The organism is Pseudoneobacillus rhizolycopersici, from assembly GCF_054786815.1.
This window is the reverse complement of record NZ_JBTOOE010000030.1, coordinates 1-45,697: the sequence shown is the minus strand read 5'-3', so window position 1 is coordinate 45,697 and position 45,697 is coordinate 1. Positions and strand designations below refer to the sequence as shown.

The 45,697-nt window shown below is 38.8% G+C and carries 41 protein-coding genes and 4 tRNA genes; 36 read left to right on the top strand and 9 right to left on the bottom strand.

The annotated features are described in order from the left end of the window. Positions 1 to 247 precede the first annotated feature (247 nt). The 7 genes from gyrA to dnaA form a co-directional block, all read right to left on the bottom strand. The gene (gyrA, locus tag ACX9YW_RS20900) at positions 248 to 2,755 is read right to left on the bottom strand and encodes a DNA gyrase subunit A (protein WP_460350189.1); all 2,508 of its coding nucleotides are present in this window, start codon (positions 2,753 to 2,755) and stop codon (positions 248 to 250) included. An 80-nt stretch (positions 2,756 to 2,835) separates the two neighbouring features. Next, positions 2,836 to 4,755: a DNA topoisomerase (ATP-hydrolyzing) subunit B gene (gene gyrB / locus ACX9YW_RS20895; protein ID WP_460350191.1), complete on the bottom strand. Its 1,920-nt coding sequence runs from the start codon at positions 4,753 to 4,755 to the stop codon at positions 2,836 to 2,838. Between the two features lie 84 nt (positions 4,756 to 4,839). Next, entirely contained in the window at positions 4,840 to 5,076 is a 237-nt protein-coding gene (remB, locus tag ACX9YW_RS20890) for an extracellular matrix regulator RemB (RefSeq protein ID WP_460350187.1), read from the bottom strand. A 12-nt stretch (positions 5,077 to 5,088) separates the two neighbouring features. Next, on the bottom strand, positions 5,089 to 6,204 hold the full coding sequence (gene recF, locus ACX9YW_RS20885; protein ID WP_460350185.1) for a DNA replication/repair protein RecF: 1,116 nt from the start codon (positions 6,202 to 6,204) through the stop codon (positions 5,089 to 5,091). Further along, positions 6,186 to 6,425 (bottom strand): S4 domain-containing protein YaaA, encoded by a 240-nt coding sequence (gene yaaA, locus ACX9YW_RS20880; RefSeq protein ID WP_460350182.1) that lies wholly within the window; start codon positions 6,423 to 6,425, stop codon positions 6,186 to 6,188. The genes recF and yaaA overlap by 19 nt, the downstream gene beginning before the upstream one ends. A gap of 294 nt (positions 6,426 to 6,719) precedes the next feature. Next, entirely contained in the window at positions 6,720 to 7,856 is a 1,137-nt protein-coding gene (dnaN, locus tag ACX9YW_RS20875) for a DNA polymerase III subunit beta (protein WP_460350180.1), read from the bottom strand. Between the two features lie 191 nt (positions 7,857 to 8,047). Continuing rightward, positions 8,048 to 9,394, bottom strand: coding sequence for a chromosomal replication initiator protein DnaA (gene dnaA, locus ACX9YW_RS20870; protein ID WP_460350178.1), 1,347 nt, complete (start codon positions 9,392 to 9,394; stop codon positions 8,048 to 8,050). A gap of 672 nt (positions 9,395 to 10,066) precedes the next feature. On the opposite strand from dnaA, the gene rpmH reads away from it, so the two are divergent. From rpmH to ACX9YW_RS20815, 11 genes are all read left to right on the top strand, one after another. Then, positions 10,067 to 10,201 carry a 50S ribosomal protein L34 gene (gene rpmH, locus ACX9YW_RS20865; RefSeq protein ID WP_460350176.1) on the top strand — a complete coding sequence of 45 codons (135 nt, stop codon included), beginning with the start codon at positions 10,067 to 10,069 and terminating at the stop codon, positions 10,199 to 10,201. 87 nt (positions 10,202 to 10,288) lie between these two features. Then, positions 10,289 to 10,657: a ribonuclease P protein component gene (rnpA, locus tag ACX9YW_RS20860; protein ID WP_460350174.1), complete on the top strand. Its 369-nt coding sequence runs from the start codon at positions 10,289 to 10,291 to the stop codon at positions 10,655 to 10,657. Between the two features lie 167 nt (positions 10,658 to 10,824). Next, entirely contained in the window at positions 10,825 to 11,601 is a 777-nt protein-coding gene (gene spoIIIJ, locus ACX9YW_RS20855; RefSeq protein WP_460350172.1) for a YidC family membrane integrase SpoIIIJ, read from the top strand. Beyond that, the gene (gene jag / locus ACX9YW_RS20850) at positions 11,598 to 12,218 is read left to right on the top strand and encodes an RNA-binding cell elongation regulator Jag/EloR (protein WP_460350170.1); all 621 of its coding nucleotides are present in this window, start codon (positions 11,598 to 11,600) and stop codon (positions 12,216 to 12,218) included. Before spoIIIJ ends, jag begins: the two co-directional genes overlap by 4 nt. Positions 12,219 to 12,859: 641 nt before the next feature. Continuing rightward, complete coding sequence (gene mnmE / locus ACX9YW_RS20845; RefSeq protein WP_460350167.1) at positions 12,860 to 14,245, top strand: tRNA uridine-5-carboxymethylaminomethyl(34) synthesis GTPase MnmE; 1,386 nt, start codon at positions 12,860 to 12,862, stop codon at positions 14,243 to 14,245. Positions 14,246 to 14,260: 15 nt separating this feature from the next. Beyond that, complete coding sequence (mnmG, locus tag ACX9YW_RS20840) at positions 14,261 to 16,144, top strand: tRNA uridine-5-carboxymethylaminomethyl(34) synthesis enzyme MnmG (RefSeq protein WP_460350165.1); 1,884 nt, start codon at positions 14,261 to 14,263, stop codon at positions 16,142 to 16,144. A gap of 20 nt (positions 16,145 to 16,164) precedes the next feature. Then, positions 16,165 to 16,881, top strand: a complete 717-nt coding sequence (gene rsmG, locus ACX9YW_RS20835) for a 16S rRNA (guanine(527)-N(7))-methyltransferase RsmG (RefSeq protein ID WP_460350162.1) — start codon at positions 16,165 to 16,167, stop codon at positions 16,879 to 16,881. A 156-nt stretch (positions 16,882 to 17,037) separates the two neighbouring features. Then, a complete protein-coding gene (gene noc / locus ACX9YW_RS20830; RefSeq protein WP_460350160.1) occupies positions 17,038 to 17,934 on the top strand; it encodes a nucleoid occlusion protein in 897 nt (298 codons plus the stop codon). 231 nt (positions 17,935 to 18,165) lie between these two features. Then, on the top strand, positions 18,166 to 18,927 hold the full coding sequence (locus ACX9YW_RS20825; protein WP_460350157.1) for a ParA family protein: 762 nt from the start codon (positions 18,166 to 18,168) through the stop codon (positions 18,925 to 18,927). Further along, positions 18,920 to 19,771, top strand: a complete 852-nt coding sequence (locus ACX9YW_RS20820; protein WP_460350155.1) for a ParB/RepB/Spo0J family partition protein — start codon at positions 18,920 to 18,922, stop codon at positions 19,769 to 19,771. The genes ACX9YW_RS20825 and ACX9YW_RS20820 overlap by 8 nt, the downstream gene beginning before the upstream one ends. 78 nt (positions 19,772 to 19,849) lie before the next feature. Then, positions 19,850 to 20,563, top strand: a complete 714-nt coding sequence (locus ACX9YW_RS20815; protein ID WP_460350153.1) for a DUF554 domain-containing protein — start codon at positions 19,850 to 19,852, stop codon at positions 20,561 to 20,563. Positions 20,564 to 20,595: 32 nt separating this feature from the next. Here the strand turns inward: ACX9YW_RS20815 and yyaC are convergent, their stop codons facing one another. After that, positions 20,596 to 21,210, bottom strand: a complete 615-nt coding sequence (gene yyaC / locus ACX9YW_RS20810) for a spore protease YyaC (protein WP_460350151.1) — start codon at positions 21,208 to 21,210, stop codon at positions 20,596 to 20,598. 191 nt (positions 21,211 to 21,401) lie between these two features. Between yyaC and ACX9YW_RS20805 the strand changes: the two genes are divergently transcribed. The 16 genes from ACX9YW_RS20805 to ACX9YW_RS20730 all read left to right on the top strand — a co-directional run bounded on the left by ACX9YW_RS20805 (position 21,402) and on the right by ACX9YW_RS20730 (position 34,804). Then, positions 21,402 to 22,235, top strand: a complete 834-nt coding sequence (locus tag ACX9YW_RS20805) for a mechanosensitive ion channel family protein (RefSeq protein ID WP_460350149.1) — start codon at positions 21,402 to 21,404, stop codon at positions 22,233 to 22,235. Between the two features lie 31 nt (positions 22,236 to 22,266). Beyond that, on the top strand, positions 22,267 to 22,467 hold the full coding sequence (locus ACX9YW_RS20800; protein ID WP_460350147.1) for a DUF951 domain-containing protein: 201 nt from the start codon (positions 22,267 to 22,269) through the stop codon (positions 22,465 to 22,467). An 84-nt stretch (positions 22,468 to 22,551) separates the two neighbouring features. Next, positions 22,552 to 24,534, top strand: coding sequence for a molybdopterin-dependent oxidoreductase (locus tag ACX9YW_RS20795; RefSeq protein WP_460350145.1), 1,983 nt, complete (start codon positions 22,552 to 22,554; stop codon positions 24,532 to 24,534). Positions 24,535 to 24,658: 124 nt separating this feature from the next. Continuing rightward, positions 24,659 to 25,759 (top strand): redox-regulated ATPase YchF, encoded by a 1,101-nt coding sequence (gene ychF, locus ACX9YW_RS20790; RefSeq protein ID WP_460350143.1) that lies wholly within the window; start codon positions 24,659 to 24,661, stop codon positions 25,757 to 25,759. Positions 25,760 to 25,917: 158 nt separating this feature from the next. After that, the gene (gene rpsF / locus ACX9YW_RS20785; RefSeq protein WP_460350141.1) at positions 25,918 to 26,205 is read left to right on the top strand and encodes a 30S ribosomal protein S6; all 288 of its coding nucleotides are present in this window, start codon (positions 25,918 to 25,920) and stop codon (positions 26,203 to 26,205) included. Between the two features lie 63 nt (positions 26,206 to 26,268). Beyond that, entirely contained in the window at positions 26,269 to 26,787 is a 519-nt protein-coding gene (gene ssb, locus ACX9YW_RS20780) for a single-stranded DNA-binding protein (protein WP_460350139.1), read from the top strand. A gap of 49 nt (positions 26,788 to 26,836) precedes the next feature. Next, on the top strand, positions 26,837 to 27,082 hold the full coding sequence (gene rpsR, locus ACX9YW_RS20775; RefSeq protein ID WP_460350137.1) for a 30S ribosomal protein S18: 246 nt from the start codon (positions 26,837 to 26,839) through the stop codon (positions 27,080 to 27,082). Positions 27,083 to 27,297: 215 nt separating this feature from the next. After that, entirely contained in the window at positions 27,298 to 28,242 is a 945-nt protein-coding gene (locus tag ACX9YW_RS20770; RefSeq protein ID WP_460350135.1) for a YybS family protein, read from the top strand. Between the two features lie 16 nt (positions 28,243 to 28,258). Continuing rightward, positions 28,259 to 30,232, top strand: a complete 1,974-nt coding sequence (locus tag ACX9YW_RS20765) for a DHH family phosphoesterase (protein WP_460350133.1) — start codon at positions 28,259 to 28,261, stop codon at positions 30,230 to 30,232. After that, positions 30,229 to 30,678 carry a 50S ribosomal protein L9 gene (rplI, locus tag ACX9YW_RS20760; protein WP_460350131.1) on the top strand — a complete coding sequence of 150 codons (450 nt, stop codon included), beginning with the start codon at positions 30,229 to 30,231 and terminating at the stop codon, positions 30,676 to 30,678. The genes ACX9YW_RS20765 and rplI overlap by 4 nt, the downstream gene beginning before the upstream one ends. A gap of 125 nt (positions 30,679 to 30,803) precedes the next feature. Further along, positions 30,804 to 32,156 carry a replicative DNA helicase gene (gene dnaB / locus ACX9YW_RS20755; protein ID WP_460350129.1) on the top strand — a complete coding sequence of 451 codons (1,353 nt, stop codon included), beginning with the start codon at positions 30,804 to 30,806 and terminating at the stop codon, positions 32,154 to 32,156. 188 nt (positions 32,157 to 32,344) lie between these two features. After that, a complete protein-coding gene (locus ACX9YW_RS20750; protein ID WP_460350126.1) occupies positions 32,345 to 33,637 on the top strand; it encodes an adenylosuccinate synthase in 1,293 nt (430 codons plus the stop codon). Between the two features lie 336 nt (positions 33,638 to 33,973). Next, positions 33,974 to 34,046 (top strand) — tRNA-Lys (locus ACX9YW_RS20745). A 12-nt stretch (positions 34,047 to 34,058) separates the two neighbouring features. Then, a tRNA-Glu gene (locus tag ACX9YW_RS20740) sits at positions 34,059 to 34,130 on the top strand. A 214-nt stretch (positions 34,131 to 34,344) separates the two neighbouring features. Next, positions 34,345 to 34,420 (top strand) — tRNA-Asp (locus ACX9YW_RS20735). Positions 34,421 to 34,731: 311 nt separating this feature from the next. Then, a tRNA-Phe gene (locus ACX9YW_RS20730) sits at positions 34,732 to 34,804 on the top strand. Between the two features lie 42 nt (positions 34,805 to 34,846). Here ACX9YW_RS20730 and ACX9YW_RS20725 read toward each other — a convergent pair. After that, positions 34,847 to 35,353 carry a DoxX family membrane protein gene (locus tag ACX9YW_RS20725; protein ID WP_460350124.1) on the bottom strand — a complete coding sequence of 169 codons (507 nt, stop codon included), beginning with the start codon at positions 35,351 to 35,353 and terminating at the stop codon, positions 34,847 to 34,849. 554 nt (positions 35,354 to 35,907) lie between these two features. Between ACX9YW_RS20725 and ACX9YW_RS20720 the strand changes: the two genes are divergently transcribed. From ACX9YW_RS20720 to rlmH, 9 genes are all read left to right on the top strand, one after another. Next, the gene (locus ACX9YW_RS20720) at positions 35,908 to 37,368 is read left to right on the top strand and encodes a peptidoglycan DD-metalloendopeptidase family protein (RefSeq protein WP_460350121.1); all 1,461 of its coding nucleotides are present in this window, start codon (positions 35,908 to 35,910) and stop codon (positions 37,366 to 37,368) included. A gap of 195 nt (positions 37,369 to 37,563) precedes the next feature. Next, positions 37,564 to 38,271 carry a response regulator YycF gene (yycF, locus tag ACX9YW_RS20715; protein WP_460350119.1) on the top strand — a complete coding sequence of 236 codons (708 nt, stop codon included), beginning with the start codon at positions 37,564 to 37,566 and terminating at the stop codon, positions 38,269 to 38,271. 5 nt (positions 38,272 to 38,276) lie between these two features. Continuing rightward, complete coding sequence (gene walK / locus ACX9YW_RS20710; RefSeq protein ID WP_460350116.1) at positions 38,277 to 40,103, top strand: cell wall metabolism sensor histidine kinase WalK; 1,827 nt, start codon at positions 38,277 to 38,279, stop codon at positions 40,101 to 40,103. Continuing rightward, positions 40,100 to 41,425 (top strand): YycH family regulatory protein, encoded by a 1,326-nt coding sequence (locus tag ACX9YW_RS20705; protein WP_460350114.1) that lies wholly within the window; start codon positions 40,100 to 40,102, stop codon positions 41,423 to 41,425. The genes walK and ACX9YW_RS20705 overlap by 4 nt, the downstream gene beginning before the upstream one ends. Further along, on the top strand, positions 41,412 to 42,206 hold the full coding sequence (locus ACX9YW_RS20700) for a two-component system regulatory protein YycI (protein WP_460350112.1): 795 nt from the start codon (positions 41,412 to 41,414) through the stop codon (positions 42,204 to 42,206). Before ACX9YW_RS20705 ends, ACX9YW_RS20700 begins: the two co-directional genes overlap by 14 nt. A gap of 5 nt (positions 42,207 to 42,211) precedes the next feature. Continuing rightward, positions 42,212 to 43,006: an exodeoxyribonuclease YycJ gene (locus tag ACX9YW_RS20695; RefSeq protein ID WP_460350110.1), complete on the top strand. Its 795-nt coding sequence runs from the start codon at positions 42,212 to 42,214 to the stop codon at positions 43,004 to 43,006. A gap of 441 nt (positions 43,007 to 43,447) precedes the next feature. After that, positions 43,448 to 44,677: a S1C family serine protease gene (locus ACX9YW_RS20690; RefSeq protein ID WP_460350109.1), complete on the top strand. Its 1,230-nt coding sequence runs from the start codon at positions 43,448 to 43,450 to the stop codon at positions 44,675 to 44,677. 127 nt (positions 44,678 to 44,804) lie between these two features. Continuing rightward, complete coding sequence (locus ACX9YW_RS20685; protein WP_460350107.1) at positions 44,805 to 44,960, top strand: CxxH/CxxC protein; 156 nt, start codon at positions 44,805 to 44,807, stop codon at positions 44,958 to 44,960. A gap of 96 nt (positions 44,961 to 45,056) precedes the next feature. Then, on the top strand, positions 45,057 to 45,536 hold the full coding sequence (gene rlmH, locus ACX9YW_RS20680) for a 23S rRNA (pseudouridine(1915)-N(3))-methyltransferase RlmH (protein WP_460350105.1): 480 nt from the start codon (positions 45,057 to 45,059) through the stop codon (positions 45,534 to 45,536). Positions 45,537 to 45,697 lie beyond the last annotated feature (161 nt).

The following is a 45,697-nucleotide window of genomic DNA, read 5'->3' as shown; positions in this document are numbered from 1 at the left end:
TGTTTCTTTTTAAAAAAGAAGTTTTGTTAATGTTTGGTTGTTTAGTTTTCAAAGAACAATCAGTCACCAAAACAAGCGACTTTTATAATATAACATTTTCTTGATTTATCGTCAACAGTTTTATAACGTTTTTTATGTTAAAGTGCATGTTATCGTGTCGACTTGAATTATTATAGCAGCATACCAATTCGTATGCAAGGTTTTTTAATAAAAAAAATAAGAGGCATATATAATATGCCTCTCACCTTTATTCTTCATTATTTATTTCTTCGTTATTTATTTCTTCATTATCTATTTCTTCATCTTCATCAGGTTTGGTTTCTTCTTTTTCAACCTTCGCTACAGTTGCAACATATTCATTTTCATTTTCATCAAGACGAATTAATCTTACTCCCTGAGTATTACGACCCATACTTGAGATTTCATCTACAGCAAGGCGAATTAATACACCACCTGTTGTGATCAACATGAGATCTTCTTCACCAGTGACCACTCTCATCGATACAAGCTCACCGTTTTTATCGGTAATATTACATGTTTTAATACCTTTCCCACCACGGCTTTGGACACGATATTCAATCGCTGAAGTTCTTTTACCATATCCATTTTTCGTGACAACGAGGACCTCGCTGTTTTCATCAAGAACTTCCATTCCAACGACTTCATCATTTCCACCTAATGTAATACCTTTTACACCAGTGGCAGTTCGTCCCATTGATCTTACATCAGTTTCCGGGAAACGAATGAGCATACCCTTTTTCGTAGCAATGACAATTTCCTTTGAACCATCTGTAAGTTTGACTGAAATCAGTTCATCTTCTTCGCGTAAATTTACGGCAATAAGACCATTGTTTCTAATATGGGCAAAAGATGATAATGGTGAGCGCTTAGAAACACCTTCTTTTGTCGTAAAGAAGAGGAACCAATCATCAACAAATTCCTCAATTGGAATAATCGCATTAACCCATTCACCTTTATCAACCTCTAACAGATTAATAATTGGAATCCCCTTGGCAGTGCGGCTAAACTCTGGAATTTCATAACCCTTTGTACGATACACCTTACCCTTATTTGTGAAAAATAGAATCGTATTGTGGGTTGAGGTTGTGATTAGATGCTCTACAAAATCATCTTCATTTGTACCCATTCCCTGGATTCCACGGCCACCTCGTTTTTGAGATCGGTAGGTAGAAACAGGTAGACGTTTAATATAGCCATTATGAGTTAAAGTAATGACGATATTTTCTTGCGGGATGAGATCTTCATCTTCAATAAACTCTAGGCCACCTGAAACGATCTCTGTACGGCGTTTATCATTGAATCGTTCCTTAATTTCTGTGAGTTCTTCACGAATAATTTCAAGAACTTTCTCTTCGTCAGCTAAAATTGCTTTTAATTCAGCAATTAACTTTACTAGTTCTTGATATTCTTCTTCTAATTTTTCACGCTCTAATCCCGTTAAGCGTTGTAAACGCATATCTAGGATGGCTTGGGCTTGCTTTTCCGACAGGTTAAAGCGAGTCATTAAGCCTTCACGAGCAATGTCCGTTGTTTGGGAGCTACGAATCAAACTAATCACTTCATCGAGGTGATCTAAGGCAATTCTTAACCCCTCTAGAATATGAGCCCGTGCTTCCGCTTTGCGCAGTTCGAATTCTGTTCTGCGGCGGATGACAACCTTTTGATGGTTCAAATAATGCACTAGGCATTGTTTTAGATTCAGGACCTTTGGCTGGCCATCAACAAGAGCTAAAGTATTAATTCCAAAGCTTGTTTGCAACGCTGTTTGTTTATATAAATTATTGAGCAGTACATTCGCATTGGCGTCTTTGCGTACCTCAATATAAATACGCATCCCATTACGGTCTGATTCATCACGAAGGTCAGTAATGCCATCGATTTTTTTATCACGAACAAGCTCAGCAATTCTTTCAATCAATTTCGCTTTATTTACTTGGTAAGGAATTTCATTAACGATAATAACTTCCTTACCATTTGATTTTTGTTCAATTTCGACCTTTGCTCGTAAGGTGATGGAGCCTCTGCCAGTTTCATAGGCTTTGCGTATTCCGCTTCTGCCTAAAATTAATCCTCCCGTAGGGAAATCAGGACCTGGAATAATTTCCATCAATTCCTGAATCGAAATTTCAGGATCGCGACTGACCGCTAAAACGCCATCAATGACTTCACCAAGCTGGTGTGGTGGGATATTGGTCGCCATTCCAACAGCAATTCCGGTTGTCCCGTTCACTAATAGGTTAGGGAAACGTGCCGGTAGAACAACAGGTTCCCTTTCCTCGCCATCATAGTTATCTTGGAAATCAATTGTATCTTTATTGATATCTCGTAATATTTCCATCGAAATTTTGGACATTCTGGATTCTGTATAACGCATCGCTGCAGCGCCGTCACCGTCAACTGAACCAAAGTTTCCATGCCCATCCACTAACATATAACGATAGTTAAAATCTTGTGCCATCCGCACCATCGTTTCATAAACGGCGGAATCTCCATGGGGATGATATTTACCAATGACATCACCAACGATACGAGCGCTCTTTTTATACGGCTTGTCCGCATGTATTCCAAGGTCGTGCATCGCATAAAGAATCCGACGATGAACAGGTTTTAGTCCATCTCGTACATCGGGAAGGGCACGAGAAACGATAACACTCATTGCATAATCTAAGAATGAAGACTTCATTTCTTGACTTATATTAATCTCCACTATTTGGGAACTAGGTGTTTCAGCCATTTTTTAACCTCCTACAATAGGTTATTTGCCATATATTAAAAAGAAAGGAGGATAGGGTCACCCACTATCCTGGCATTTGATTAAATATCTAAATTCTTTACATAAGCTGCATTGGCTTCAATGAAGTTACGACGTGGTTCAACTTTGTCTCCCATTAGCATTTCAAACGTTTCATCCGCTTCAATGGCATCTTCAAGGCTGACTTGCAGCATCGTTCTTGTATCAGGGTTCATCGTTGTATCCCATAATTGTCCAGGATTCATTTCTCCTAACCCTTTGTATCGTTGGATATTTGGTTTCGGTGAACTTGGGAGCTCCGCAAAAATCTTTTCTAGCTCCTTGTCATTATAAGCGTACTCAACTCGTTTTCCTTGTTGAACCTTGTAAAGAGGAGGTTGAGCAATATAAACATATCCAGCTTCTAAAATTTGTCTCATATATCGATAAAAGAAGGTAAGCAGCAGGGTTCGAATATGCGCACCATCAACGTCAGCATCCGTCATAATGACGACTTTATGATAACGGGCTTTAGAAATATCAAAGTCTTCACCAATCCCTGTTCCAATCGCAGTAATCATTGCTCTTACTTCGTTATTGGAGAGAATTTTATCAAGACGTGCTTTTTCTACGTTTAAAATTTTTCCTCTTAGAGGTAAAATCGCTTGGAAATGGCGGTCACGACCTTGTTTAGCCGATCCACCAGCCGAGTCACCCTCAACGATATACAATTCGCTAATTTGAGGGTCCCTTGACGAACAATCTGCTAATTTCCCAGGTAAACTTGATACTTCTAGAGCGCTTTTCCGACGTGTTAATTCCCGCGCCTTTTTAGCTGCTAGACGTGCTCTTGCTGCCATTAAGCCTTTGTCGACAATTTTCCGAGCAACAGAAGGGTTTTCAAGTAGGAATTTTTCAAAAGAATCAGCAAACACAGTATCCGTAATAGCTCTCACTTCAGAATTTCCTAATTTGGTCTTCGTTTGACCTTCGAATTGTGGATCCGGATGTTTTATTGAAACAATTGCCGTAATCCCTTCACGAACATCTTCTCCAGAAAGATTGGCATCCGCTTCCTTGATGAGGTTATTTTTCCGCGCATAATCGTTAATAACGCGTGTTAAGGCCGTTTTAAAGCCAAATTCATGGGTTCCACCTTCATATGTGTGGATATTATTCGCAAATGAGTACAGATTACTTGTATAACCATCATTATATTGAAGGGCTACCTCGACACTAATACCGTCCTTTTCCCCCTCCATATAAATCGGCTCTTCATGAATAACCTCTTTTGTACGATTTAAATGCTCAACGTACGATTTAATACCACCCTCATAGTAGTATTCATTTCTTTTATTTTCGACCCGCTTATCTACAATCGTAATTTTAATACCTCGATTTAAGAAGGCGAGCTCACGCAAACGGTTAGCAAGAATATCATATTCATATTCAAGTGTCTCCGTAAAGATTTCCGGATCTGGCTTAAAATGAGTCGTTGTCCCAGTGTGGTCAGTATCGCCAATAATTTTTAACTCGTTGACCACATGCCCTTTTGCAAATTCGATATAATGGATTTTTCCATCGCGATGAACATAGACTTCTAGCTGTGTTGATAAGGCATTTACAACCGATGCACCTACACCATGTAGACCGCCTGAAACTTTATAGCCTCCACCGCCAAATTTCCCACCTGCATGTAGAACGGTCATGATAACTTCTACAGCTGGTCTGCCCATTTTTTCGTGCATTCCGACGGGAATTCCACGGCCATTATCGATGACTCTAATACTGTTATCTTCTTCAATCTCGACATTAATTTCATTACAGAAGCCTGCTAACGCTTCATCAATACTGTTATCGACGATTTCCCACACTAAGTGATGTAGACCTTTAGCACTCGTTGAACCAATATACATACCTGGACGCTTTCTAACAGCCTCTAAGCCTTCTAAAACCTGAATCTGATTGGCATCATAGGATTGCTCTTGGATTTTAGGTTCGATTGTCAAAGTAAGTCACCCACACTTTCCATTACTTGCATGTTGTATTTCTATCTATATAAAACCTGATATAGGCATAAATAATGCTTAAGTAAAGCTATATGATCTTTTCTTTAAGGTTGTAGAAGCAATTGGTGAATAGAAAATTTTCTGATTCGTAATTACAATTGATTTGAAAGGTTTTTTTGACAGATTCTCCGTCTTTTTTTCATTGACTCGTAGGTATTCCTGAAAATATTCAGATTCCTCCACACTATCTTTATCAAGAATCGCGACAATGTCTACGGCTCTTATCATTGTTTCTTCCCCAATATGAACAAACATCCCTTCACCTCACTAAACCTTAACCATTGAGCCCGATGTCACTTGATATGTTGCTGCTTCTTTTAGCGTTTGATGGTCAATTCCTTCTACACTCGTCGTTGTAACAAAGGTTTGAACTTTCCCTTGAATCGTATTTAATAAATGCGATTGGCGAAAGTCATCCAATTCCGATAATACATCATCCAATAACAAAATCGGATACTCTTTCATTTCAGCATGGATTAATTCAATTTCCGCTAATTTAATAGACAGGGCGGTTGTTCGCTGTTGGCCTTGAGAACCAAAGGTCTGCACATCTCGATCATTCACATAAAAAAGTAAGTCATCACGTTGCGGCCCAAACAAGGTAACTCCGCGGTCAATTTCCCTTCTTTTGACTTCAGAATATTTCTTTTCAAATCTTTCTACCATTTTCGACAAGTCTTGGTCTTCTGATACATCAACCGATGGCTTATACTCTATTTTCAGTGTTTCTAGTCCTCTTGATATACCTGAATGAATAGGATTTGCCCATTTTTCCAATAGGTGGATAAACTCAAAGCGTTTTAAGACAATTTTTGCCGCTACCTGAATAAGTTGCTCCGTTAAAATATCCAACATCGAATCATCACTTTTTTTGTTTACTTGGAGCATTTTTAAGTAATGATTGCGTTGTTGTAGTATTTTTTGCATTTGACTCATATCATGTAAGTACACAGGCGAAACTTGACCGATTTCCATGTCAATAAAACGGCGCCTTACTTGGGGACTTCCTTTCACAAGATGGAGGTCTTCAGGCGCAAACATTACAACATTCATATTTCCGACATACTGACTTAACTTTTGCTGCTCAATATGATTGCATTTAGCCTTTTTCCCTTTTTTCGAGATGACTAGTTGCATCGGTACCGATCCCCGCACTTTTTGAATCCTACCTTCTATTTTAGCATACTCTTGCTCCCAACGAATTAAATCTTTATCATTTGTCGTTCGGTGGGATTTAGCCATCGCTAATACGTAGATGGATTCCATCACATTGGTTTTTCCTTGAGCATTTTCACCCAGAATGACATTTACTTTATTCTCAAAGTCTATTTGTAAAGTTTCATAGTTACGGTAATCTTTTAGGCTTAACTGTTCGATAAACATATAACAAATTCCCCATATCCAGGAATGTTAATTTCGTCTCCATCTCGGAGCTTTCTTCCTCGACGCCCGTCTTGTTCACCATTGATGAACACTGGATTTTCCTGTAAAAAGAATTTCGCCATTCCGCCAGATTGAATCACGTCTGCTAGTTTTAAAAATTGTCCTAATGTAATGAACTCCGTATCAATATTTACTTGTTGGACCACTGCAGGTTCACTCATTTCATTAAAATTTCAAATTGTCCAGCTCCAGCACCCAGCGTCTAGTGGACTTCACCCTTCGAGTAAAAATCGTCTTTTGGATTTTTACATGACCGGAGATAAGTCAACATCGAAGAGCAAAAACCGCTCTTCGTGTTTCCTTTATCTCAGTCAGAAGGGCTCCAGTCCATACGACGCTAAACGGGAGCTTCCGCTTTTCGGCTAATACTTTATTTTAACAATATTTGTGGTAATACACAAAGAAAAGCAAAAAAAAGTGAGGGTTTACCTATTGGCAGGTAAACCCTTTACTGTTTAATACGTTCTGACTGGTAAAATTAATTGCAACATTGATTCGTCATGCAGTGGTTTCATGAAAAATGGTCTCATGGCACCGGTGAAGCTAATTTGCATTTCGGTTCCTTCCAAGGATTTTATGGCATCCATCATATACTTCGCACTGAAGGAGATTTTCAGGTCTTCTCCTTCAATCGATTGACTTGGAACCTCCTCAACCACTTTACCAATTTCCGGACTATTCGAAGAGATTTCAATTACTCCAGCTTCAAGGGTTGAAAATTTGACAACATTATTTCTGCCATCTCTGGCAAGTAGAGAAGCACGGTCAATTGCATGAAGGAAATCCTTTGTATTGATGATAATATTTGTTTTACTTTCAGTTGGAATAAGACGAGTTGTGTCAGGATAATTTCCTTCAAGTAGTCTTGAATAAAACAATAAGTGCTTCGCTTTAAAGAGTACCTGGTTAGCAGTAATAACAATTTCCACAAATTCTTCATGGTCATCTAGGATTTTACTTAATTCATTTAAGCTTTTTCCTGGAATAACAACATTGTACGTGTCATTGTTGTCTGTTTCCACTTTTGCTCTTCGGTAAGCAAGACGGTGGCTATCTGTTGCAATACAGGTTAATTCCCCTTGTTCAACCTTCCAGTTTACACCTGTCAAGATCGGTCGGGTTTCCGATGTTGATACCGCAAATACGGTTTGACGGATCATCGCTTTTAATAAATCCGTATTAATTTTAAAAATATTTTCTTCTGCAATCTGAGGTAGTAGGGGATACTCTTCAGCATCTAGTCCATTTAAACGAAATTCTGATTTGCCAGAACGGATAACCGTTTGTAAATGGCCTTCTACTTCCATTTCAACTGTATCTTTTGGTAGCTTTTTAACAATTTCACTAAAAAATTTAGCTTGTAAAACAATAGCCCCAGTTTGTTTGATTTCAACAATTTCATCGCCAGCTTCTTCATTTGGAATAAAGGATTCAATTGAAATATCGGAATCACTTCCTGTTAATGTAACTCCTTCATTGCTAGCAACAATTTTAATCCCTGTAAGAATGGGAATCGTCGTTCGTGTGGAAACAGCCTTCATAACATCTTGGACACTTTGAACGAGACGATCACGTTGGATGATAAATTTCATTTGTATCAAATCCTTTCGAAATGGAATAGTTTAATTCTAACTGTCATATATTTATATTTTTATTAAAAAAATAATAGAAGTACTAGTAGGCCCTGTGAGTATGTGGATAACCCACAAAAACAAAAGGAAGCACAGCTTATCCACATGTGGACAGACTGTGCGTAAGTAAGAATAGGTTATACACAATGTGATTAAACTTTTAACATGTCTTTTATTTCTTTTAATTGCTTTTCAAGCTGAGAATCGGTTTGAATCAGCTTCGAAATTTTTTCGTGAGCATGAATGACGGTGGTATGATCACGACCGCCAAATTCTTCCCCAATCTTCGGTAAGGAATAATCGGTTAATTCCCTGGAAAGGTACATGGCAATTTGCCGTGGGAATGCTACTGATTTTGTCCGCTTTTTGGCTTTAAAATCTTCTAGTTTGATATTGTAGTTTTGACCAACGACCTTTTGAATATCCAAAATGGTGATCACTTTTGGTTTTGAACTAGGAATGATATCCTTAAGCGCTTCTGCGGCCAAATCAGCATTTATATCTTTATTAATTAAAGAGGAATAAGCAACAACGCGAATAAGTGCTCCCTCTAACTCTCTAATGTTAGAGTCAATTTGATTGGCAATATACAACATTACTTCATTCGGTATGTCTAAACCTTCTGCTTTCGCCTTTTTCCTTAAGATAGCAATTCTCGTTTCTAAATCTGGCGGGGTAATATCGGTGATTAAGCCCCATTCAAAACGGGATCTTAACCGGTCTTCTAATGTTGGAATTTCACGTGGTGGCCGGTCACTCGAGATAATAATTTGTTTACTTTCCTCATGTAATGTATTAAAGGTATGGAAAAATTCTTCTTGAGTTGATTCTTTTCCAGCAAGGAACTGAATATCATCAATAAGTAGCACGTCAACATTTCGATATTTATTACGAAATTCGATGGCTTTATTATCACGAATGGAATTAATAAATTCATTTGTAAATTTTTCAGATGATAAATAAACAACCTTGGCATTGGGGTTGTGATCCAATACATAGTGGCCAATTGCATGCATTAGATGGGTTTTTCCAAGTCCAACTCCACCGTAAATAAATAATGGATTATAAGCCTTTGCAGGTGCCTCAGCAACAGCTAAGGAAGCAGCGTGGGCAAAACGATTCCCGGAACCAATAACAAAGGTATCGAATGTATATTTTGTATTAAGGACGTTTTGCGGAAGTTCTATTGGCTCGTCTGCTTTTTTATTTTTCTTTTGCGCAGCTGGAATATCTAGATCTTCCTCTTTTTGATTTTGTGGAATGATAAATTTTACGAACAGTTCTTCACCGGTAATTTCAGCTAATATGGTTGAAATTAAACTAGAATACCGTTCTTCAAGCCAATCGCGGGCAAATTCATTTGGAGCTGTAATGATTAATAAATCGCCTTGAAGGGAATGTGCCTTTGTCGATTTTAGCCAGGTATCAAAGCTCGGCTTGCTGATCTTTTTTTCGATATTACTTAATGCAGCATTCCAAAGATCGGCAATATTTTTCAATCAGTTTCCCTCCCTTTTTATCTATTTTTTTCTATTCAAACTGGTCTTTGTGCAGATTGCACAACTCCCTTTTTATATTTATTCACTAATTTGGATATATGAATTGTCGATAACCATATAATAAGGAAGCAAGTCGACATTTCGACATTATCCACCACCTGTGGACAAACTTTTACAATGGGGTTGGATAAGCTGTCCACATCTTATCCACAATCTGTGGATAATTTAAAAGGTAAAAATATTTATCCAGAGTGAAAACACATTAATAATATCAAATAAACTATGGCTACGCAATGGTTTTTCTTGTTTTATCCACAACTTCCTATTCCTATGGATAAAAATTGTCCACAGCCTTTTTAGTTGTGAAAAACCTGTCGATAAGGGTTGTGGATAATAAAAAATCTGTCGAAAAGTTATTCACAGTCTAGTTTTGGGAGGATTTTGTATGCTTATTAATGGGCTGTGCTAAAGGTAATTATTTTTATTTTGCACAGCCTTTAAGTGAAAATCTTGACTATATTAATCTAACCAATTCAGGTTGTAGGTTAGGCGGGAATTGTTGGAATTTGCAAAAATACCCTTACATCTAGTTGACAATCATTAGGTTCGGTCTTTATAATATGTAAGACTGTTTGAATAGAAAATCAATCCTTTTAAAAGGTGGTGTCATAGATGAAAAGAACATATCAACCAAATAAGCGTAAGCACAGCAAAGTTCACGGATTCCGTGCGCGTATGAGTACTCCTAACGGACGTAAAGTATTAGCTCGTCGCCGTCAAAGAGGAAGAAAAGTATTATCTGCCTAGGCCACTGAAAAGTCTCAGTGGTCTTTTTTTCAATTTTTGTGGAAATAATAATGGCATTTATGTTTTATAAAGAAATAAGGTGAGTAAATGAATAGGGATTTTCGGGTTAAGAAAAATGCTGAATTTCAGGAGATTTTCAAAAAGGGGAAATCAGTAGCCAATCGCCAGTTTATAGTTTATTCCTTAAAAAAGGACACTAAGGTTAATTTCCGTTTTGGACTCTCGGTCAGTAAAAAGATTGGCAATTCAGTTACGCGAAATCAAATAAAGCGATATTTACGACAAAGCTTATTAGAGTTACAGGATCTTATACATAATGATGTAGAGTTTATTATCATTGCACGAAAGCCGGCGGCAACCATGAGCTTCAGTGAAGTAAAAAGTAGTATGATCCATGTTCTAAAATTGGCGAGAATTCTTGAAAAAAATCGCGAAAATGAGGAAAGTAAAAGTTAATTTCTCTTTTTATTCATAATACTTACTGGTAAAATACACTTGTATCTATCTGAATTTTTTTATTGAAGTCAGGGACAAGTATTTTTTAACTTGTCTTTTTAGATAAGGCTCTTTTCGTAAACTTTTTATGCGAAAATAGCTTTAGATAAAGAAGGAGGAAAAAGGATTTGAAAAAGAGAATATTTCTTATAATCGGTCTGATTTCGGTTATGGTGCTTTTATCAGGTTGTATGGACTATAATAAGCCGATTGATGAGAATAGTACTGGTTTTTGGAATGAGTATATTGTGTACCCTTTATCCCAGCTAATTATTATGACTGCCAAATTTGCAGGGGGAAGCTTTGGGTTATCGATTATTTTAGTCACGCTTTTGATACGACTAGCTATTTTACCATTAATGATTAAACAAACAAGAAGTTCTAAAGCGATGCAGGCTTTACAACCAGAAATGCAAGCATTAAAGGAAAAGTATAGTTCTAAGGATCAAAAAACCCAGCAAAAGCTCCAGCAAGAAACGATGGCGTTATTTCAAAAGCATGGGGTTAATCCATTAGCGGGATGTTTTCCATTATTAATTCAAATGCCAATTTTAATTGGATTTTATCATGCGATTTCGCGAACAAGAGAAATTGCTGAACATAATTTTTTATGGTTTGACCTTGGCGCTCCAGATCCATTTTATATTCTTCCAATTGTTGCAGGGGTAACGACCTTTATTCAACAAAAGTTGATGATGGCTGGGACGGCAAATCAAAATCCACAAATGGCCATGATGCTTTGGATGATGCCAATTATGATTGTTATTTTTGCATTCCGATTCCCGGCTGCTCTTTCTCTGTATTGGGTTGTCGGTAATATTTTCATGATTGGTCAAACATATTTCATTAAAGGGCCGGATTTAAAAGCAAATGCAACCGGCAGCGCGGGAGGAGCAAAAAAGTGAAACAGGTAACTGCTACAGGACAAAGTGTCGAAGAGGCAGTAGAATCAGCTTTAGCTCAACTTAAGACAACAAAAGACCGCACAGACATTTCTATTATTGATGAAGGCAAAAAAGGGATCTTTGGCATTTTTGGTTCACGCCCAGCGATTGTAAAGGTAACGGTGAAAGCAGATCCAGTAATGGAAGCAAAGAAATTTATTATCGAAGTGAGCGAACAAATGGGTGTTGATGTTCATGTCGATATCACACAAGAGGGGAAAAATGTATTTTTTAACCTTTCAGGTGAAAAGATTGCTTTATTAATCGGAAAAAGAGGCCAAACGTTAAATTCATTACAGTATTTAACCCAATTGGTTATCAACCGTTACGCTGAAGGATATTTAAATATTACAATTGACGCTGAAGACTACCGGAAGCGCCGAAATGAAACGTTAATCCAACTTGCTGGCCGCTTAGCTCTTAAAGCGATAAAGACTGGCCAAAATGTAGCATTGGAGCCTATGCCTTCATACGAGCGTAAAGTGATCCACACTGCTTTGGCAGACAACAAAAAGGTTAAAACCTACTCGGATGGATCAGAACCACACAGATATATCGTTATTTCACCAGTTAAATAATTTTTGTCTTAGCCCTCGGTTTACGCCGGGGGTTTTTTTGTGGTTTTGGGATGGTGTTCGGACAGGGATGTCTTAAGAAAGCTAAATCGAGTCTGAATAAGGGTTATACTCGGACAGGGATGGACCCAAAAAGTTAAATCGAGTCCGAATAGGAGTGCTATTCGGACAGGGATGAGCCCAAAAAGCCAAATGGAGTCCGTATAGAGGTGCTATTCGGACAGGGATGAGCCCAAAAAGCCAAATGGAGTCCGAATAGAGGTGCTATTCGGACAGGGATGAGTCCAAAAAGCCAAATGGAGTCCGAATAGAGGTGCTATTCGGACAGGACGGAGTCCAAAAAGCCAAATAGAGTCCGAATAAGGGTGCTATTCGGACAGGTAAGGTCTAAAAAAGCCAAATGGAGTCCGAATGAAACCAACTTATTAGTATATAATTGTGAGCTATTCTGGGTTGCAGTGGACATGATTAATTCATTTTTAAAACTTGGCAAAAATCCTTCCCGTCCTTCTTCTTTATTGTTATTCACATGTGGATAAGTTAAAATAAAGCAGAAAATTATTTTTTGTGGATAAAATAGTAATTATGCTATAATCGTTTAATTGTGGATAAATATAATTGTCTTTAGATAGAAGGTGAAATAAATGGAATTTGATACGATTGCTGCGATTTCGACTCCGATGGGTGAGGGAGCGATTGCGATTGTACGCTTAAGCGGGAATGAGGCGATTCCAATTGCTGATAAGCTGTTTCGTGGGGTCGGTGAAAAAACATTAGCGGCAGTTCAAAGTCATACGATTCACTATGGCCATTTAATTGATCCGAAAACAGAACTTGTTGCCGAGGAAGTAATGGTTTCAGTGATGAAAGGACCAAAAACGTTTACGAAAGAGGACGTCGTAGAAATTAACTGCCATGGTGGTCTAGTATCAGTAAACCGGGTATTACAGCTCGTGCTAAACAATGGGGCTAGATTAGCTCAACCAGGAGAGTTTACGAAACGAGCGTTTTTAAATGGACGGATTGATTTATCACAGGCAGAAGCGGTCATCGATTTAATCCGTGCAAAAACGGACCGGGCCATGAACGTTGCTTTAGGGCAAATGGAAGGGCGACTCTCCAAATTAATTTCTAAGCTGCGCCAGGAAATACTAGAAACATTAGCTCATGTCGAGGTCAATATTGATTATCCGGAATACGATGATGTCGAGGAAATGACCCATCATTTATTAATCGAAAAAGCTCGGTATGTCAAAGCGGAAATTGAGAAACTGTTGCAAACATCGCAACAGGGAAAAATTTTACGTGAAGGACTTTCGACAGCCATTGTTGGTAGACCGAATGTCGGAAAATCATCTTTATTAAATAGCTTAGCGCAAGAGAACAAAGCCATTGTAACCGATATTGCAGGGACGACACGTGATGTGATTGAAGAATATGTTAATATTCGTGGGGTTCCGTTAAAATTATTAGATACAGCAGGAATACGCGAAACGGAAGACATTGTTGAGCAAATTGGCGTTGAAAAATCGCGTCAGGCTTTAAAAGAGGCCGACTTAATTTTATTAGTGTTAAATCATTCCGACGAACTGACCGCAGAAGATGAAAATATTTTTAAAGCGGTCGAAGGAATGGATTATATCGTGATTATTAATAAAATTGATTTGCCACAAAAAGTTGATATGGAACGGGTCGAACTGTTGGCTAGGGGACATAAAGTGATTCAAACCTCCTTGCTAGAAGACAAAGGGGTCGATGAATTAGAGGAAGCAATAGCGGCACTGTTTTTTGCCGGTTCGATTGAAGCAGGCGATTTAACATATGTGTCCAACAGTCGCCATATTGCGTTATTAAATCAAGCAAAACACGCGATAGAGGAAGCGATTGATGGTGTAGAATCAGGTACGCCGATTGATATTGTTCAAATTGATTTGACAAGAACGTGGGAATTGTTAGGAGAAATTATTGGTCAAAGTGTTCATGAGAGCCTAATTGATCAGCTTTTTTCGCAGTTCTGCTTAGGAAAATAGGTAGGAGGAAAACTTATGCCATATGAGGCGGGTAGTTATGATGTGATTGTCATAGGCGCTGGGCATGCCGGTTGTGAAGCGGGATTAGCAGCAGCACGGATTGGCGCCAAAACGCTAATGTTGACAATCAATTTAGATATGGTTGCCTTTATGCCGTGTAATCCAAGTGTCGGCGGGCCGGCAAAAGGGATTGTCGTTCGCGAAATCGATGCACTTGGCGGTGAGATGGGGAAAAATATAGATAAAACTCATATACAAATGAGAATGTTGAATACGGGTAAGGGTCCGGCGGTCAGAGCACTCAGAGCTCAGGCTGACAAATTTGCCTATCAGCATGAAATGAAAAAAACGATTGAAAATGAACCTAATTTGACATTAAGACAAGGAATGGTTGAGCGACTTCTTATTGAGGACGGCGTTTGTAAGGGAGTCATTACACAAACGGGCGCGCTTTATTATTCAAAAACCGTTGTCATTACGACAGGGACATTTTTACGCGGAGAAATTATCCTTGGCGAACTAAAGTATTCAAGCGGTCCGAATAATCAGCAGCCTTCAATTAGATTATCCGAACATTTAGAGGAACTTGGATTCGATTTAGTTCGTTTTAAAACAGGGACACCACCAAGGGTGAATAGTCAAACCATTGACTACAGCAAAACGGAAATTCAGCCTGGAGACGAAACCCCGAGGGCATTTTCCTATGAAACAACAAAATATATTACGGATCAGCTGCCATGTTGGTTAACCTACACAAATGATCTGACTCATTCATTAATTGATCAAAATTTACATCGCTCACCAATGTACTCAGGAATGATTAAGGGGACTGGCCCACGCTATTGTCCGTCTATTGAAGATAAAGTAGTACGTTTTAATGATAAACCGCGTCACCAAATCTTTTTAGAACCGGAAGGCAGAAACACAAACGAAGTGTACGTTCAAGGACTTTCAACGAGTCTGCCGGAAGAAGTGCAGCATCAATTAATTCGCAGTGTTGCCGGGTTAGAAAATGCTGAAATGATGCGGGCTGGTTATGCGATTGAATATGATGCAATTGTACCGACTCAACTGTGGCCGACATTGGAAACCAAGCGGATTACCAATTTGTACACGGCAGGACAAATCAACGGTACTTCAGGCTATGAGGAAGCGGCTGGTCAAGGATTAATGGCGGGAATGAACGCAGCGTTAAAGGCATTTGGAAAAGAAGAAGTGATTTTAAGCCGTTCTGATGCCTATATTGGTGTTCTTATTGATGACCTTATCACAAAAGGAACAAACGAACCTTATCGCTTGCTAACTTCACGGGCTGAATACCGATTATTGCTTCGCCATGATAATGCTGATTTAAGATTAACAGAACTCGGCCATAAGATTGGCTTAATTTCCGAGGAAAGAATGCAGAAATTTTTAGCCAAAAAAGAAGCCATCGAATTAGAGAAAGAGCGTCTGGAAACGATTATCTTAAAGCCTTCAAAAGAGGTTCAAGAGGCGATTAAAGGAGCAGGTGGCAGTGAACTAAAGGATGGAATCCGTGCGGCTGATTTATTAAAACGACCTGAAATGAATTATAGTCATATCGACCTCTTGGCGCCGGCAGAGCAGGAGCTCCATGAGGATGTAAAAGAACAAGTGGAAATTCAAATTAAATATGAAGGTTATATTGATAAGGCATTGCAGCAAGTAGAAAAGCTACAAAAAATGGAGAACAAAAAAATCCCTGAAAATATTGATTATGATGCGATTTCCAGTCTAGCAAATGAGGCAAGACAAAAATTAAAGCAAGTTCGTCCATTATCGTTAGCGCAGGCTTCCCGGATTTCAGGGGTAAATCCAGCGGATATCTCCATCTTGCTCATTTACCTCGAGCAGGGGAAAATTGCCAAAACACATTAAAATTGGGATGGTCAAATAAAATGATGGTAGATCAATTTGAAAAAGCTTTAGCTGAAAAAGGAATAAACTTAAGTCCGTTCCAGCTACAGCAATATGAACAATATTATCAATTGCTTGTTGAGTGGAATGAAAAAATGAACTTAACAGCGATAACTGAAAAAAATGAAGTGTATTTAAAACATTTTTTTGATTCGATTACCGCTGGATTTTATTTTGATTTCACCAATCAGAAGACGGTATGTGATGTTGGAGCGGGTGCAGGATTCCCTAGCATCCCTCTAAAAATTGCATTTCCATCTATTCATGTGACAATTGTTGATTCACTGAATAAACGAATTACCTTCTTAGAGCATTTGGCAAAGGAGCTAAAGCTTGAGAATGTTCGTTTTATTCATGACCGTGCCGAAACCTTTGGTCAAAATAAAAACTACCGCGAACAATTTGATGTGGTTACCGCCCGTGCAGTTGCCCGTCTTTCTGTTCTAAGTGAATTATGTCTTCCCCTTGTCAAAAAAGGCGGAACGTTTGTCGCGATGAAAGCGGCAAGTGCCAAGGAAGAAATCCAAGCGGCTGAGAAAGCAATCCATACATTAGGTGGAAAATTGGTGCGCCAGGAACAGTTTGTTTTACCAATTGAACATAGCGATCGGACGATTATTTTTATCCAAAAAGAAAAAAACACACCGAAGCAATATCCAAGAAAACCAGGGACACCGAATAAAATGCCAATAGAATAAAAGGGCAATAATGCTAGTGTCGAAAAAGCAAGAAAAAAGGATGACAATTTTTACGCATTCATGCTAAGTTTGTTTTAAAATGGATTATAAGGGCGCAGTTATTGTCATCATATCAATTTATGTAAATTGGGAGTTTCGTAAGGGTGGTGTAGGGTGATGAAAAATTCTTTTTCACGCTTTTTTGGCCTCGGCGAAAAGGGAGAACAAGCTACAATAGAAAAAGAAGAGGTTAATGATCAGGAATTAATAACCGAAAAATCTGGAAACCAGGAAGAAAACGAAGAAATTCGCAAAATACCAATTGGTAATATTGTTCCAAATCGTTTTCAACCGAGAACCGTTTTTGATGAAGAGAAAATAGACGAGCTGTCTCAAACGATTCACACTCATGGGATCATTCAACCAATTGTGTTGAGGGAGCTTTCTAATGACCAATTTGAAATCATCGCTGGGGAACGACGTTGGCGGGCGATGCAGCGTCTTGGTTGGGAAGAAGTTCCGGCTATTATCAAAAACTTAACGGATACCGAAACGGCTTCAATCGCTTTAATTGAAAACCTTCAGCGTGAAGAGCTTTCACCAATCGAAGAGGCGATTGCCTATGGAAAACTTTTGGAATTGCATAACTTAACCCAAGAAGCATTGGCACAAAGACTAGGAAAAGGGCAATCAACGGTTGCCAATAAGCTTCGTTTATTAAAGCTGCCACAAGAAATCCAGGAAGCTTTATTAAATAAGTCCATTACCGAAAGGCATGCAAGGAGCTTAATTCCATTAAAAAATCCGGAGCTTCAGATTAAATTAGTGGAGGAAATTATTGCTAAAAATTTAAACGTGAAGCAAACGGAAGAACGCGTTGTCAGACTATTGGAGCAAAGTGAATCAAAACCAAAGCCTAAGCGAAAAGCCTTCAGTAAAGACATGCGAATTGCGGTTAACACGATCCGTCAATCGCTATCGATGGTTACCGATAGTGGAATTGATTTAAATGCAGATGAAGAGGAATTTGAGGAATACTATCAATTTACCATTCGAATTCCGAAGAAAAAATAATCTTTTAGTCACAGTGAGAAGCTACCATCCAAAGTTTCTCACTTTTTTTATTGATTTGGTTGTAATAAAGGATAATGCTAGAGTAGTACTACCTGTAGCGGAAATCAATATTCTTTAAAAAATCTATTACAATATGAAATTATTTTTAGCGAAAAAGTCATCATTAAAAATTGTTTCATGATAAAATAGTAGTTATGTTTCACGAAAAGTTCTTTGAAGGTAGGTGACATCGTGGGAAAGATTATTGCGATTGCCAATCAAAAAGGTGGAGTAGGTAAAACGACAACCTCAGTAAATTTAGGGGCTAGCCTAGCCTTTATCGGGAAAAAGGTTTTACTAGTCGATGTTGACCCACAAGGAAATGCCACTAGTGGTATTGGGATTGAGAAGTCAGAAGTGAATCAATGTATTTACGATATATTAGTAGATGATGTTGCAGCTCTTGAGGTCATTAAGCCGACAGCAGTTGAAAATTTATATGTCATTCCGGCAACCATTCAATTAGCGGGTGCAGAAATTGAATTGGTGCCAACGATTTCAAGGGAAGTCCGTTTAAAAAGAGCACTTGAAGAAGTAAAAGATCAATTTGATTATATTATTATTGATTGCCCGCCTTCGTTAGGGCTATTAACGCTTAACGCTTTAACAGCTTCAGATGCGGTGTTAATTCCGGTTCAATGCGAGTATTATGCATTGGAAGGGTTAAGTCAGCTTCTTAATACGGTACGGTTAGTTCAAAAACATCTCAATCAGGATCTACGAATTGAGGGCGTTTTATTAACCATGCTTGATGCACGTACAAACTTAGGGATTCAAGTAATTGAGGAAGTGAAAAAATACTTCCAAGATAAGGTTTATAAAACGATTATCCCACGAAATGTGCGTCTAAGTGAGGCACCGAGTCATGGACAGTCAATCATTACCTATGATCCAAAGTCCCGCGGAGCAGAAGTCTATTTAGATTTAGCGAAGGAAGTGGTTGGGAATGGCTAAAGGTTTAGGGAAAGGTCTTAATGCGTTTTTTACCAATATGGAAGCAGCAAAAGATGAAACCATCCAAGAAATTAGTGTTAAAGAGCTTCGCCCGAATCCGTACCAGCCAAGAAAGGTATTTCAACCAGAAGCAATTGAGGAATTAAAAAATTCGATTATCGAACATGGAATCTTGCAGCCAATTATTGTTCGTAAAAGCATAAAAGGGTATGAAATCGTAGCGGGAGAAAGAAGATTTAGGGCAGCAAAAGAAGCGAAACTTGCGAAAGTTCCGGTTGTTGTTCGTGAATTTTCTGAACAACAAATGATGGAGTTAGCTGTTTTGGAAAACCTTCAACGGGAGGATTTAACGCCGATTGAAGAAGCGATTGCTTATCAAACGCTTATGGAAAAATTAAATGTGACCCAAGAGGTACTAGCGAAACGTTTAGGAAAAAGCCGCCCACATATCGCCAACCATATCCGTTTACTTGCCTTACCTGCAAAAATTCAAGAACTAATCTCCAATGAAACCATTACCATGGGACATGGACGGGCTCTTTTGGGGCTGAAGAAAAAGGAGCAAATTCCTGCTCTTGCTGAAAAGGTAATAAAGGAAGGTCTAAATGTTCGCCAATTAGAGCAACTTATTCAACAATTAAATGAAAATGTTCCACGTGAAACAAAAAAGCCAAAGGTAGAAAAGGATGTATTCCTAAAATCACAGGAAAACCTTTTACGCGAACGCTTTGGGACAACCGTTCACATTAAACAGACAAAGAACAAAGGGAAAATTGAGATTGAATTTTTCTCGAAGGATGATTTGGAACGAATTCTTGAGCTTTTAGAACAGGAGCAAGTTTAATTAAGGCTCTTTTCGTAATGTATGCGAAAATAGACTTTAATAAAAACAGGTTCGTCAAAGGTGGATGATGAGGAGAATATGGTTTTATTAGGAACGCTAGTGAATGGCCTGCTCATCGTTATTGGAACATTATTAGGTAAGGTCTTCCATCGCATCCCTGAGGGTATGAAGTCAACTGTCCTACAGGCTATTGGCTTAGCCGTTATGGTATTAGGACTACAAATGGGTTTTAAAAGTGGTAACTTTTTGATTGTCATTATTAGTCTAGCCCTGGGTGCGGTTTTAGGTGAATATTTTGCCCTCGATGATAAGCTGCAAAAACTAGGTAATTGGCTTGAAAAGAAAATGGGCTCCAAAGGAAAAGGCAGTATCTCTGAAGGATTTGTGACCGCAACATTGATTTTTGTCATTGGTGCGATGTCTATAATCGGGGCGTTAGATAGTGGGATTCGCGGTGACCATGACGTTCTTTATACAAAGGCGATTATCGACGGATTTACTTCTATTATTCTAACGACTACACTTGGGATTGGTGTCATTTTCTCAGCCATTCCGGTCGTTCTTTATCAGGGCGCGATTGCCCTTTTTGCTACGCAAATTGACCAAATTGTTCCAGAACTATTAATGGAACAGTTTATAAAAGAAATGACCGCAACAGGCGGTATTATGATTTTTGCAATTGGCTTGAACCTAACAGGCATATTAAAAGTAAGGGTGGCTAATCTTTTACCCGGAATCCTTGTAGTTGGTGTGATTGTCACATTCATGTATTACTATCAACAAATAATGTAAAAGAGACAGGCAACGCGCCTGTCTTTTTTATGTTAAATAGATTCTTCTTTTGTTTGAACGGGGTTCCATTCGGCTTTTTGGATTCGATATTGAATACTTGCCTGATGAATTCCGTTTGCAATGGTTTTAGCCATTTTAAAAACAAGATTTAACCTCGTATTTTGAAGAACAAAAAACTCCATAAAGCCACTCACGTTGACAATTCCTGTTAGGTGAATATCTCCTACTGGTGGAAGGTCCTTATTGACACCTGCTCCAGGCTTTACAGGTCCGTTAGCCAGTTGGATGGCACCGACACTTTTTATTTTACTGAGGCAAGCATCAATCGCAATAATAAACGGGAAAAAGTGTTTTTGTTTGATTTCGTTGAGCTTTTCCTCCAAATTAACGGCATGAATGGGGTCGTCAAGTGTTCCGTAAACAAAAAATGGGTTGGGTCCTTTTTCTTCGAGCATAGTTCCTACTAATGGTCCTAGTGAATCACCTGTCGAGCGGTCCGTCCCAATGCATACAAATACAATTGGACGAATGGTATGCGGCGGAATCAGTTCAATCATTCTATTAGAAATTTGGTTGATGGCATCGACGTCATCATGAAAAATTTTCGTTCCACCCCGCCGATCAAAAAAATTCGTTTTCAGATTCATAGGTCCACTCCTTAAATCGGTAAGTATTACAGTATACGGACTTTTTCTAATTTCTATACATGAAGAATAGTAGGAAATTGGATACTACAAAGAGGATGGGAAAATTGGTAGAATAAAATCAAAAGCGGGATAGTCCTGCTGAAACAGAAGTTTGAAAATATCCTTGAAAAATAGTTGATTTAGGTGATGAAATGGATTATTTTTACAGTATCTACAACAAAATAAAAGTAAAAGTTCTAAATGAGGATACATGGATTCATGTCGGTGAGGCTCTTTTTAAAATAATGGTCATTGTCATTTTATCGGGTATCATCATTCGGGTTGGCAAGGCGGCCATTCGAAATATTTTTAAAGTGCGTTTGAAATCTCCGCTAAGAACATCTGAGCGCCGAGAAAAAACGTTAATGAAACTGTTGGAAAACATTTTAACGTATGCGGTTTCCTTCATGGCTTTCTTAATGATTCTTTCCACTATGAACATTGATGTCAAAGCTTTGCTGGCAGGAGCCGGAATTGTTGGTTTGGCTATCGGTTTTGGGGCGCAAAATCTTGTAAAGGATATCATTACTGGCTTCTTTATTATTTTTGAAGATCAATTTTCGGTTGGTGATCAGGTGAAAATAGGAACGCTAGAGGGGGTTGTTCAAGAAATTGGCTTACGTACGACAAAGATGAAAAGCTGGTCGGGGGAACTTCATATCTTGCCGAATGGCAGTATTGTTCAAGTGACGAATTATTCATTACATAACAGTAAAGCAACAATTGATTTGACGATACCGAACGAAGCAGATTTGATTAAAACGGAGCAAATTATTGGGGAATTTTTGCAAAGTTTATCTGGAAAATATGAGGATCTCATCAAAGCACCTGAGCTTCTTGGCGTTCAAGCTTTAGGGTCCTCAGAGGTCGTGTTGCGAATTGCCATTGAAACAAAACCAATGCGGCAAACGACAGTTAGTCGTATGATTAAAAAAGATTTAAAGCTTTGGTTTGATCAACAAGGCATTGTTGTTCAATTTGGATAATTATTATAATTGGGATTAAGGGGATAGTAATATGGAGCAAGAAAAGGAATTTGGCTTGAACGATATTGTAGAGATGAAAAAGGCACATCCTTGTGGAACCAATCGCTGGAAGATTATTCGATTGGGAATGGATATTCGCATTAAGTGCGAGGGCTGTGCTCATAGTGTCTTACTACCTAGACGAGAATTCGCTCGAAAACTGAAAAAAATACTAGTGAAGCATGAGGGATAACCCCGTTGCTTCTTTTTTTATTTCATTCCCCTTCAATATGTATTATTCTAATAGAAAATGAGTTTAAGAGATGAGGTGTTGGAGTTGGCGAAGGTTTTTCAGTCTTCTTGTTCGTTGAATTGCTGGGATAATTGTGGATTCCAAGTAACGGTAGACAATGGCAAGGTTGTAAAAGTAGATGGGTCAGCCTCACATCCAATTACCCAAGGGAAAATTTGCGGTCGTGGGCGAATGTTGGAGACAAGGACTAATTCTACGGAACGTCTTCTATATCCTTTAAAAAAGGTCAATGGCGTATTCAAACAAGTAACATGGGAACAAGCACTTAATGAAATAGCAGATAAAATGACTTCCTTTAAAGAACAATTTGGCTCCACATCTATTCTTCATAGCCATGATTATGCCAATGGAGGTTTATTAAAAAATCTCGATAGACGTTTTTTTAATTTGTTTGGCGGTGTTACCGAATTAATTGGCTCACTCTGTTGGGGGGCGGGAATTGAAGCCCAAAAATGGGATTTTGGTGATGCCTATAGTCACCACCCTGACGATGTTTATAATAGTAAAAATATTGTGATTTGGGGTAGGAATGTCGCTAGAACGAATATGCATTTTTTTCAAAAATTACAACAGGCAAAGAGAAATGGTGCCAAACTTATTGTGATTGACCCAATTTTTAATGCAACCGCTAAAATAGCCGACCATTATATTTCGGTAAAACCAGGTATGGATGGCTTTTTGGCTGCTGGTGTGATGAAGGAAATTCTCCTTATGAACGGTGAGGATCGAAATTTTATTGATCATTACACAATTGGTTTCCAGGATGTCGAAGAACTCTTGGCTAGTATTTCTATGGAAGAGATTATTGAAAAAGCGGAAGTGTCCCTTGAGACCATCCAATTCTTAGCGAAAGTTTATGGTAACCGTCCAACCTCCACTTATTTAGGGCTAGGAATGCAGCGTTATGAAAATGGAGGCAACACGATTCGCTTGATTGATGCATTAGTGGCAATGAGTGGGAACGTTGGCATTGCTGGTGGAGGTGCGAATTATGGAAACCTCCAAGTTGGGCAAAGTTTTCGTTCGATTGCATTTACTCTGGACGACTGTAAGCAAGAGTCACGCCAGTTTACCATGATGAAACAGGCAGAAGGAATATTGCAAGCTATTGATCCAGAAGTGAAGATGGCGATTGTCACGTGTGGTAATCCTTTAACCCAAGTACCGGACACTGGGTTAGTTAAAAAAGCCTTTGAATCGTTGGATACGCTAGTGGTTTTCGAGCAATTTATGACTGATACGGCAGAGCTTGCCGATTATGTGCTGCCAGTGACCACCGTGTTTGAGGAAGAAGATGTGTATTATTCCTCAATGTACCATCATTATGTCAATTATGGTCCCAAATTAGTCGAAGCACCCGGGGAAGCGAAATCTGATTTATGGATTTGGACAGAACTAGCCAAGCGGTTAGGTTTCGGCAGTGAGTTTGATTATACAACTCAACAGTGGTTGGAGCTAGGATTACAACCTCTTAGAAAACAAGGAATTACTTTAGAAAAACTAAGGCAAGAAGGCTTTGCTGAACTTGCTGTTGAAAAAATTCCTTGGGAACATCGACAGTTTAAAACGGAGAGCGGAAAATACGAATTTACCTCGGGAAATGGGAGAATTAGCTTAACTCTCCCGAATGAAACAAAGTGGAATAATCCTTCCTTGTTTGAAAAATATCCTTATTCTCTGTTAACGATTCATCCGTTACGGTCCAATCATTCGCAAAATTATCCCTTCTTCGACCCAAAACCAAGAGTAAAAGTGGAAGTTTCCGTGGATGTTGCTGAACAAAAGGGCTTAGTGGATGGTGATGAGGTCAAGGTTTGGAATGACCGTGGCTCGTTGACTGGTTCCGTTCAGATTATGAAACAGGCTCATCCAGGCACGATTAATATTGATGAAGGAATTTGGAGCCGATACGGTGGATCTGTAAATCAATTGACCTCTGACCGTGAATCTGATAATGGATTAGGAAGCACATTATATGATTGTTTAGTAAATATCGAAAAATTGTAAGCTGCCTTTTTGGCAGCTTTGTTTGTACTTGTCTTTTTTATTAGATATATCTATAATTGTTTAAGGTTTAATATTGGAATCACTGTGTTTATATAGATTATTTTGAGAAATGAGGAGTGGCAAAATGGCTTTAACAGCAGGTATTGTTGGTTTGCCGAATGTCGGGAAATCGACTTTATTTAATGCAATTACTCAAGCGGGAGCGGAATCGGCAAACTACCCGTTCTGTACAATTGACCCTAATGTCGGGATCGTAGAAGTTCCGGATGATCGTTTAACAAAATTAACCGAATTAGTCCAACCGAAAAAAACCGTGCCAACAGCTTTTGAGTTTACGGATATTGCTGGAATTGTTAAGGGTGCAAGTAAAGGTGAAGGCCTAGGAAATAAGTTTTTAGCCAATATTCGTGAAGTCGATGCAATTTGCCAGGTTGTTCGTTGCTTTGAAGATGAAAACATCACCCACGTTGCTGGGAAAGTGGATCCGATTGATGATATTGAGGTTATTAACCTTGAGTTAATCTTAGCTGACTTAGAATCAGTTGAAAAAAGAATCACGCGCGTTGAAAAAATGGCTCGCCAAAAAGATAAGGATGCGGTGTTTGAATTTGAAATTTTATCCGCACTAAAAGAAGCCTTTGAAGCTGGGAAACCAGCACGTACAGTTGATTTTACGGATGAGCAAATGAAGGTTGTTAAAATGCTTCATCTATTAACGATTAAGCCTGTACTTTATGTGGCGAATGTCGGTGAAGAAGATGTTGCCGATCCATCAAGTAATCAATATGTTCAAAAGGTTCGTGAGTTTGCTGCACAAGATAATGCCGAAGTGATTGTCATTTGTGCAAAAATTGAATCTGAAATTGCTGAATTGGATGCTGACGAGAAAGCCATGTTCTTACAAGAACTTGGAATTGAAGAGTCTGGCTTGGATCAATTAATCAAAGCTGCTTATCACTTACTTGGCTTAGCGACTTATTTTACAGCGGGTGTTCAGGAAGTTCGTGCTTGGACCTTCCGTAAGGGCATGAAAGCACCGCAATGTGCCGGAATTATTCACTCTGACTTTGAAAGAGGGTTTATCCGTGCTGAAACAGTTTCTTATGAAGATTTATTAGCTGCAGGAAATATGAATGCAGCAAAAGAGGCTGGTAAAGTGCGTTTGGAAGGGAAAGAATATGAGGTTAAAGACGGAGATATTATCCATTTCCGTTTTAACGTATAAAAAAATGTTCAGGGAATGACCCCGCCACAGTGCTTTGTGGGGTCATTCCCTTTTTTATTTGCCTTTTATCATATTGTATGATATACTTTCACCTTGTGAGTAATGTAAATTGCTCCTTGCCCTTTATGGGCCGTTTAGACCAAAAGGAGGTGACAGTGATGAGAAAGTACGAAGTAATGTACATCATCCGCCCAAACATTGAAGATGAGGCAAAGAAAGCTCTTGTTGAGCGTTTTGCAGGAATCTTAACTGACAACGGTGCGGAGATTGCTGAAGCGAAGGATTGGGGTAAGCGTCGTCTTGCATATGAAATCAATGATTTCCGTGATGGCTACTACCAATTAGTGAAAGTCAACGCTAGTCCAGCAGCGGTTGAAGAATTCTCCCGTCTTGCAAAGATTAACGAAGATATCATTCGCCACATCGTTATTAAAGAAGAAGAATAAACCATAGATATAACTGATATTGTTTCACGTGAAACATATTAGAAAAAAAGGGAGTTGGTTCTGATGATGAATCGTGTTGTTCTTGTTGGACGATTAACTAAAGACCCTGATCTTAGATATACCCCTAGTGGAGTTGCTGTTGCTACTTTTACACTTGCTGTAAATCGTACCTTTACGAATCAGCAAGGGGAAAGGGAAGCGGACTTTATTAACTGTGTAGTTTGGCGCAAACCTGCTGAAAATGTAGCTAATTTCTTGAAAAAGGGTAGTCTCGCAGGTGTAGATGGCCGTTTACAAACACGCAGTTATGATGGACAAGACGGGAAACGCGTTTATGTGACTGAAGTTATGGCTGAGAGTGTTCAATTCTTAGAACCTAAAGGTGCTTCAACAGGAAATCGCGGTGATGGTGATTATTACAATAATCCTCCAAGAGAACAGCAAAGACCACCATATAGCGGTGGGAATAACTATCAGAATCAACCACAAAGACAGAATCAAGACTTTGGTCGTATAGATGAAGATCCGTTTAGAAATAACGGTGGACAAATTGATATTTCAGACGATGATTTACCATTCTAATACGTTCATAGATGATACGGTGAATAAATTGTAGAAGGAGGGAAATCGAATGGCAGGTCAAGGTGGACGCAGAGGTGGACGTGCAAAGCGTCGTAAAGTTTGTTACTTCACTTCTCATGGAATTACAAAAATCGATTACAAAGAAGTAGATCTTCTTAAGAAGTTTATTTCTGAACGTGGAAAGATTTTACCACGTCGTGTAACTGGAACTAGCGCAAAATACCAACGTAAATTAACGATCGCAATCAAACGCGCTCGTCAAATGGCATTACTACCATATGTTACTGGTGAATGAGCCTAATGAATGAAGCAGTAAGGAGAAATCCTTGCTGCTTTTGTTTTTTTAGGCTGTGTTAACGATAACATTTTTTAAGCACCTGTTGATTGGAGCGGAAGTCAACAATCTAATTTAACTACAGCCATAGGTTAAATAATGCAAAAGTTGTATGAAGCGCCCGTCGTCAGTTAAAATGATAAAATAGGGGTTTAAAAATTAGTTGAGGTGAAAAAGTGAAAAATGCTCATCGTTTAACTGAAGGAGCAGTATTATTAGCTATCTATGCTGTCCTCCTTTTAATTACGCTCTATGTACCGATGCTAGGTCTTGTCAGTACCTGGGTTTTAGTGCTGCCGTTTATTTATTTTTCTTGGAAAAATGATTGGAATGGTATTATTGTTTTCTTTATTGCGTCTTTGGCGATTTCCTTGATTGTTGGCTCCTTAATGGCGATTCCTGCAACCATTTTGTTCGGTTCAACCGGAATTTCATTAGGGTATTTGACAAAAAAAGGTAAGAGTCGGATGACAATTTTACTCACGACGACTTTGGTTTTTTTGGTCAATGTGATTGCTCAATACGGAGCGGCAGTCGTGTTCTTTGAATTTAATTTCATTAAAGAAATGACAACAATGATGAATGAATCATTTAATCGTTCTTTTAAAATGTTGGAAATGCTTGGCGGTGCAGATAATAATATTGATATCCTAAAAGAACAAATTGATTTAATGATGAAAATGATTCAATTGCTATTACCAAGTATGTTAGTAGTCGGTTCATTTTTTATTGTTTTTCTGCTACAGCTGATTAACTTTCCAATTTTGAAGAGATTTGGTTTAGATATTCCAAAATGGCATGCTTTTCGTGATGTTGTCCTTCCCAAAAGCATACTTTGGTATTATTTATTGACAGCGCTTTTATCGATTATTTTAAAACCGGAAGAAGGCAGTTTTCTGAATACCGCCTTATGGAATCTAAGTTACATATTGCAAATATTATTGGTTGTCCAAGGTCTATCATTTGTCTATTTTGTTAGTCATCTAAAAGGTTGGCCTAAATTTATCCCAATATTATCCACTGTCTTTGTATTCTTAGTCCCTGTAGTACTTTATATTATCCGGATATTAGGTATAATTGACTTAGGTTTTGAATTAAGAAAAAGATTGGTCAAAAAATAGGAGCTGAAAAGAAAACATGCCTGAATACCTTGAAAAGCGTTCTCTTCGCTACCTATTGTATGGGTTAATAGGCTTCTCCTTTATTTTAATTAGTATATTAACTGTATATAATAGGTTGATTGGGCTTATTGGATTTATTCTTTTGTTCTTTCCTTACTATTTTATTTTTGACATAAGCCGAAAAACAAAAAAGCAAATGGAAGAATATATCGCCACCCTCTCTTATCGAGTGAAAAAAGTGGGTGAAGAAGCGTTACTGGAGATGCCAATTGGGATCATGCTAATTAATGATGATATGTATGTAGAATGGGCAAATCCATTTTTGACGGAAAGCTTTGATGAAGAGACATTAGTTGGGCGATCTCTTTATGATATCGCTGACCCCCTTATCCCGTTAATTAAACAGGAAGTAGAATCGGAAATTATTAACCTGGGTGAGCGGGAGTTTAGGGTCATTTTAAAACGGGAAGAGCGATTATTGTACTTCTTTGACGTAACCGAGCAAACTGAGTTGGAAAGAATGTATCAAAATGAGCGAACCGTTATTGCCATCATCTTTTTAGATAATTATGATGAATTAACACAAGGAATGGATGACCAAATGCGCAGCAGCTTAAATAGTTTGGTCACTTCGATTCTGAATAAATGGGCCAATGAAAATGAGGTCTTTTTAAAAAGGGTTTCTTCGGAAAGATTCATTGGAATTTTTAATGAACATATCCTACAGCAGCTTGAAAAAAATAAATTTTCGATCTTGGATGAGGTTCGTGAAACGACTGCAAAACAAAATGTGCCACTTACATTAAGTATCGGGGTTGGCACAGGTGTAACTTCTTTACCTGATTTAGGTACACATGCTCAATCAGGCTTAGACTTGGCTTTAGGACGAGGTGGTGATCAGGTTGCCGTCAAACATGTTGGCGGTAAGGTTACCTTTTTTGGCGGTAAAACAAACCCCGTTGAAAAGCGGACAAGGGTTAGGGCGCGCGTCATCTCTCATGCCTTAAAGGAGTTAATTCTAGCTAGTGACCAAGTGATTGTGATGGGACATAAAAATCCAGATATGGATGCCATTGGAGCTGCGATTGGGATTAGTAAAATAGCTGAAATGAATCAAAAAGATGGCTTTATTGTGTTGAATTCACAAGAAGTTGATACAGGTGTTAAACGTCTAATGGATGAAATGAAAAGCCAGGAAAAGCTCTTTACCCGATTTATTAAGCCCGAGCATGCTCTAGAATTAGCTACAGACGAAACGCTTTTAGTCATTGTTGACACCCATAAGCCAAGCCTAGTCATCGATGAAAAAATATTAAATAAAATTGAAAAGCGAGTGGTGATTGATCATCATCGCCGTGGTGAGGAATTCATTGACAATTCCCTTCTGGTTTATATGGAGCCCTATGCTTCTTCGACAGCTGAGCTTGTAACAGAGTTATTAGAATACCAGCCGAAGCGTTCTAAAATTGAAATGCTGGAGGCAACCGCTTTATTAGCCGGAATTATCGTTGATACAAAAAGCTTTACACTTAGAACTGGATCGCGTACCTTTGATGCTGCCTCTTATTTGCGGGCCCATGGTGCTGACACCGTTTTAGTTCAAAAGCTTTTAAAAGAAGACGTTCATATGTATGTAAGAAAAGCTAAACTGATTGAAACTGTTGAATTTATTTATGATGGAATTGCCATTGCCAAAGGAAAACCTACTGAAACGTTTGACCAAGTTGTGATTGCCCAAGCGGCAGATACGCTTTTGACGATGAATGGGGTCCAGGCATCCTTTGTTATTTCAAAACGGAATGATGAAACGATTGGGATCAGTGCTAGGTCTTTAGGTGGTATAAATGTCCAGGTTATTATGGAATCCTTAACCGGTGGCGGTCATTTGACCAATGCGGCTACACAACTCACTGATGTTTCAATCGATGAAGCCGAATTGATGTTGAAAACGGCAATTTCTGATTATATTGAAGGGGGAAAAAAGGAATGAAAGTTATTTTTCTAAAAGACGTCAAAGGTAAAGGTAAAAAAGGTGAAATTAAAAATGTAGCAGACGGCTACGCGCAAAACTTCTTATTTAAGCAAGGTTTGGCTGTTGAAGCAAACCAAGGGGCGATCTCTTCTTTAGATGCACAAAAGAAACGCGATGAAAAAATGGCTGCACAAGAGTTAGAGGATGCAAAAAAATTAAAAGAAGAAATTGAAAAGATTACCGTTGAACTAACAGCCAAATCAGGTGAAGGCGGCCGCCTTTTCGGATCTATTACGACGAAACAAATTTCCGACGAATTGCAAAAGAAATTCAACTTAAAGATTGATAAGCGCAAAATGGAGTTAAATGATGCGATCCGTACTCTAGGTTATACAAAAGTTCCTGTCAAATTACATCATGAAGTGACAGCAACCTTAAATGTTCATGTAAAAGAAGGAAATTAATTTTTCGTTCATAATGATGAAAAACATGTTAAAATAAGTATGGTAAAGAAATGTGATCGGTCAGCGGCTGGTCACATTTTTTCATAGAACTGATAAATATCCCTCTTTTAGGAGGTTTTTGATATATGAGTGAATTATTTGCTGACCGTTTGCCTCCGCAAAATATTGAAGCGGAACAAGCGGTTATTGGTGCGATTTTTCTTGAGGCTTCTGCTCTTACAACTGCATCGGAAATTTTAATTCCGGAGGATTTCTATCGGGCTGCCCATCAAAAGGTTTTTAGTGCGATGCTAAAACTGAGTGACCAAGGGAAACCCGTCGATATCTTAACGGTTACGGAAGAGTTAAATGCGACTAAATTGTTAGAGGATGTCGGTGGAGTTAGCTACTTAAGTGAAGTGGCAAGTTCTGTTCCAACAGCCGCCAACATTGAATATTATGCGAATATTGTTGCAGAAAAATCCGTCTTGCGCCGTTTGATTCGCACAGCTACTGGGATTGCCCAAGATGGCTATACACGTGAGGATGAAGTAGAAAGCCTTTTAAGTGAAGCGGAGAAAAGTATTATGGAAGTTGCCCAGCGAAGAAATGCCGGTGCTTTTCATAATATTAAAGATGTACTTGTACGAACCTATGATAATATTGAAACGCTTCATCAACGAACAGGTGACGTTACTGGTATTCCAACGGGATTTGCTGAATTAGACCGGATGACTGCTGGTTTCCAACGTAATGACTTAATCATTGTCGGTGCCCGTCCATCGGTGGGTAAAACAGCCTTTGCCTTAAATATTGCTCAAAATGTGGCAGTTAAGTCAGGCGAAAATGTCGCCATCTTTAGTTTGGAGATGGGGGCAGAACAATTGGTTATGCGTATGCTTTGTGCGGAAGGAAATATTGATGCACAGCGCCTACGAACGGGTACCTTAACGGATGACGACTGGGGTAAATTGACGATGGCCATGGGTAGTTTGTCCAATGCCGGTATTTATATTGATGATACTCCAGGGGTAAGAATTAGTGATTTACAAGCCAAATGCAGACGTTTAAAACAAGAGCATGGGCTAGGAATGATTTTGATCGATTACTTACAGCTCATTTTAGGAAGTGGACGAACAGGCGAGAACCGCCAACAAGAAGTATCAGAAATTTCCCGTTCCTTAAAGCAATTAGCGCGTGAACTCCAAGTCCCTGTCATTGCCCTCTCTCAGCTATCCCGTGGAGTTGAGCAACGTCAGGACAAGCGTCCAATGATGTCCGATATCCGTGAATCAGGATCAATTGAGCAGGACGCCGATATTGTTGCCTTCTTATACCGGGATGACTACTATGACAAGGAATCCGAAAACAAAAACATCATTGAGATCATTATTGCCAAGCAGCGTAACGGCCCAACCGGTACCGTTCAGCTTGCTTTTGTGAAGGAATATAATAAATTCGTCAACTTGGAACGACGCTTTGATGATATTGGAGCTTAATAGATTAAGAGATTAGTATTATGCTAATCTCTTTTTTTGTTATTATGCTAACTTTTTTACGAACATAACTACTAATATATTAATAAATGTTCGTGTTTTGTTTGACTTAAGGGGTGCTTATTGATAAACTAAACAATGGTTTTAATGAATTTAACTTTATGTCCAATTTTTTTGGAGGTGTGTGGCGAATGTCATCAGTTGTTGTAGTAGGTACACAGTGGGGGGACGAAGGAAAAGGGAAAATTACCGACTTTCTTTCGGAAAATGCCGAGGTTGTAGCCCGTTATCAGGGAGGAAATAATGCTGGACATACGATTCGCTTTGACGGGGAAACGTATAAGTTACACTTGATTCCATCGGGTATTTTCTATAAAGAAAAAATTTGTGTAATCGGGAACGGAATGGTCGTTGATCCAAAGGCGCTTATCAAAGAATTGGCTTATTTACATGAACGGAATGTTTCAACAGATAATTTACGTATTAGTAGCCGCGCCCATGTGATTCTCCCTTATCATTTGAAATTGGATGAGGTAGAGGAAGATCGTAAAGGTGCTAATAAAATTGGAACAACGAAAAAAGGAATTGGCCCTGCGTATATGGACAAGGCCGCTCGAATTGGAATTCGCGTTGCTGATCTTTTGGATCGCGAGGTTTTTGAAGAAAAACTTGTTCGTAATCTTGAAGAGAAAAATCGTTTATTTGAACGAATTTATGAAACAGAAGGCTTTACAATAGAAGAAATTTTAGATGAATATTATGAGTACGGCCAACAAATTAAGCATTATGTTTGTGATACATCTGTGGTTTTAAATGATGCGTTGGATGAAGGTCGCCGAGTTTTATTTGAAGGTGCCCAAGGGGTTATGCTGGATATTGATCAAGGAACCTATCCGTTCGTGACTTCGTCGAACCCGGTTGCCGGTGGTGTGACAATTGGTTCAGGTGTTGGACCGACTAAAATTAAGCATGTTGTCGGTGTGTCTAAGGCCTATACAACTCGTGTTGGCGATGGTCCCTTCCCTACCGAATTAAATAATGAAATCGGTCATCAGATTCGTGAGGTTGGTCGGGAATACGGTACAACAACAGGTCGTCCGCGTCGTGTAGGATGGTTTGACAGCGTCGTTGTCCGCCATGCCCGCCGTGTCAGTGGGATCACTGATTTATCATTAAACTCGATTGATGTATTGACAGGGATCGAGACATTGAAAATTTGTGTGGCATATCAATATAAAGGTGAAGTCATTGAAGAGTTTCCGGCTAGCTTAAAGGTATTATCCGAGTGTGAGCCTGTGTATGAAGAGTTTCCAGGTTGGACAGAGGATATTACGGGCTGCAAATCATTAGATGAGCTTCCTGCTAATGCACGTCATTATTTAGAAAGAATTAGTCAGCTAACTGGGATTCCGTTATCGATTTTCTCAGTTGGCCCAGATCGTTCGCAGACGAATGTCGTGCGGAGTCCTTGGAGACAGAGTTAGTTAGGGTTTTGGCAGGGATTTTACCTTGCATGTTTCTGTTGTAAAGAGCCTTGCGAATCGCAGGGCTTTTTTTCGGGACATAGAATCCGTTATTTGAAGATAATAGCCGATAATCAATAACTACCGGACATTGGTTCCGTTATTTGCCTAAATACAAGGAAAAAGACCCTTATTTAGCATAATAACGGAACCAATGTCCGCGATACTAGAAAAATAAACACTTTTCAACTAAATAACGGAACCGATGTCCGGAAAAAATTTTTAAAGAAAACTATTGCTATTATTAAGACTATCATGCTATTATAAAAAGCGTCGTCATAAATAGAATATCAATATGAGCCATTAGCTCAGTCGGTAGAGCATCTGACTTTTAATCAGAGGGTCGAAGGTTCGAGTCCTTCATGGCTCACTCTCTAAATATGGCCCATTGGTCAAGCGGTTAAGACACCGCCCTTTCACGGCGGTAACACGGGTTCGAATCCCGTATGGGTCATTGGCTTATAGCTGTCAGTTAGGAACTGACAAGCGCGGTTTTGAAGCTGGCAGCTATTTATACATAATATCTGGTTCCGTGGTGTAGCGACGAGCGACACTCCCATGAAAGGGCTACGAGTTGTCTCGACGCATCAGCTTCCTGAATAGGCTAGCAGAGGAAGAGACAGTTAACCTTCATAAGCTATGTGTATAGTATAAATAATATAATAATTGGTTCCGTGGTGTAGCGGTTAACATGCCTGCCTGTCACGCAGGAGATCGCGGGTTCGATTCCCGTCGGGACCGCCATTTAAATTTGGCTCAGTAGCTCAGTCTGTAGCGCACGTCCGAATAAGCTACATGGAATAAGCTTCAGCGTACCGATTGAACCGCATCTTGAATATGCTTTCTGAAATCGGGACGAAGATTTATCAGCAGGAACCCTTTAAGCGGGGAAAATAATTATCATGGCTCAGTAGCTCAGTCGGTAGAGCACGTCCGAATAAGCTACATGGAATAAGCTTCAGCGTACCGATTGAACCGCATCTTGAATATGCTTTCTGAAATCGGGACGAAGATTTATCAGCAGGAACCCTTTAAGCGGGGAAAATAATTATCATGGCTCAGTAGCTCAGTCGGTAGAGCAAAGGACTGAAAATCCTTGTGTCGGCGGTTCGATTCCGTCCTGAGCCATCAAAAAAGAGGTCGATTCCTAAGAATCAACCTCTTTTTTTGTTACGCCAGATTCTTGTTGCCGAGAACTTCTTTACCGAAACGTTTGCGGAAGAACGGAATGACATAACGGTCTAAACCGAATACCCCTGCATTGTAACCAGCAATCATAATCAATACTCCCATTAATATATCAGTTGGGTTGTGAGACACAGTACCTGATAATAGGAAACTGAAGTTCATGACGACAGCGAAGAAAGCAGCAGCAGTAGTTAAGCATCCAAGAATTAAACCAAGACCGACCAAGAATTCTCCCCAAGGAATGAGTACGTTAAACAGATCCGCATTTGGGAGGGCAAAACTTTCAAGAAAAGATACCCATCCTCCGTACACCACTCCATCTGGTCCAACAACCGGATTGGCAACGGCTCCTTTTAAGAATCCACTAGCATCAAATCCGCCAGTTAGTTTATGAAATCCTGCAGTCATCCAGGCAAATCCTAAATATATTCTTAGAGCGGCGAATAGGGCGGCAGAAACCTTGCTATTTCTTAACCATTTGACTAACATATCAATCGCTCCCTTTCAATAAAATAATAATTAATTAATGATTACACTGTAAATATACTATAAACTGAGTCATTAATGTTGATATTGTGAAAGTATTCACAATATCGCAAAAAGAAAATGGCAAAGTATTGAACATTGCCTCAATCTTTCATACTTGAACTCGTTTATAACAAAATAAGACACTAAAACGTTACTTTTGTAACATAATTGTAATAATAGGATAAGCCTATACGGTTTGACTCGGTAACTTGTCCTATTTCATAATGAAAAGGTGATTCCCACTAACTATCTAGATTCCATGCGGTTCTAGGCATTTATTACTATCAGTCTAGTGGAAATTTTCAAACAAATTAATTCCAAATATTTCCCAAATATCGTAACAAAATGTCAGTTTTTATACATTTTTGTTACATTATAAAGACTATTAAACTTTTTTCAGTATTTTTATGATAAAGTTAAGGGGTGCTAAAATCGTAGCAATAATTAACAATAGTGAAATAGCACTAGATTACGAGATAGTTGATTGATTTTCGTAGTTTAGGAGGAAAGTAATAATGATAAAATCATTTATAAATAATCTTCCCAGGCGTTTAAAGGGAATGTTCAGCCCAAAGGCAAAGAAAATCGCCATCTCTTCCCTGCTTACTACATCATTGGTATTTGGGGTTGCAGCTAATCCATTAGCGAAAGAGAGCTTAACAACCGTTTATTATGTTTATTTAAATAACGAATACATAGGTACCATTTCTGACAAAAAGGTTGTAGAAGAAGTTGTTACAGAAAAAGTGGAACAATTTAAAAAAGAATATAAAAACTTTGATTTAGAATTGGGGTCACAGTTATCCTATATCCCTGAACAAGTTTTTCGCTCTACAGCGAATGATCAATCAGTCGTTGCAATGCTAGACACTGAATTAAAGCCCCAAATTGAATCAACGGCAGTTATCATTGGAGGTCAACCTGCAGTTTATTTAGAAAATGAAGAGCAGGCTAATCATGTGATTCAAAGTCTAAAATTAAGATATGTGACGAAGGAGCAACTAGCTGAGCTTGCGGAACGTCAAAAGTCTCCTAATATTGACCTACCACCATTAAATAAAAATGAGTCTCGTATACTAGACGTTTATTTTAGTGAAGATGTTACAATTAAATCCGAAAAGACCCAGCCGGAAAAGATTTTAACAGTTGTGGAAGCTGTTAAGTTAATCCGAAAAGGTACGTTAGAAGAGAAAAAATATCTTGTTCAAGAAGGCGATGTTTTAGGGTCTATTGCTATGGACCATAACTTATCGTTAGAACAAATTTTAAAAATTAATCCAGATTTAAATGAAAATTCTTTGTTACAAATTGGCCAGGAAGTAAATGTAACGGTTCCACAAGCCTTAGTAAATGTGATTGTTGAAAAAGAAGTGAATAAGCGTGAAAAAATCCCTTATCAAAAGCAAGTGGAAGAAACCACGAAAATGTATAAGGGTGATATAAAGGTTAAACAAAAAGGTCAAGAAGGCGTTCGCGCCGTTACTTATGTGATTTCCCAGGAAAATGGCCAAACGGTGAAAAGACAGACGGTCAAAGCTGATGTCCTTGTTAATCCAGTAACAAAAGTGGTTCTAAAGGGTACAAAGGTCATTCCGTCGCGTGGTGAAGGAAACTTCTCATGGCCAACATCAGGAGGTTATGTATCTAGCCAGATGGGTTATCGCTGGAGTCGGATGCACAAGGGAATTGACATTGCTAGACCAAATGATCGTACAATCAAGACAGTAGATAATGGTGTAGTCGTTTTTGCAGGCTGGGATGGCGGCTATGGTAATAAAATTGTTGTCGACCATCAAAACGGTTATCGTACCGTATATGCTCACCTGTCTTCTATTGAAGTAAATGTAGGTCAAACCGTGCCTAAGGGTTCACAAATTGGTGTTATGGGTTCAACAGGTGATTCAACAGGTGTCCATTTACATTTTGAAGTATATAAAAACGGATCATTAGTAAATCCGCTAACCATATTAAGATAATGCAAAGTAAAGCCGCTAGATTCGTCTAGAGGCTTTTTTTATTAGGATGTGTGAAAGATAAAGGTCGTTTTAAGCATCTGTTGATGGGAGCAGAAACCAACAGTTTAATGTAGCCAGCCTTTTATTAAATAGAAAACTACGTTAAGAAATGATAAAGTATTGATAAGACACCTATCTCAAGGGAGGTTTATTCTTATGAAAAAAATCTTAGTTGTTGATGATGAAAAACCGATTGCAGATATATTACAGTTCAATTTGAAAAAAGAAGGCTACGAGGTTGTTTGTGCCTATGATGGGAATGAAGCCCTCAGAAAGGTTGAAGAATTTCATCCAGACCTAATTCTCCTTGATATTATGCTTCCACAGCGGGATGGTATGGAGGTTTGTCGTGAGGTTCGCAAAAAGTATGAAATCCCTATAATCATGTTAACGGCAAAGGACTCGGAAATCGATAAAGTATTAGGCTTAGAACTTGGTGCAGATGATTATGTAACCAAGCCGTTTAGTACGAGGGAATTGATTGCTCGGGTAAAAGCAAACTTACGTCGCCATCAGCAAGTGCTGAATGTTCTCGATACGGAAGAAGAAACGAATGAAATTGCTATTGGTTCGTTAATTATCCATCCTGATGCCTATGTTGTTTCCAAGCGGGGTGAAACAATTGAATTAACTCACCGGGAGTTTGAGCTTTTACATTATTTAGCAAAACATATCGGTCAAGTGATGACGCGAGAGCATTTATTACAAACAGTTTGGGGTTATGATTATTACGGCGATGTGCGTACGGTTGACGTTACCGTTAGAAGATTGCGGGAAAAAATTGAAGATAGCCCTAGTCACCCAACTTGGATTGTTACTCGTAGAGGAGTGGGTTACTACCTTCGTAATCCTGAACAGGAGTAACCAAAATGAAAAAGGTTGGTTTTTTTCGCTCCATCCATTTAAAGTTTGTTCTCATATATGTGTTGCTGATATTAATTGCAATGCAAATTATCGGAGTTTACTTTGTTCGGCAATTGGAAGAAACATTATTGACCAATGCCATCCAATCTTTAACGGAACGAGCCAATTTATTGGCTTATGATATTGAAGAAGAAATCATTAAGGAACGAAGTAAAGAGGATCCGACAAGGGAAGAAGCGATTAAGAATATTTTAAAGGATTACGATGCCGTTGATATTAATGAAATACAGGTCATTGATGCTCGAACATTGAAAATTATCGGTACATCCGAAATGGATAACCAAGGGATTGTTGGCCAAAGGACAACTAAATTAATCGTCAAACGTTCGATTGCCCTTGAGGAAGAAGTAAATGATATTTTCATCGATCCCCAGTGGGGGCATCGTACATGGGTATTAGCTAGGCCGATTATCTCCAACCGTGAGGTCATTGGCTCTATCTATTTAGTAGCTAAGATTGAGCACATTTTTAGTCAAATGAAGACCATTAACAATATTCTGGCTTCGGGGACTGCTATAGCCCTCGTCATTACAGCTGTTCTCGGTGTTTTATTAGCTAGAACGATTACAAGGCCGATTTCGGATATGAAAAAACATGCGTTAGCAATGGCTAAAGGGAATTTTTCTAGGAAAGTAAAGGTTTATGGGTATGATGAAATTGGTCAGTTAGCCATGACCTTTAATAATTTGACCAAAAAGTTGCAAGAGGCCACAGCGACAACTGAGGGTGAAAGAAGAAAGCTTTCTTCGGTATTGTCTTATATGACAGACGGTGTAATTGCAACCGACCGTAAAGGCCGTGTCATCCTCATTAATGAACCTGCTTTGAAACTTTTAAATGTTTCACGTGAAACAGTGCTTTCCCAGTCCATTGTTACATTGCTAGGTTTAGAAGAGAATTATACATTTGATGAGTTAATTGAAGAGCAGGACTCGGTCATTCTAGATTACAGTACAAAAAGCAAGCATTTTATTTTGCGTGCTAATTTTTCCGTTATACAAAAAGAAACAGGCTTTGTGAACGGTCTGATTACCGTCTTACACGATATTACGGAACAAGAAAAAATTGATATGGAACGGCGTGAGTTTGTTGCAAATGTATCTCATGAGCTGCGGACACCTTTAACAACAATGCGCAGTTATTTAGAAGCATTAGCCGAAGGGGCTTGGCGTGATGAAGAAATTGCACCAAAATTCCTTGAAGTAACCCAAACGGAAACAGAACGGATGATTCGTCTGGTGACGGATTTATTACAGTTATCCAAATTAGATAGTAAAGATTATTTATTATCAAAGGAATGGGTTAATTTTATCTCGTTCTTCCATCGAATTATTGACCGGTTTGAGTTAACTAAGAATCCGGATGTGACCTTTGTTCGCTTACTGCCCGATAATCCCATGTTTGTTGAAATTGATGAAGATAAAATGACTCAGGTTTTGGATAATATTATTTCCAATGCCCTGAAATATTCCCCAGAAGGTGGACAAGTTACCTTCACCGTCGAGGAAGAATTAAATTTTATCGTTGTAAGCATTTCTGACCAGGGAGTTGGGATTCCGAGCGATAATATCGATCAAATTTTTGAACGGTTCTTTCGAGTTGATAAAGCAAGAACGAGGAAACTTGGAGGTACTGGTTTAGGTCTTGCAATTGCTAAGGAAATGGTGAATGCTCATGGCGGTAATATTTGGGCTGCAAGTGAAGAAGGAAAGGGAACGATTATTTCCTTTAGTCTTCCTTACGAGCGTTCTGAAGAGGATGATTGGTCATGACATACGAAAATATGAAATCGCTGATTTTAACAATTCTTGTCTTGGGAAGTTTTTATTTTACTTGGAATTTATGGACCTATCAGCCAAAATACGAAACCATTGAGAAAAGTCATTATGTTGAGGAAGTATCAATTGGTGAAAAAAGAGAAATGAAAAAAATTATTAAACCTGATATAGCCTTGTTTCATATGGGAGAGCGCCATTTTGGCACGGAGACGACGAGTGAGTTAGAACAAATCATTCGTCTAATGAGTCAATGGGAAATCGATGAGGTTAAAAATTATACAAATAAAGTGGAGGATTTTCATGAACTGGTTCATGGTGATGGGAATGTCGAAATTATATTTCCAGACGGGGTCCCATTGCCGATTTATAAAAATGTACTTACATTTGCCAATGAAAAATCATTGCCACAGTTTCGCTTTGACCGCATCGTGATCAATATGAAACAGCTGCAAAAGGAAAGCAGTCCGCTTTATTTTATCTCATATGAAAACAAACAGGTTTATAGTGGTTATGTGAACAGCTCGCAAATAATGAATTTCAATGAATCCATTTTTAAACATGCTGACGAGTATCCAACTTATTTTGCCTATGAACCAAGGAAGGAACGAATTATCTTTCTACCAGAGTCTGAAAGAATGATGATGATGTATAAGTATTATCCTGACTTTCTTGAGTCTGAAAAATTTAAGGAAGCACTGTTCCCAGACCCTAGTTTTGTCCAAAAATCGTTTATTCCAGAAGGCGAAGAATATACAGACGGCTCAAGTAAAATGAATATTTTTAATAAGGACTATTTACTTTTTTATGTGAACCCCGTGGAGGAAAGTGAATTTATTGGCAAATCCTCAGAAGTTCTTCAGAGGGGGATCGATTTTATTAATGAGCACGGAGGCTGGACAGATCCGTACCGTTTTGTTTGGATGGATGAGTGGAATCAACAGATTACCTTTCGTCTGTACACATCGGATGGCTACCCGGTCTTTAATGAAAGTGGAATGTCGGAAATGATTGAAGTATGGGGTCGTACCGACATTACGAAGTATTTGCGGCCTAGTTTCACTCTCAATCTCCCTCTACGTTCCGAAATGGTTGAAGTCCAAACACCGTCTGGCAGGCAAATTCTTGATTTTTTAAAAAATCAAAAGGATTTTCAAATGGAGTTGTTACAGGATTTAAGGTTAGGTTATAAGATGGAAAAAGATGCAAAACAACCCAGATTGATTGTCTTGGAGCCGGCCTGGTTTTACCGTTATAATGGAGAATGGGGACAGGTTCGCCTAGATTATTTAAGGGGGGAACGAAATGGATTGGAGTAAAATCAAAACCATTTTTATTATTTCCTTCCTGATCTTAGATATTTATTTGTTATATCAGTACAAGCTAATTCGTGATGCCAATCAGTATAAGTTTTTATCTGAGGTTTCTTTAACGGACAAGCTGAAAACAGATGAAATAGATATGATTGAATTATCGAATGAAGTGGTTCATGACCGATATTTAAGTGCGAAACCTAAGGAATTTACTCATGATGAATTTAGTTTTCTTAAGGAACAATCCATTACGATTATGGATGGTACGTTGGTTGTCGGGGAGTTAACCAATCCAGTTCCGTTAAGTTCCAATTTTGATCCTTTAGAGGCGCAGAGTTTTCTTAATTCTTACGTCCTTTTCGGGGACCAATATGGTTTCTGGAACATCGATGTGGAGCACAAAACAATCACTTTTTACCAGAAACATGATCAAAAGATGTTCTATGAAAATATGAATGGGAAGGTTGTTTTATATTTAAATAATCTTTTTCAAATTGAATCCTATCATCAAACCTATTTAGGGGAAGTTGAAAATTTAACGGAAAAAGAGGAAGTGTTACCAGCCACAAAAGCGATCGAAACGCTTTATCAAAAGGGTGTTTTGAAACCGAAGAGTAAAATCACAAAAGTGGAGCTTGGTTATTCGACTCTAGTACAGTTGGCAGCTTCTCAGGTTTTGACCCCTACTTGGCATGTGGTCGTTGGGGATCAAACCGATTTATATGTAAATGCCTTTGAAGGGCAGATTATCCAATTTAATAGTGAAGAATCAAGTAAGGTGGAGTGAGAAACATGTCTTTAAAGCTGAGTGTTCTGGCAAGTGGAAGTACGGGGAATGCCATTTATGTAGAAGCTGAAGGACAGTCATTTTTAATAGACGCCGGATTTAGCGGGAAGCAAATGGAAGGCCTTTTTAAACAAATCGATCGAAAAATCGATGACTTATCAGGGATTTTTGTAACGCATGAACATAGTGATCATATTAAAGGAATCGGCGTATTGGCGCGAAAATATCGGATTCCAGTCTATGCGAATGAGCGCACTTGGAAAGCGATGGACCCGCTGATTGGTGAGGTGGCATTGGACCAGAAGTTTGAGTTTCCAATGGAAACGGTTCGCTCTTTTGGTTCGGTTGATGTGGAGTCGTTTGGTGTTTCACATGACGCGGTTGAGCCGATGTTTTATGTGTTCCATCATGGTGGAAAAAAGATTGTGTTGATTACCGATACCGGCTATGTCAGCGACCGGATGAAGCGGATTATCGCCAATGCGGATGCCTATGTTTTTGAGAGTAATCATGATGTGCAGATGTTACGAATGGGACGTTATCCGTGGAGCATTAAGCGCCGAATTTTGAGTGATGTCGGCCATGTGTCCAATGAAGATGCGGCGCTTGCTATGAGTGAAGTGATTGGCGACAATACGAAGAGTATTTATTTGGCACATTTAAGTTTGGATAACAATATGAAGGAATTAGCGCGGATGTCAGTGGCGCAAACGCTAGAAAGCACAGGGATTATTGTCGGTGAAACATTCCAGCTGTACGATACCGACCCCAAAGTGCCGACGAAATTAGTAGCGGTTTAATAGGATGTGGTTTTGGAAACCTACCTCAGAGCAATTGGCTGGGGTGGGTTTTTTTTGATGTTTGACGGGAATGGGGCTGTTGGGAGGTTGGTCTTTTGGGGTTTAGAGGAGGAGAATTCCCGAAGAAAGGTTATCTGCGGTAGGTTTTTAAGAAAAAAAGGAGGAAACTTGCCGCAGAATGGAATGTGAGGTAGGTTTTTAAGAAAAAAAGAGGAAACTTACCGCAGAATAGAATGTGAGGTAGGTTTTTAAGGAAAAAAGGAGAAAACTTACCGCAGAATAGAATGTAGGGCAGGTTTTTCGAAAAACGGGATTTTTACCTACCGCAGAACCTTAGTTAATAGTTCATTATTTTAATTTTCCCTTCGATTTGAGTATAATTATGGTTATAAAGGCAAAATAATTCATAGTGATTTTCGAAGCTAGAAAGGATTGGTGTCTATGGGTTACTACGACGATCACGCTACTGAAGGACGTTATCGGCAAAAGGGGAATCGGGGTGGTTTTTTCGTTGCTAGCCTTGTTGGGGCCATCTTGGGGGCCATTTTAGTCATTATTGCAATACCTACTTTAGCCAATTTAGATGTATTGCCGTATCAAGTATCACCATCCAACATTACAGGTGAAGGGCAGCAAACCTCCTCTGGGCAGGAGAAACCGACCTCACTTAAGACTGTTAAGGTCGATATCGACACACAAATTACGAGAGCAGTTGAAAAAGCGGGTGATGCGGTAGTTGGTATAACGAATCTTCAAACCGCTAGTTTTTGGTCAGATCGTGGGTCAGTTGAAGCTGGGACAGGATCAGGTGTTATTTATAAAAAAGCAGGCGATAAAGCCTATGTTGTGACAAATCACCACGTCATTGAGGGGGCCAACGATCTTGAAGTAACACTCGATGATGGAACCAAGATCCCGGCAAAGCTACTTGGAAGTGATATTTGGACCGATCTCGCTGTCCTTGAAATACCGGCGAAACAAGTTAAAAAGGTCATTGAATTTGGAAGTTCGGAAAACTTGAAACGTGGCGAACCGGCCATTGCAATTGGAAATCCATTAGGTCAGCAATTTTCTGGGTCTGTTACTCAAGGAATCATTTCTGGTTTAGAACGAACGATTCCGGTCGATATCAATGAAGATGGAATTGAAGACTGGCAAGCGGATGTTATTCAAACGGATGCTGCCATTAATCCAGGGAATAGCGGTGGAGCATTGGTTAATATTGAAGGGCAATTAATTGGAATCAATTCGATGAAAATTGCTCAATCCGCTGTAGAAGGAATTGGTTTAGCTATTCCCATCGATAATGCAAGACCGATAATCGAGGATTTAGAGCATTTTGGTGAAGTTCGACGTCCTTATATGGGAGTGGAACTAAAGTCAGTCGAAGAAATCCCGGCTTATTATCAACAGGAAGCACTAAAATTACCACGCGATGTTAATTATGGTGTAGCCATTCGCAGAGTTGAACCTAATTCACCAGCTGCTCTAGGTGGTATCCAAGAGCTGGATGTCATTGTTGGACTAGATGGTGAAGAAATACGGAATGTCATTGACCTACGAAAACATCTATATAATGAGAAAAATATCGGTGACCAAATGACGGTCAAATTTTACCGCAATGGAAAATTAAAAGAAACAACCTTAAAATTAGGTGGAGAAACATTCTAATTTTGGTTATCCACAAAAACAGGAGAGCAAATGCTTTCCTGTTTTTTTATGTAGTGCTAAGATGATTTGTGGATAAATTTTTTTGAAAATAGGGGAACAATAAGGGAAAAATCTAGGGAGGATACAAATGATTTATTGTTGCGAGGAGCATGTAGAACTGGCTTTAGACGTAATGGTAGATGAGTCCGGCTCATTTCCATTATTAAATAAGGTCGAAAATCAGTTATCAACAACCTGTGAATATTGCGAAAAACAGGCTGTATATATTGTAGGGAACGAATGATCGCATACAAGATGTGGATAATAAATGTGGATATGTGGATAAGTTTTGTGGATAACTTGTTTGTAAACTGTTTGTAACATGGTGAGGTTGTGGATTGTGAATATTTCAATAATATCTGTTGGTAAATTAAAAGAAAAATATTTAAAGCTGGGGATAGATGAATTTACGAAACGTTTATCGAGCTATGCGAAAGTTGAGTTAGTTGAGGTTCCCGATGAAAAGGCTCCGGAGCAATTAAGTGAGTTAGAAATGGAACAGGTAAAACAAAAAGAGGGCGAAAAGATCTTAGTAAAAATTTCGCCAGATACATATGTGATCGCCCTAGCCATTGACGGAAAAATGAAATCGTCTGAGGAGTTGGCTGACTCCTTGGACAAGCTGGCGACCTACGGTAAAAGTAAAATTGCCTTTGTAATTGGTGGGTCGCTCGGGTTAAGTAAAGAAGTTTTACAACGAGCTGATGAAAAGCTTTCTTTTTCAAAAATGACCTTCCCCCACCAGATGATGAAGTTGATCTTGCTGGAGCAAATTTATCGGGCGTATCGGATTAATCGTGGTGAACCGTACCATAAGTAAATGAGGTTTTTTGATACAAAAAGTAACAAGCCAAAATACCAAGTTATGTATAAACACTTGTATATTTTTGGCTTGTTAAAATTAGTGAGTATGGTACTATCGCATCCTTATATGTAGTATATCAGGGCGTAGTATTTAACGTTAATATCGTTAAATACTAT

Excerpts from the sequence above, each read along its gene's own strand:
- ssb (WP_460350139.1), top strand. The coding sequence starts at position 26,269 with ATGATGAATCGTGTTGTTCTTGTTGGACGATTAACTAAAGACCCTGAT.
- remB (WP_460350187.1), bottom strand. The coding sequence starts at position 5,076 with ATGTTTGTTCATATTGGGGAAGAAACAATGATAAGAGCCGTAGACATT.
- dnaB (WP_460350129.1), top strand. The coding sequence starts at position 30,804 with ATGAGTGAATTATTTGCTGACCGTTTGCCTCCGCAAAATATTGAAGCG.
- ACX9YW_RS20720 (WP_460350121.1), top strand. The coding sequence starts at position 35,908 with ATGATAAAATCATTTATAAATAATCTTCCCAGGCGTTTAAAGGGAATG.
- yycF (WP_460350119.1), top strand. The coding sequence starts at position 37,564 with ATGAAAAAAATCTTAGTTGTTGATGATGAAAAACCGATTGCAGATATA.
- ACX9YW_RS20700 (WP_460350112.1), top strand. The coding sequence starts at position 41,412 with ATGGATTGGAGTAAAATCAAAACCATTTTTATTATTTCCTTCCTGATC.
- ACX9YW_RS20765 (WP_460350133.1), top strand. The coding sequence starts at position 28,259 with ATGCCTGAATACCTTGAAAAGCGTTCTCTTCGCTACCTATTGTATGGG.
- ACX9YW_RS20815 (WP_460350153.1), top strand. The coding sequence starts at position 19,850 with ATGGTTTTATTAGGAACGCTAGTGAATGGCCTGCTCATCGTTATTGGA.
- dnaN (WP_460350180.1), bottom strand. The coding sequence starts at position 7,856 with ATGAAATTTATCATCCAACGTGATCGTCTCGTTCAAAGTGTCCAAGAT.
- yaaA (WP_460350182.1), bottom strand. The coding sequence starts at position 6,425 with ATGAGTGAACCTGCAGTGGTCCAACAAGTAAATATTGATACGGAGTTC.
- noc (WP_460350160.1), top strand. The coding sequence starts at position 17,038 with ATGAAAAATTCTTTTTCACGCTTTTTTGGCCTCGGCGAAAAGGGAGAA.
- rnpA (WP_460350174.1), top strand. The coding sequence starts at position 10,289 with ATGAATAGGGATTTTCGGGTTAAGAAAAATGCTGAATTTCAGGAGATT.
- ACX9YW_RS20820 (WP_460350155.1), top strand. The coding sequence starts at position 18,920 with ATGGCTAAAGGTTTAGGGAAAGGTCTTAATGCGTTTTTTACCAATATG.
- rpmH (WP_460350176.1), top strand. The coding sequence starts at position 10,067 with ATGAAAAGAACATATCAACCAAATAAGCGTAAGCACAGCAAAGTTCAC.
- ACX9YW_RS20750 (WP_460350126.1), top strand. The coding sequence starts at position 32,345 with ATGTCATCAGTTGTTGTAGTAGGTACACAGTGGGGGGACGAAGGAAAA.
- rpsR (WP_460350137.1), top strand. The coding sequence starts at position 26,837 with ATGGCAGGTCAAGGTGGACGCAGAGGTGGACGTGCAAAGCGTCGTAAA.
- mnmE (WP_460350167.1), top strand. The coding sequence starts at position 12,860 with ATGGAATTTGATACGATTGCTGCGATTTCGACTCCGATGGGTGAGGGA.
- recF (WP_460350185.1), bottom strand. The coding sequence starts at position 6,204 with ATGTTTATCGAACAGTTAAGCCTAAAAGATTACCGTAACTATGAAACT.
- ychF (WP_460350143.1), top strand. The coding sequence starts at position 24,659 with ATGGCTTTAACAGCAGGTATTGTTGGTTTGCCGAATGTCGGGAAATCG.
- ACX9YW_RS20695 (WP_460350110.1), top strand. The coding sequence starts at position 42,212 with ATGTCTTTAAAGCTGAGTGTTCTGGCAAGTGGAAGTACGGGGAATGCC.
- gyrA (WP_460350189.1), bottom strand. The coding sequence starts at position 2,755 with ATGGCTGAAACACCTAGTTCCCAAATAGTGGAGATTAATATAAGTCAA.
- ACX9YW_RS20805 (WP_460350149.1), top strand. The coding sequence starts at position 21,402 with ATGGATTATTTTTACAGTATCTACAACAAAATAAAAGTAAAAGTTCTA.
- ACX9YW_RS20800 (WP_460350147.1), top strand. The coding sequence starts at position 22,267 with ATGGAGCAAGAAAAGGAATTTGGCTTGAACGATATTGTAGAGATGAAA.
- ACX9YW_RS20690 (WP_460350109.1), top strand. The coding sequence starts at position 43,448 with ATGGGTTACTACGACGATCACGCTACTGAAGGACGTTATCGGCAAAAG.
- rsmG (WP_460350162.1), top strand. The coding sequence starts at position 16,165 with ATGATGGTAGATCAATTTGAAAAAGCTTTAGCTGAAAAAGGAATAAAC.
- rplI (WP_460350131.1), top strand. The coding sequence starts at position 30,229 with ATGAAAGTTATTTTTCTAAAAGACGTCAAAGGTAAAGGTAAAAAAGGT.
- mnmG (WP_460350165.1), top strand. The coding sequence starts at position 14,261 with ATGCCATATGAGGCGGGTAGTTATGATGTGATTGTCATAGGCGCTGGG.
- walK (WP_460350116.1), top strand. The coding sequence starts at position 38,277 with ATGAAAAAGGTTGGTTTTTTTCGCTCCATCCATTTAAAGTTTGTTCTC.
- ACX9YW_RS20705 (WP_460350114.1), top strand. The coding sequence starts at position 40,100 with ATGACATACGAAAATATGAAATCGCTGATTTTAACAATTCTTGTCTTG.
- ACX9YW_RS20685 (WP_460350107.1), top strand. The coding sequence starts at position 44,805 with ATGATTTATTGTTGCGAGGAGCATGTAGAACTGGCTTTAGACGTAATG.
- yyaC (WP_460350151.1), bottom strand. The coding sequence starts at position 21,210 with ATGAATCTGAAAACGAATTTTTTTGATCGGCGGGGTGGAACGAAAATT.
- rpsF (WP_460350141.1), top strand. The coding sequence starts at position 25,918 with ATGAGAAAGTACGAAGTAATGTACATCATCCGCCCAAACATTGAAGAT.
- ACX9YW_RS20725 (WP_460350124.1), bottom strand. The coding sequence starts at position 35,353 with ATGTTAGTCAAATGGTTAAGAAATAGCAAGGTTTCTGCCGCCCTATTC.